This window comes from Photobacterium halotolerans DSM 18316, assembly GCF_000425165.1.
Taxonomy (GTDB): domain Bacteria; phylum Pseudomonadota; class Gammaproteobacteria; order Enterobacterales; family Vibrionaceae; genus Photobacterium; species Photobacterium halotolerans.
In genome coordinates, this window is sequence record NZ_KE384319.1 from 345440 (window position 1) to 403110 (window position 57671).

The following is a 57671-nucleotide window of genomic DNA, read 5'->3' on the forward strand; positions in this document are numbered from 1 at the left end:
TGCTCAGCGATTTTTCTGCTTCAACCGGCATACATGTGCATCGCTCTCTGGCACTTGACAACGCCAGCCTTTCTACAGAGATGATGACGACGCTATACCGGGTGGCTCAGGAATCGTTGGTGAACATCAGCAAGCATGCTCAGTCTGACGCTGTTGATATAGAGCTTGCAGTGATACAGGAAAACTTGCAGTTCATTATTCGCGATCACGGGACGGGATTTAACGTGCAACACGCCATGAATGGCAAAGGAATCGGCCTTCGTAACATGCGTGAACGGCTGGAATTTCTGGGTGGTGAGCTGGATATCAGCAGTGAACCGGGACAAGGGACGGAAATTTTGGTCAACCTCCCTCTGAAACAAGGACTGGACATTTATGGCAAAAATTCAAGTGCTGTTAGTGGATGACCATCAGGTCGTCATGGAAGGTTTTAAAGCCCGGCTCGACAACGAAGCCAACATTGAAGTGATTGCAACGGCAGGTAATGGCGCTGAAGCACTGAGAAAAGCCGAACAGTATCAACCCGATGTGGTACTGATGGATATCAGTATGCCGGAAATGAACGGTATTGAAGCCACACGTCATTTCCGTTACCGCTTTCCTGAGATCAAAGTGCTGATCCTGACCATGCATGACAATCGCGAATACATTCTTCAGGTCATGCAGGCCGGTGCAAGCGGCTATATTCTCAAAGAAGTTTCCGCGCAGGAAATGGTGCAAGCCATAGAAGCCGTTCATCAGGGCGGACGGTATTTTTGCCGGTTGGTCGCCGATACCTTATTCGCCGCCCCCATTGCGCAGGCTGAGCCTGCTGAAGTGGTGCTGGCGGCATTAAGCCGGCGGGAGGAAACTGTGCTGCGTCAGGTAGCGCTGGGCAAAAGCAGTAAAGAAATTGCGATGGAACTGGGGATCAGCACCCGAACAGTGGAAACCCACCGTCAGAATATCAAGCATAAACTCAACATGCACTCCACAGCTGAGCTCACCGCTTATGCCGTGAAAGAAAATCTGATTTAGAACAGCCCCAGTTGCGGTGCAATAATGTCGTCGAAATGCCGTCCGATAAACGGTAGGATCCCGTCTGCAATCGGCTTTAGTTGTTTGTCTATGTAGTGGTCGTAGTCAATCTGGCTTTGTCTGGCTTCCACCGGTTCCGGGCCATGGGTGGTGATGACATATTCAATCCAGCCGCCAGTCTGATACTGCAACGGCCTACCCAGTTGCTGATTTACTTCATCGGCCCGCCGGGCGGCCCGGACATGGGGCGGCACATTTTTCTGATACTCAGACAGGTGACGGCGTAACCTTTTGCGGTACACCAGTTTGTCATCAAATGCTCCCTGTCCGGTCATTTCCACGTAAGAACGCACATACTCTTCCACGTCTTCATTATGAAACACTTTACGGTAAAGAGTCTGCTGAAACTCCTGCGCCAAGGGCGTCCAGTCGGTGCGGACCGTCTCCAGCCCTTTAAACACCATCTCCTCAACACCGTTTCGAATCACCAGACCGGCATAGCGCTTTTTACTGCCGGTTTCCTGCCCCCGGATCGTCGGCATCAGAAATTTGTGATAATGGGTTTCGTATTCCAGCTCAAGGGCGGAGGCAAGATTGTAATGCTCTTGCAGATGCCGGGCCCACCACGCATTGATATCAACCACCAGCCGGGCACCAATGGCATCCGCATCCTCACCGCTGTGGGGCTTTTTCAGCGACACAAACGTCGAATCCGTGTCGCCGTATATCACCTCATAACCCTGCTCTTCAATGCGCTCGCGGGTCAGCTTCATAATTTCATGACCGCGCATGGTGATCGATGAGGCCAGACGATGATCAAAAAAACGGCAACCTGAGGAACCCAGTACGCCATAGAAAGAGTTCATGATAATTTTTATCGCCTGCGAAAACGCTTTTTCACCGTCTCTTTTCGCCTGGTCGCGGGCAGCCCACAGCGCTTCAATCATTTCGGGCAAAAAATGTTTCTGCCGGTGAAAACGGCCGCCCCGAAAGCCAGCGATGGCCTGATGCTCAGATTTACCTTCTTCCAGAAGTAAACCTTCAACCAGCCCCATGGGATCGATGCAGAATGTGCGTATAATCGACGGGTACAGCGATTTGAAATCCAGCACCAGCACCGAGTCATACAAACCCGGTTTCGAGTCCATCACATAACCGCCAGGGCTGGCGATCCAGTTTTCGCTTTCGAGATTAGGAGCAACATAACCGGCGCGATGCAACTGAGGTAGATACAGGTTGGTGAATGCAGCAACCGATCCGCCGACTCTGTCCAGCTCGACGCCCGTCAGTCGGCTACGTTCCAGCGCAAAATCTAACAAGTGTGTTTTTTCGAAGATCCGGGTAACCAATTTACAGTCCTGCAGGTTATAGCGCGCCAGTGACACTTTATCTTCGCGGAACATCTGATTAATTTCAGCCATGCGATCGTAGACATTGTGAATAGCTTTGCCTTCGCCGAGCAGTTCTTGTGCGACCGATTCCAGCGACCAGGAGCGAAAGTTGTAGGTGGCGGTTTTCAGCGTATCAATACCGTCCATCACCACCCGGCCCGGAATAGTGATGAAACCGGCATTCGGGTTCTGACTGGACTGGCGCCAGTGCGGCGTTTGCCTGCCACGGCCAAGCCGCAGAGGCAAGTTGTGCCATTCTGCACGCCGCAGTAACAAGCGCCAGTCAAAATCCACCACGTTCCAGCCGATAATGACATCAGGATCATAGCGGATAAACCACGCCTGCATGGCCACCAGCAGGGCTTTTTCATCCCGGACCCATTCAATCCAGGTCAGTTGCTCTTGCTCAGCGTTGAGTGGCTCTCCTACCATAATCACCCGGCTGTCAGCCTCGCTGTGCAGACCGACAGAATACAAGATGCCCTTCTCTGAACATTCAATATCCAGTGAAACAACAGACAGTGAAGGCAGATAATCCGCCGATTTGGTTTTCACCTGACGAAATTCGGTATACCCGTCTCTGATAACGGCATTCCCTGCGAAGGCGATTCCACCGCGGATGAAACGCTCCATCAGATAACGGTCAGCAAGCCGGATATCATCTTCAAACACTTTAATGCCTTCCGCTAACAGCAATGCGCCAATCCGAAGGCTGTCGCTGATCGTTGCACTGTAGCAGGCCGACATGGTCTGGTGCTGAAAGTCTTTCATGTCCAGCGTGCGCCAGTTGACTGAAAGGCCGTGTTGGGTAAGTACAGTGTCTGCCCTTTGCTGCTCACTGGCCGGAATAAAACACACAGGATGCTCACCGTCGATAACCAGCTGGCAAGGCCCCTGGTCCGTTTTCACCCAGATAACAATCTGAGTCTGCCCTTGCCTGTCACGGCTTTGACGGGTGAGCACGAATCCCTCAGCTTGCTGCAATGAAGAATGTGTGTTTTGCCCTGGTGGGACGTGGGGATGCTTAGCCGATTTTGCGTTCAATTTTATTCCACTCATCAACGAGCCACTGGCCAAAACCCTGCATCAAAAACAAGGAGGCCTTTTTAGGCACTTGTGTCCGGCTCATCAGAATATACGCACGCTCGACATCGACAGCTTTATCAGGATAATTTTTCAAAAACAGATCAGTGGCCTCTCTGACTGACAGGGCCAGTACCTTTTCCCGGTGAAACACAAGCGTGTATGCCGTCCACAGCATTTTCTTCCCTATATACTCACAGTAGTCAAGGTAATGCTCAGGCACCCGTGTTTTCAGGATTTTCTCCCGGTATTCAATGAGGATCGGTTCAAAAGGCCCATTTAATGATTTTGCCGCGTCCCAGCTGGGTTCGAATGCACCAAAGCGGCCGGACAAATCATCGCCCTTGAGGCACATGCAGCAATGTCTGAGCCAGAAGCCCCACTGAAAAATACCGTCCAGTGACAGAACATCACGCGTAATGGCGAGCCTGATATCCAGCCGTTTCACGGCCCTGTGACGCCTGGCTATATGGGTGCTCAGGCTGTGTAACCGGCTTTTTTCCAGCTCGTTCAGAGGCCGTTCAAACACCAGAGTCAGATTGAGATCTGACTGCCCGGGCACAGCGTCACGACGCGCAACGCTACCTGCAAGGTATACGCTGTGAAGTGTTTCTTTGAACAGGACACCGAGGTGTTGCAAAGTCTCATTAATACAGGGTTGAAACACCGGTTGAAAAGGCCGGTTGTTATCAATGACGGGAAGAAAAGTTGGCAATATCTGTTTCCTGGGGCACCGCACTGTCTGCCTGCATCATAGCATGAAAGTGACAGCCTTAAAGTTGGCGGCAGGCTTAAACGCTGCAATCTCAACCAACTAAGGCCTGCCCGCGCCTGCTACAGCACAATCGTCTGTATCATAGCCATCAACAGGTGGCCTTGGTATACTCCCGGTTCTATTCAATAAAACTGATATTGACCCAAACATGGATAACTTAGACCTGATTTCATACGACGACGTTATTGAAGCTGCCTACGATATTTTTCTGGAAATGGCACAAGACAGTCTGGAACCCGCCGATGTCTTGCTGTTCACGGCTCAGTTTGATGACCGTGGTGCTGCTGAGGTTGTAGAAACCGGAGAAGACTGGCCAGGCCATGTTGGCTTCGCTGTGGATGGCGAAGAATATGCAGAAGTGCGGATCGGGCTGGTGAATGAAGCCAACGATGAATTGGATGACGTCTTTGCCCGCATGCTGATAAGCCGTAACCCGGACAATAAGTTCTGCCACATCTTATGGAAACGCGACTAATCCGGTGATTAAGCCAGATACAACAAAAACGGTGCTGATATCAGCACCGTTTTTTAAATCATACCAATACAGGCGTTTCTTCCTGCTGACAACGTCTGACCCAGAGCAGGCTGGCAATCGCCATCAGCACCATGCACGTCATTATTGCGCCCAGGCTGAACTGGTCTTTTGCACTCAGCATAGACGCCACCAGCGTCGCAACACCCGCGCCTAAGTTTTGCAAACCACCCAGCACAGCCCCCGCCGTACCGGCATGGAAAGGAAAAGGCTCCACCGCTGCTGTTGTGGTAACAGGAAACACAATCCCGGAGCCAATGAAATACAAAAATGCGCCGCCAATCAGTGAGCTGACGGTGACTAGCCCTGCCATCCCAGGCAGCAAAATGGTTAACGCGCCGAAGCCAAGTGCTGCCAGCCCGACATAAAGCACCCGCTGCTGCCCCATATGCTTGAGCAGCAGAGTCGACATCCAGGAGCCCAGCAAATATCCCGGCAATGGCATAACAAATAGCCAGCTCACTGTCGTCGGATCCAGTTTCAGTACATTACCCAACAAAACACCAGCGGCAGCTTCAAATACGGCAAGTCCTGAAAAGGTTGCCACTAAGCACATGACATACCCCTGAAATTTGCGATTACTCAGCACATATTTGTAGCTGACAGTCACACGCTCTACCCTGCGCTTCTCAGCAGGCAGAGTTTCGGTGAAGCGGGATAAAATAATTAAGGTGACGGCAGTACCCAACGCCAGCAAAAACACATAACTTGCCGGCCAGCCAAATGCCTCGGACAGGTATCCGCCCAGTACCGGCGCGACCAGTGGCGAGAAAATAATGCCCATGCTGACCAGACTGTTTACTTTGTGCAGTTCTGCACCATCGTAACAGTCCCGGGTAATGGTTCTGCACATTGCGCCACCGCACCCGGTTCCCATGCCCTGAATAAAACTGGCGAGCAGAAAAACTTCGAACGAAGGCGCAAACAGCGCCAGTATTGTGCCGAGTATGAAAATACTCATACCGGCCAACATCACAGGCTTACGTCCAATCCGATCCGATAAAGGGCCGTAGACGAACTGTGACAGACCGTATGGAATGAGATACGCGGCCATCACTGCCTGCAAGAAAGCGGGCTTGACGCTGAATGCCGCTGCCATTTGTGGGATCGCTGGCACGTACATGGTTTGGGTCATTTGCCCAACGGCGGCCAGAATAATAATCAGAAACAGAATTTTTGCCACACTGGCAGAATAAGATTGCCTTTGCACAACCTCACTCCTTACAACAATACAAAGAAAAAGATAAGTTCAAGTCATCATAAGCCAAGGCGAAAAATGAACCTTGAGAAATAGCTGCAGAATCGACCATTTGCATCAAGTAGGCTTATGACGAGCTTTCGAGCGGGATAGTAATGGCAGGCAAGGCGAACAACAAGTAAATCCTAACCTAATCAGCACGATACTTTATTATGATTCGGATTATAAAAACTAATCTTAAAATTGCAGTTTTCCGGGCAAAAAAAAGCGAGCACTTCGGCTCGCTTTACAATCGGTTTTTATCCGGTTTCAGTCAAAATGAAAACGGTGTTTACCACGGCTGGCTTTGGCACGAAGGTAATTTTCATTGCCCTCTTTCAAGTGTGCTTTTGTACCCACAACTTCTTCAATCGAAATGCCTAAAGCTTCCAGGTCCTGAATTTTTTTCGGGTTATTGGTGATCAACCTGATGCTTTCAACACCTAGTGCTTTGAGCATTTGTGCCGCTTCAGAAAAATCCCGAAGATCATCACCAAATCCCAGATGATTATTCGCTTCATAGGTATTCATACCCTGGCTCTGCAGCAGGTAGGCATCGATTTTGTTATACAAACCAATACCACGGCCTTCCTGACGCAGATACAGGATAATGCCACCTTCTTCGGCCATGCGTTCTATGGTTTCATCTAACTGCTCACCACAGTCACAACGTGACGAATGGAACACATCCCCGGTAAGGCATTCAGAGTGCATCCTGACCAAAGGGGGGATCTGTTGTTTATCTGCATCACGGAAAATAAGCGCAACATGCTCTTTTCCTGAAGCTAGGCCATCAAAAGAGAGAATATCGGCAGGGATATGGCTTTTCGTACCGACTTTAAAGGGGACTCTGGCCCTTACATTTACCATCTTGTTTTATTACCTCTCATACAACCACAGTCTGACGACAATTGATTGCTATGTTATCTACCGACACAGTTCATTAGACCGCTGACTTCAATGCGCTGTTGGTATGCATGTGGCGCTGATGATATCTAAAATTATGACACTAAAACAGTCATCACCGTTGACTTATGCTCCAACGCCACCCATGAGAAGTGTTATAACATAACAATTAAGGCATAGGCAATCATGACTGTTGTCAGAGATAAAGGGCTCTGTTTACCTCAGAGCCCCCTGCTCTACCCCTGAAACTGATCGTGAATCTCCTGACTAAAGCGAAGTAAGGTATCAAGGATACGCTCACCATCAGCCCGCAATCCGTTATGCTCGAACTCATTCGTCATCCAGGTTTTACTGTTTGGGATGCCGGCCAGGGTGGCACGGCTGTAATCGAATTCCACGTACATGTCTTCGACATAAACCGCGGCAACCAGCGGGACCTTGTTAGCGGCCAGCTGGCTGGCATCATATAACGCTGGCCAATCTGCTTTTTCTGCCAGAATCGTTGCCGCTTCACGCAATGGTTTCAGAGTGTTCAGCTGTTCAAACATCCACGGATAAACCATTTCACCGGTGAAACAAAAATCTTTACCGGTCTGATAATGACATTGAGGATATTCGTCGCGGACCCGGTGCGCAGACCAGCAGGACGCCTGGTGCTGACAATAAATCGACTCGTGTAAAATCGCATAAATCGGATTAGTCTGGTAAGACTGCTCCGCCAGCATGGCATTCAGGAAGCTATAGCTGAGCTCCGGCTGCCCGTTCACCTCGACAAAAGCACTCTCCAGCTGATAATAGAGCGCCAGATCCCCGCCGCTTCTGCCGAGATTGATGCCAATCAGCTGAAACTGCTCTACCGTAAACCGTTGCCCGTTCGGCAAAAAAACATCCTGGGTCAATAAATGATCTGCAATGCGGTTACACAGTGCCTGAGCGGCAGGAAAACGCTTAAAGAAAGCCGCATTCTTATCCAGCACCCGGCGGTAGGTTGCCCGGTACACCTCATCAGCATGACCGGCAATTGGCGGAATTCCACCCGTCACACAGGCGCTGATCAGGCTGTCCGGGTAAAAAGAAAGATAATGCAGAGCGCAAAACCCGCCAAAGCTTTGCCCCAGCAGTGACCATTGTTTGATCCCCAATGCTTCCCGGATGGCTTCTGCGTCGCGCACTATATTATCTGCCCGAAAATGGCTCAGGTAATCGGCTTGCTGCTGCGCCGTTAACCCTGCCAGAGTCTGCGCATGGACCGGCTCACTCTGTCCGGTGCCTCGCTGATCAAGCAGCAGGACTCTGTAATCTTTTAATGCCCGCTTCAGCCAGCCACTTTCGGCCTCCGGCCTCGGTGATGGAAAACCCGGCCCACCCTGCAGATAAACCAACCAGGGTAAATCGCTGTTTTCCTGACCTCTTGCCACTACTTCACGGGCAAACACACGAATCTTTTGACCTTCAGGACTTTGATAGTTCAGAGGCAATTGAAAAACGTGAGACTGACAGAACATGTCCCCAATATAAAAACCTGATTGCATCATTTTCTCCATGTACCAACGGAGAACTCTCCGTCTTTACCTGATGTCATGCGCCAAAAGATGGCTACTGTCACCGGTTATGGCCATTACGCCACTGGTACGTCATTGTATATCCGGTACTGAAAATCAGGTTACTGCCTGACTGTCGTTTTGTTGTTCAGCATATCAGCAAAATACGCCAAAAATTCACGGCCGATTTCCTTGCCTTGCACGTAATCAAGATTCAAATCCTGCTGGCTGCTCAACAGAGCCTTACTGTGCAGGGCTTTTTGCGGCGCAATCTGGATCACTTTCAATTCCTCAGGAGGATGAATAAGGAACTCATTAACATCCTTATAAGTTTGATAATAACGATTGAGCATATCAAACACTTCGGAGCGTTTACCGGTTAAGGACAGAAAACGCTCAACATTCAAACCACTGAGCCATTTACGGTAGCCATTCACCGCTTTTTTCTCTTCTTCGAGTTCTTTATTCATTTCATCGGCCGCGATCATGCCTTGTTTTTCTTTATCCAGCCACAAACGCTTCCAATTGTCGAAACGGTCGGTCAGTTCATGGCTCACCGCTTTCACTCTGTCGAGAGATTCATTGAGGCTGAATCTCTCAATATACTCCGGCAGGGCAACTTCAATACGCTCTCTCCAGTCATCCAGTACCCCCGGTGTTTGCTGTATCATCTGCAAAGGTTCGGTACGTACCACTATGACCAGCTCAGCCCCTCGCTTCCAGGCTTCCTTCACAGGCACAGCCGCACTGACACCGCCATCGACCCATTCAAGTTCATTGAGGCTGACGGGCAAATTATAAAGCAGCGGAATGGCGCAAGAGGCGCGCAGTACATCACGCCAGTTGTCTTCGTACATAGGCAGGTAGATATCTTGCAAGGTATCTTTGCGCGTGGCACAGGCAAAAGCCTGGCGATACGTCAGTACCCGACGGGCCGTCGAGACATCTAAAGGCGTTTTACCATTGAGTCCAATCTGATCAAAGGCCCAGTCAAGATTCATCGGCTTTTGCTGACTCAGATAATGGTAGAGATTAAAAAACTCTTGCTGGGTAGTCAGGTTAACGATGAAGTCATGACCAAACCTGGGTTGCCGGCTGATGAAAGAAGAAAGATTCAGCGCGCCGGCAGATGTGCCGATGTAGAGTTCGAACGGGTCAAACCCGGCCTCCAGAAAAGCATCAAAAACACCGGCAGTGAAAATGCCGCGCTGCCCGCCCCCTTGAACCACCAGTGCAATTTTTTGCTTTTTTGATTCCGACAATTTTGCAGAAAATGTGTCGACAAGACTGCCATCAAGATCCCCGAGACTAAAAGGCAAGTGATTCATACATCTAACTCACTCTGTTAAAAAACAAAAAACTTTCCCCTCATTTCATTGTAAAGCGGATGCTCAACAACAGGAGAAAAATAATAACAGGGTGATATATAACGATTAATGCGTTATTGCCGTCAACCCAAATCCGAAAAGGACTATCATAATGATAACGGCAACGGTTAACGCCATTTTAAATTCAGGGGTTAAATGGTTCATATACGCTCCATATTTACTATCACTGTGAGTACAGGCTAGCAGCACCATTCACTGGTACTAACACTAGCAGATTGTAGGGCTGCGCACTTACCTTGACCATACAAAAAGCATGGTTTTAGGGCGACTGTCACAAATATTCGATACTGGCGTAAGGAAAGAAAAATGGCATTAAATAACAATTATTTATTCATAGTGTGCATCGTCTCAAGTCTGGTATTCACCGCTAAAACGCAAGCGAGTTCACAAAAGCCAATCTATGTAACGCCATATTGGGGTTACTCCTTCCCGGATAGTATTGAGTCTGAAGGCGGGATAACAATATCCCCGGATAACGCGGGTCTTTTCGGTGTCACCATAGAAGGCAATTACGGAAAACAATCATTATTCAATGGCCGGATTGGATTTACTGCACAGCACATGAAAATGCAAACCAAAGGCTTTGATGACGACGGCAGTGCAACGTTTTTCCATTTTCAGAGCAGCAGCCATTATCGCGTAGCGCCTATGCTTACCAGCTTTATCGGCTTAAGTCTGGGCGGGACACTCATGGATGCCAGCTGGTCAAAACAGAATATTTTATTGTCAGGCGGCGCCTTTTTTGGTTCTGACTTCTTCATCAATAACAACGCCAGAATTCGGTTAGAAGCCAGATGGTTAGCCAGCCGCGTTGACGGAAGCACCACGGCTAACTGTCAGCAAGCAACCGGTACACAAGCCTGTGACGTGAATATCGATAGTGACTGGTTAAGTGTGTATCAAACCAACCTTGGTGTCAGCTTTGTGTTCTGAAAGAAAATAGTAAACTACTTACTTAGTACAATTAGTCTTCAAAATGTTGCAAAAGTCTAATTTTTGACTATTTATTAGTCATCGGCGCTAAAAAATTAAAATAAAACAATTCACTCAATAATCGCTGCATTGCGGTGTGATCATCTAAACATTTCATTAACAACTTGTTATTTTCACAATACGGAGGAATTAGCCAATAGGAATGCCTATTTATTGCCAATAGTCCAAAAGTTACTGTCTATTGCGCTGGTAAGTATCAGTGGTTAATCTCGTTTTAACTGCGTGGGGTTTCAAACCAAATTCCACGATACAGGAAGTAAATACTTAGAATAAAAAACTTAATAGATACTGTTTCGAAGAGAAAAACAGTACACAAGGAGATACTTATGAAACGCGAACAATGGGGAACCCGTGCCGGATTTATTCTGGCAGCTGTGGGTTCTGCTATAGGATTAGGGAATATCTGGCGTTTCCCCTATATGGCTTACGAAAACGGCGGCGGCGCATTTTTTATTCCATACCTTTTCGCCATGATAACGGCCGGTATTCCATTTATGATCATGGAATTCAGTCTGGGACACAAACTGCGTGGTGCCGCGCCAAGAGCGTTCTCCAAGCTGGGAGTGAAGCTTGAATGGCTGGGCTGGTTCCAGGTCTTCATTGCCTCTGTCATCGCAGTCTATTACGTCGCCGTTATCGGTTGGGCGATCTCTTATCTGGGCTTCGCATTCACTCAAAGCTGGGGAAGCGATACCAACGCTTTCTTCTTTAGTGAATACCTGAAACTCGGTGATAACTCGCCAAGTAACCTGGGTGGACTGCAACTGCATATCGCTATTCCTATGGTCATTGCCTGGGGTATCACATTCGCAGCGATTTTCACCGGTGTTAAAGGCGGTATCGAGCGTGCCAATAAAATCATGATGCCTTTGTTGCTCCTGATGGTGCTGGCGCTGATTGCCCGTGTTATTTTCCTGGATGGCGCACTGGACGGTCTGAACTACCTGTTCCAGCCTGATTTCAGCAAAATCCTGGATGCAAAAGTGTGGTCTGCCGCCTATGGGCAAATATTCTTCACCCTGAGTGTTGGTTTTGCCATCATGATCGCCTACTCAAGCTACCTGCCTGAGAAGTCCGACATCAATAACAACGCCTTTATGACGGTATTGATCAACTGTGGCTTCTCTATGATAGCGGGTATTCTGATTTTCTCTGTGCTTGGCTATATGGCTCAGGAACAGGCAAAACCGCTCACCGAAGTCGTTTCTGCGGGTGTGGGTCTGGCTTTTGTCACCATCCCAGCAGCGATAAACCTGCTGCCAGCGCCGTATATTCTTGGTCCGGTGTTCTTCCTGGCCCTGGTTGTTGCTGGTTTGAGCTCACACATTTCTATTATTGAAGCCGTGACCTCTGCGGTAATCGATAAACTGAAATGGTCACGTAAGAAAGCATCTTCCGTAGTTTGCGGTGTGGGTTTCATCGTTTCAATGGCATTTGCAACCAATGGCGGTCTGCTGCTGTTGGATCTGGTTGATTACTTCATCAACAACGTTGCCCTGCTGGCAAGCTGTCTGATTGAATTGCTGGTTATTGGCTGGCTGCTGAAAGTCTCTGACATTCGCAGCTATGTGAACAGCATTTCTGAGTTCTCGATCGGTAAATGGTTTGAGATTTGTATCCGCTTTATCAGCCCAATCATGCTGGCAATCATCCTGGGTACAAACCTGACTAACACCTTCAATAACGGTTACGGTGGTTACGAAATGTCTGATTTGCTGTTGCTGGGTTGGGGCCTGGTAGCTGCAATGTTTGTGATTGCAGTGATTATCAATATTGCATCTAAACCACTAGATAAGAACGAGGTATAAGTATGACTGCTGGTGCTATCATCATGATGCTATTCGGACTGGGTATTACCTGGGGAGGCGCAGCTTACTGCATCTCTGTAGCGATAAAAAACAAGGGGTAACCCTTTGACAACAAGAGGCCTGCGGGCCTCTTGTTGTATTCCCTTCTGATATATTACAGTCAATTCACACCCAAAAGTGCGTCTTAATTCATATTCACTGCACGATGTGAACGAATGATGCCAAGATCTCTTTCCTTTCAGGCGCTTCTACCGCTACAATTTGCAAAAATACTCCAGAAGCCTGAACATCATAATGACATGGCGTTAATAGCTTCTATCAATCAGTTCAAGGAAAGACCATGAAGTTTACAGCTCTTGTTCTCTCGTTCGCCCTGCTACCTACTGCTGCTTTCGCTTCCACGCAAACTTGCGAAAGTAATAAATACCATCAGTACATTGATGCTTCTCTTGAGTGGTACCAAAACCTGGTCCAGCTGACTGTGCAAAAAGATCCCGATTTGCAGGAAGTCGGCGACTGGTTTATGGAAGGAAGAACCCACCATTTCGAATTGAAACGTGAAGCCGTCGACTGGTATTTAGCTAACGATAAAAGCCATTTAGATCTGTCCCAATCCGTCGAATCCTGGCTTAAACTCACTCAGCAAGACATTAAAGCGCTGTCCGCCCAGCAAGGTAATCTCGGCGATTACGCGAAAAAAGTCTTTGAGGATCGTCAAAGCACACCACACCCCAAAAATTATGAACTGCGCAGCGCCTTTGCCGACCTGTTAACACACCCGGATGAAATCGATAAGCCACTCAAGGCATACAACCGACAAATGAGCGCTATTGCTGCCACTCAGTGCGAATAACGCTCAATCACCTGGCACCGGACGCGACGCGTTCGGTGCATTCTGATAAATATTTCAAGACAATTATCCTCATTTCCAGTAAATTAGCCGGATTTGCCGACGTTAACTAAAAGTAACAACTTATTATGGCAGTGGAAAACAGACAAGCTGAAGCATCTCTTGATACCCTGCACCGTATCTTTACTGTGCCGGAAGCACCCGACTCCACGCTTGGTCGGATCGAGAAAGAGATCTCCGAAAACCTCAACGCCTTTTTACAGACTCACATTGCCGCCCAGGAAAAGCCGCTGACTGAAATTGAAAAAGATTTCTCTTGTGCTTCTGTGCCAGAGCAACCCAGTTTTGTCTCTGAACATACCCATTTTCTGCTGGAAAAACTGGTTGCTCAGTCTGTTCACACATCCGCACCCACTTTCATTGGTCATATGACATCAGCTCTGCCCTACTTTTTGATGCCGCTGTCAAAGATTATGATTGGCCTCAATCAGAACCTGGTGAAAATTGAAACCTCAAAGGCCTTCACGCCACTTGAACGGCAGGTGCTGGGGATTCTTCATAATCTGATCTACGGTGAAAGAGACGCGTTTTATCAGCGCTGGATGCACAGTGCTGAGCACTCTTTAGGTGCTTTTTGTTCCGGCGGGACAATCGCGAACATTACTGCACTATGGGTTGCCCGTAACAACCTGCTAAAGCCAGAAGGCGATTTTAAAGGGGTGGCGCAGGAAGGTCTTTTTCGGGCGATGAAACATTACGGCTATGATGACCTGGCTGTACTGGTGTCGGAACGCGGGCATTATTCGCTGAAAAAAGCCGCCGATGTGCTCGGTATTGGCAGAGACTGCCTGATTGCGATCAAAACCGATGAAAATAATAAGATCTGTACCGAAGATCTCCAGAGCACTATCGAAAGTCTCAAAGCCAGAAACATCAAACCCTTCGCCATTGTTGGCGTTGCCGGCACCACAGAAACAGGCAACATCGATCCGCTGGATGAATTAGCCGATATCGCTCTCGCACACAATTGCCATTTCCATGTTGATGCGGCCTGGGGCGGCGCGACCTTGATGTCCAATAAGTACCGTCCGTTACTGAAAGGGATCGAGCGAGCAGATTCAGTAACCATTGATGCCCATAAACAGCTGTATATCCCTATGGGTGCAGGTATGGTGATTTTTAAAAATCCCGCCTCTATGGCTGCGATTGAGCACCATGCAGAGTACATACTTCGTAAAGGCTCTAAAGACCTTGGCAGCCATACGCTGGAAGGATCCAGAAATGGTATGGCGATGCTGGTGTTTGCCAGCCTGAACATTATCAGCCGCCAGGGATATGAATTACTGATCAACAACAGTATCGAGAAAGCCCGGTACTTTGCAGAGCTGATCAAATCCGACCCCGAGTTTGAACTGATTTCAGCACCAGAGCTGTGTCTGCTGACTTACCGTTACGTGCCTGAAGATACACAAAAGGCACTGGCTATTGCTAACGATGAAGACAAACAGGCTATTCACGAAGCATTGAACGATCTGACTCAGTACATCCAGAAACGTCAGCGTGAATCGGGTAAGTCCTTTGTCTCGCGGACACGTTTGATGCCCGAACAATGGGAGCGCCGGATCACTACAGTCTTTCGTGTGGTGCTGGCTAATCCTCTGACAACACCAGATATTCTGAGTGACGTGCTCAAAGAGCAGAAGCAGCTGGCATTAACCAGCCAGCAAAGCTTACCTAAGATTAACGCTATAACGGCGCGCATTCTTTCTCAGGCTAATCTCAGCAATTGATTATTCACCATAAAAAAACGGACAGTAAATAAACTGTCCGTTTTTTGTATTGGCGCTTATCAGGCTGACTTCACATCATCGTTATCGTCAATGCGTTTATGCCCTTCCGTCAGGTGAACAAAATCGATCAGATCATCACCAGTTACTTGAAATGCCTGGCCGAAACCTTTAACAAACAGTCCATGAGTCGGCTCAAGACGGAATAATTTGAAATCTTCCAGGCCACTCAGCCCGTCAACAATCTCACCGAAACGTGCTTTTAACGCTGCAACACCCGATTGCCAGCGCTCGGTGTCACGCTCAACCAGTGCAACATTGGCTTCAAACGTTAAACGGGTACGCGCATAAATTGTTTTAGAGGTAGCTTCATCTTCAATCATCATCAGAGATACCTGCGGATTTTCCAGCAGATTTCGGGCGTGTCGGGCGATTTTCGAAATGAGCACATAATATCCGTCATCTAACAAAGCAAATGGCGCATAGCTCACATTAGGTTTGCCTTCTGAGTCTACTGTTGCCAATTGCAGTGTCTGGCAAGCATCCCTGAACGCCTGAATTTGTGGCTCCAGACGATTTTGCAAACGTTCTTGTTTCACTTCGCTCATTACTTTTTCTCTCCAACAAAAGCCTGTTTCAACGCATTAAATTTCTCAACTTGCTCAGGGATCAGCTGTCGCTTTTCATCCCTGCCAAGGTAAATTTTAAAAATACACTCGCCATTGTCCGCCAGAAAGCCAATGAAATAACTTTCATTTCCTTGCACAGGCTTACTGACTAACACCACATCCGAAACGCGATCCAGCTTCAGGTGACCATGCATTTCACCCGCTTTCCCCATCAGATTGTAGTATCCACGCGCTTCTTTGCCTTTCGGAAAGGGCGCCTTTACTTCAAAGATTGACCCCATCGAATGAACAATGGTTGTCATCATTCCCCACTCCGGCAGCGCCTCTAAAATAGCCTGAGCATGCTCCCCTGCAATATGGGTAACAAGTTCATCCGGTAAGGCCAGGATGATTTCGCCCTCAGTCACACCCAGCTGTTCCGCTATCAGCACTGCGTGCAAATTAGGGTTTTCTTCCAGCATCGCACCCACTTGTGTTTTCAGCGCTGCCAAACTGAATTTCTCAAACACTCACACTCTCCTTCATCGTGCTGCTTCTATGGAGTCTGTCCTCACCGCCTGTCAGTCTCATCGGCATACAGCACAACATCACACAAAAACTAATGATAATTAATTGTATTTGTAAAAATGATAAGGTGCTCTATGTCCTTTTGCAAATGATAATTGATATTGTTTACCATTCATGGATAATGACGAGATTAATAATAATTATCACTTGTGATAACAATATCATTTGCATGATGCTGATTTTCATCTATATTTCACTTGAGATATTTTGTCAGACTCACATAACCAATTGATATTGCTTTGATTTATCAAGACTATCTGCAATCACATTGAGGGAATTTCATGAAACGCGCCGTACTGTCTGTTGCTCTTTTCTTCGCTGCCACATCTGCATGGGCAGAAGAACGAATAATCAGTGCAGGTTCCGGCATTACCGAACTCATAGTAGCAATGGGCGCAGAGAGTCAGCTGGTTGGTGTCGATACCACCAGTCAAGCGTTTATCGGTAATGACATTCCAACCCTTGGTTATCACAGACAGCTTGCTGCGGAAAGCATCATCGCTTTGACGCCGGACCGGGTCGTGGGTTCGAAAGAAATGGGACCTGAGACTACCCTCTCGCTGCTTCGCCAGGCAGGTATCTCAGTCGACATCCTCAATTCGGGCGATACTATTGATGATCTGCTCAAACGTGTCGAGCAAGTGGGTCAACTGACTGGAAAACCAGTCCAGGCAACACAGCTAAACAGCCAAATTCAGCAGCAAGTGAAGCGGATCGAATCGCGTCTGTCTGACAACCACACACCTAAACGTATTCTCTTTCTGACCATTCATGCCGGACGGGCACCTATGGTTGGAGGACGCCACACCACGGCTGATACGGTTATCAGGCTCGCAGGCGGCATAAATCCAGCGGCTACAGCCATTGAATCTTACAAACCTTTATCAGCGGAGGCTATGGTGGACATGCAGCCTGATGTCATCCTGCTGAGCACTCATGCCAGCCAGTCGATAGGCGGACTCAAAGGTCTGATAAAAAGCTTACCTTTACTGGCAGCGACACCCGCCGGTCAGAATGGCGCGTTATATACTATTGACGGTACTGCCCTGATTGGCGGCTTGAACCTCAAGAGCCTGGAAGAAGCCGAGCGATTGAATCAGGCGCTGTATGGCCAGTAAAACCATGTCTGATACAACCATGTCTGACTCAAGCATGCGACGCATCCGTCTGTTGTCATTACTGCGATTGCCAACGTCAGTCATACTGCCCGCGACATGCCTGTTACTGGCCTTTGCGGCAAGCTGCTCGATCATTGTCGGACCTATGGCTATCTCATTCTCCGACATCTGGCAGGTTATTCTGCCGGGGCAGCAGAAGGTGGCTCCTCATATTGAACTGATTATTCAGCAAGTTCGCTTACCACGCACACTGCTGTGTATTGCTATAGGTGCTGTGCTGGCGCTTTGTGGTGCGGTCATGCAGGGACTGTTCCGAAACCCGCTGGCTGACCCCGGCATTATAGGCGTTGCAGGCGGAGCCAGCTTAGGCGCGGCATTAGCCATAGTGCTGTTCGGCTCGCTGGCAGCGTCATTCCCGCTGCTGCTAACGCTGGGAACCGTACCGGTTTTTGCCTTTGCAGGTGGCGCCATCACTACCTGGATTGTGTATTTTCTCGGCACAGATAAAACCGGCACTTCCGTCACAGTGATGCTGCTTGCCGGCGTGGCGATTGGCGCTTTATCCGGTGCAGCGCTCGGGCTGCTAAATTTCCATGCCGATGATCAGGCACTGCGTGATCTCTCACTATGGACTATGGGCTCTTTGGCGGGGGCGACCTGGCCAGGTATTACCCTGTCTTTTGTTACCCTTGCCACCTTGTTCTGGCTGTTCACTCGCCAGGCAAATGCATTAAATGCCCTTTTACTGGGTGAGTCTGAGGCTCAGCATTTAGGTGTTAATGTACAAGCACTGAAACGGTTGCTGGTTCTATTGTGTGCGGCCGGTGTTGGCGTGGCCGTCTCGCTATCCGGCGTGATCGGCTTCATTGGATTGATCGTACCGCATCTTGGCCGCATGCTAACCGGCCCTAACCATAAAACACTGCTGCCCCTTTCCGCCCTCCTGGGCGCACTGATCCTGTTGATTGCCGACATGCTGGCCCGTGTTGTCGCCGCGCCCGCCGAGCTGCCGGTGGGGATCATCACAGCCCTTCTGGGCGCACCATTTTTTATCGTCCTGCTTACAAAACAGCGAGGTCGTTTGCAATGATCCACCACATTACACGTCAGCCCAAAAAGCAGACCGGCAGAAACCGTCCAGTGGCAATATCAGCGGAACAACTGTCGCTGACTCTGGGCGGTAAGGTGTTACTCGATAACCTGAATATCAGCTTTCGCAGTGGTGAGCTGACCGCTTTACTCGGGCCCAACGGCGCCGGAAAAAGTACTTTGCTGAAAGTGTTATCGGGGGAAATGCATGCCAAGGGTAATGTCTACATCTTTGGTGAGCATCGTAAAAACTGGCATGCCAGCCGACTGGCGCATCATATGGGCGTCCTCCCCCAGCACAGTACGCTGTCTTTTGGCTTTACCGCTCAGGAAGTTGCTGAACTGGGTACTATGCCCTTAAAGCTCGGTCTTAAAGACAGCCAGCAAATAACACGTCAAAAAATGGCCGATGTGGGTATCAGCCACCTCAGCCAGCGACTTTATCCATCGCTGTCTGGTGGGGAGAAACAACGCGTCCACTTTGCCAGAGTCCTGACGCAGCTCAGCGCGGCCGGTGATCAATGTATATTAATGCTGGATGAACCCACCTCTGCTTTAGATCTTGCCCATCAGCAAACCTGTTTAAGCCTGGCGAAAAAGATGGCAGACAATGGCGCGGCGGTGATTCTTGTTATTCACGACCTGAATCTTGCTGCCGAGTATGCCGATCGTTTGATCCTGCTCAACCACGGTAAAATACAGGCCGACGGTGATGCCTGGCACACATTAACGGCTGAAAATATCCAATCCGTGTATGGTGCCCCTGTCATCATAGAATCTCACCCGCGCGGGCATTTTCCTGTCGTCCTGTCGGCATAACATCAAAGTCCATGGAGGCACATTCAGTTGTGCCTTCTGCTGACTTGACACCACTAAGATTGCATACAATTGTTGCATCCTATTATTGACCTCTATCAAGAATCATTCCACCCAACAAGAGAAACGTTGCACTGTGCGTGAGTCTCAGTAAAATGTGATCGCAAGCGATTAACCGATGAAACGAAGCGTAATGGCGATCAAGCTTTTATCAGGTTTATGCTCCCTTGGGCGACAGCCTTTCGGGTTCTCATTGACAGTGCGTTGTGGGTATCTTTCAAGTCATTGTCAGATGACACAACAACGATAGAACGTGATTAACGACCGGGCCTGAGTCACTCATTTCCCGCCGCTTTCTTATGCAAAAGCGGCTTTTTAGCGTCTGGCCAACATTAAGACTCAAAGAGGCCCAATGGGCCTGATGACTAGAAGAACAACTATGGCAACCATTAAAGATGTTGCACGTATGGCTGGTGTATCAACAACCACAGTTTCACACGTGATCAACAAGACCCGCTTTGTAGCGGAGGCGACACAGAAAAAAGTCCTGACTGCAGTTGAAGAACTGAACTATGCGCCAAGTGCTGTCGCACGCAGCCTGAAATGCAACACAACCAGCACGATTGGTATGCTGGTAACCAAATCGACTAATCCATTCTTCGCCGAGCTGGTGCATGGTGTCGAGGAATACTGCTACAAGGCAGGATACACGCTGATCCTTTGTAACACTGAAGGTAATCTCGACAAGCAAAAAGATTATCTGCGCATGCTGTCCGAAAAGCGCGTCGATGGACTACTGGTGATGTGTTCTGATCTGGATGACCAGTTGCTGGAACAATTGGAGCGACAGCCTGATCTGCCTATGGTGATCATGGACTGGGGGCCGGCCCGCCCCAAAACCGACAATATACAAGATAACGCTGAGCTGGGCGGTTACCTGGCAACCCGTCATTTTATTGACAATGGACATACTAAAATTGGCTGCTTGTCTGGCCAGAAAGATAAATCTACCTGCCGTGAAAGGCTGAAAGGCTTTAATAAAGCGATGCGCGAAGCGGGCCTGACTGTCAACGAAAACTGGATTCTTGAAGGTGATTTCGAATGTGAATCTGCGGTGGTTGCAGCCAATGAATTTATTGCTATGAAAGATCGCCCAACGGCCATTTTTTGTTTCAATGATATTATGGCCATGGCATTAATCAGCACATTTGAGCAAGCCGGTGTGAAAGTACCTGAAGATGTTTCCATTATTGGTTATGACAACATAGATCTGGCCCCTTACTTTTCTCCACCTCTGACCACTATCCACCAGCCGAAGCGGCGTTTGGGCAAAACAGCGGTAGGAATCCTGATGGAAAGAGTCAAAAGCAAGAGCCATGATTTCCAAACATTTGAAATAAATCCGGAATTAGTTGTCCGCCACTCCGTAAAACGGATTAGGTAAAAAATAAACGATTTTCCTCCATGTATTGCAGCATACAGCCGATATAAATTTGACTATCGGCTATTTGCATATGGAATATTACTACGCTATGGGGGAATTAATGAGACAATCCATCGCATTCTGTAAAATTTATACGATTTTTATTGCGATAAACTTCACAATTTTTTTGTGCGATCCATATCAAATTCGTCTTATTGATATATGATTAAACAGTCACGAACAAGGCAAACCATTTGAAAGAATGGGACGCAAAGCTTCCGGCCTAAAAGTAACTGCTTGATTAGTTTTTACTCATGGTAGCGGGGTTGCCGATGGATGAAGTGAAGATTATAGGCTGTTTTTGTCATAAATATGACAAAGCATTCATAATCTTGTGCATAATTGAATCCTCGCTCCTTTGTTAAGTGACTTCTTTTGTTGAAAATAATTGCCGAGAAAAGAAGCATGGACAAACCATTACTGAAAGATTCAATTCGTTTATTTGAGAAATTTGGTCAAATTAAATCTCGCTCTATGTTTGGCGGATTTGGCATTTTCGCAGGTGAAACGATGTTCGCTCTAGTTGTTAACAACAAGCTGCATCTGCGCGCTAATGCGAGAAATGAAGAAGCCTTCAAACAAGCAGACCTCAAACCGTACGTCTACCAGAAGCGCGGTTTTCCTGTCGTTACAAAGCACTACGCCATTCCGGATAGCTGGTGGGAAACTCCCGATGTCATCCTGGAACATGCAGAACGTTCTCTGAATGCTGCCCAGGCAGATAAAGAGAAAAAACTGCAGGCGAGCCCTACTCGCATTAAAGATCTGCCCAACCTGCGTCTGGCCAATGAGCGTATGCTCAAGAAAGCCGGCATCAGTTCTGTTGATCAGCTCTTCGAAGTCGGTGCTATTGGTGCTTTCCAGGCGTTACAGGAGTCTCACCACGAGTCATTGAGTCTGGATCTGCTCTGGGCATTGGAAGGTGCTGTCAGTGGTAAACACTGGTCTGTTATTACCCCACAACGCCGAAATGAGCTGTTGTCAAAGCTGGAAACATCAGCTTTAAGTGCTCATCATTAAGGTTTCCCTGTCAGTGATTCATTCACTGTGATGAACACTGACGGTTCATAACCTGCTTTCCAGCCCTGGCGCTCCGTCAGGGCTGTGTAAAATGAAGACTCAACTCACAAACACAAGTTACAAGATTATCAGTTAGCTTCCTTTCAGCTCTGTCATCTTTAGAATGTATGTTTTACCACCACCCAATGGAGGTTTCATGCGTTCGTCATCGCCGTTTCCGGGTCAGACTGACAACATCTTCAGAGATAAATTCTGCAAATGGCCAAAGCTGATGCGTTACCTGGTCTTCATCAGTTTGTTACCTCCGGCCTTTCTTGTCGCTATCGTGCATGCTGACACAGTCAGCTTTAACGAAGTGCTGATTCCCAGCATTGCCGCGTCTGCACTCAATATACTGCTTTTTTTCTGGGGCATTGTATTGAAAGTCAAAGCACGTAAATACTGGTACCGCAATTACCATATAGGCAAAACCATGCTCGTTGCACTTTTACCAGTAATAGCAAGCAGTTATATGTTGCTGGAGCAGCACGAACCTAAAACAGCAGCGAACCATCTAGCCCCACGCAGTGTTCAACTTTCAGTCAATTAACAGCAAGAACATACAAATTTGACTGTTTTCTGAAATTTGTCCGGGTATCCGCGGTCGGTATTTTAAATCGCTTTATCCGGAGACCTTCAGGTGCGCATCACCCCAAAACAGCATTATTCAATCTGGATCCGTCCACTGCTCTGGCTGCAGACTCGACACTTTGGCAAACCCTTAAACCCGGCTTTGCTATGGGGACGCCGCCCTTTCCTCTTTTACCTGGTTGCCAGTTTTTTTGGCTATCTTGACCGAAAACGCTCCCCTGTCTCTGATGTGATACGCTCATTGGTCTGTGTACGTGTTTCGCAGTTAAATGACTGCGCATTCTGCATTGATGCCAACGGTATGCGACTGGCGCAGCGATGCCAGTCTGCAGAAAAAATACAATCTCTGTCTGACTGGCAGCACAGCCCGCTGTTCGATGCACAAGAAAAAGCCGTTCTTGCCTATACAGAAGCCATGACAGTAACCGGCATGAAAGTCACGCCAGCAATGATTGCTGATCTCAAACAGTGGTATGACGACGATGCCCTCGTTGAGTTAACCGCATTGGTCAGCTTTCAAAACCTGTCAGCGAAATTTAATACTGCGTTAGATGTCCCTTCTCAGGCGTTTTGCACTATTCCTTTAACAAAGGATCACAAACACACTGAGCAAAAAGATAAGCCGTCGAATGGCAATACAAGCCAATAGCAACGTCAACGGATAGCAACGCAAACCAACAGCAACGCAGATAATCAATGATGAACAATATGAAAAAACCCTTATTGCTGCTATTCATCGTCAGCGCCATAGCGGCCTGGTTCGCTTTCGATCTTGGCAATTATTTCACTCTGGAACAGGCTAAGGTTTACCAGCACTCGTTACAGGCAACCATTACCGCAAATCCTCTGCTTTCCAGCGGGCTCTTTTTCCTCATTTATGTTGTCATGACGGCTTTGTCCTTCCCGGGAGCTGCCATCATGACATTGCTTGGCGCCGCACTGTTCGGTTTCTGGTGGAGCCTGCTTATCGTCTCTTTCGCCAGCTCCATCGGAGCGACACTGGCCTTTCTGGCCAGTCGGTTTTTATTGCAGGACTGGGTGCAGAGCAAATTTGGTCTGCGTCTGGCCGCGATTAATCGTGGTATAGAAAAAGACGGTCCCTTTTATCTCTTTACACTGCGTTTAATTCCCGTCGTTCCCTTCTTTCTGGTCAACCTGCTGATGGGCCTGACACCTATGCGCCCGCGTCAGTTTTACTGGGTCAGCCAGTTAGGCATGCTACCGGGTACGGTTGTCTACCTGAATGCCGGGACACAGCTGGGTGAGATTCAATCGCTGTCCGGACTGATTGCTTTGCCTGTTCTGCTGTCCCTGGTTTTGCTGGGTATTTTTCCCTTTATCGCCAAAGCCGTCATGGCCTTCGTTCAACAACGGCGAGTCTATCAAGGCTGGCATAAGCCCGAGCATTTTGATCAGAACATGGTGGTGATCGGCGCCGGTGCCGGCGGACTGGTCAGCGCCTATATTGCCGCAGCCGTCAAAGCCAAAGTCACGCTGATTGAAAAACACCAGATGGGCGGTGACTGCCTGAATACCGGCTGCGTGCCGTCTAAAGCATTAATCCGGGCCGCGCATACGCTGCGTACCATTACCCGGGCAGCGGAGTTCGGCATTCACAGTCAGCCAGCTCAGGTTGACTTCCCCGCTGTCATGCAACGTATTCACCGTGTTATCAAAAGGATCGAGCCGCACGATTCCGTAGAACGCTACACTGCGCTTGGGGTGAACTGCATTCGGGGCGAAGCGCGTATCCTTTCCCCCTGGGAAGTGGAAGTCAACGGCACACGCATCACGACACGCAACATAGTTATAGCGACCGGTGCCCGTCCTGTTGTCCCGCCTATTGGTGGCATTGAAAAAGTGCACTATCTGACCTCAGACACCTTGTGGTCCATCACAGAGCAACCCCAAAAACTGCTGGTATTGGGTGGCGGCCCGGTTGGTTGCGAGCTGGCACAGAGTTTTCAACGCCTGGGCAGTCAGGTCACTCAGGTTGAAATGACAGATCAATTATTGGTCCGGGAAGATACCGATGTGGCAAAACGGATTCAGGACAGCCTGATGAGAGACGGCGTAGACATTAAACTGCAGCACAAAGCCGTAAAGTTTGACACTTCAACGTCAGATTCCGGAATGCCCCTTCAGTATGCCATTCTTGAGGATAATCACGGGCAGCAGCATCAGGTTGAATTTGATGCGGTCATTCTGGCATTAGGCCGTGCTGCCAATGTCACCGGTTTTGGTCTGGAAGAACTTGGCATCACACTGAACGAACACAAAACCCTAGACGTTAACGAATACCTGCAAACCCGCTATCCCAACATCTTCGCTGTCGGAGATGTTGCCGGTCCGTTCCAGTTGACGCACGCCGCCGCGCACCAGGCTTGGTATGCGGCTGTAAACGGTCTTTTCGGACAGTTTAAATCGTTCAAAGCAGATTACCGTGTCCTGCCCGCCGTGACTTACACCGCCCCCGAAGTCGCACGTGTGGGCATTAATGAGAAAGAAGCACATGCTCAGGGCATAGACGCGGAAGTCACTCAATATGAATTGAATGATTTAGATCGCGCAATTGCTGACGGTGAAGACTATGGTTTTATTAAAGTATTGACCCCAAAAGGGAAAGATACCATCCTCGGTGCTACCATTGTGGGTAACCAGGCCGGTGAACTTCTTGCCGAGTTTACGCTGGCAATGAAACACGGGCTGGGATTGAACAAGATTCTGGGTACGGTTCACCCTTACCCCACAATGAGTGAAGCCAGTAAATACACGGCGGGCGTATGGAAAAATGCCAATAAACCGGAACGGGTTTTAGCATTGCTGGAGAAATTTCATCGCTGGCGACGGGGTGGTGGCAACAGACATCAACAGAAAACACAGAGCGACAATCTGAAAGCTCATCTGCGGGAAAGTAAGGATCAGCAATGAAAATGACATGGATAGCAATTGGGTTGGCAATCGCAGTAACTATGCCTGCTCTGGCAAATGAAGCACAGACGGAAACCCCGCCCATCGCAGAGATGAGCTGGGAAGCGATTGAACAAGAGGCGCGCGGACAGACTGTTTTCTTCAATGCCTGGGGCGGCAGCCAGCCCATCAACAGCTACTTAAGGTGGGTTGCCCGCGAAGTAAAGAGCCGCTATGACATTACGCTCAACCATGTCAAAGTGGCCGACATCGCTGAAACCTCTCAGCGACTGTTAGCGGAAAAAGCGGCCGGCAAACAAACCGGCGGTAGCGTCGATATGGTTTGGATCAATGGCGAAAACTTCCGCACCATGAAGGCCAATAACTTGCTGGATGGCCCGTTTGTCGCTCAATTACCCAACTGGGAGCTGGTCGATAAACAACTGCCCGTCTATGAGGATTTTACCGAAAGCACAGAAGGTCTCGAAGCCCCCTGGGGGGTAGGACAACTGGTCTTCATACATGACAGCCAGACCTTAAACAACCCACCCAATAGTTTTGCTGAGCTGTTGAGTCTGGCCGTTGCTTTTCCGGGCAAAGTGACCTACCCGCAGCCGCCTGCATTTCATGGCACCAGTTTTTTAAAAGCCGCACTGATTGAGCTGACCAACGCAGCGCCGGCGCTCTATGAGCCCATTGATCTGACAACGGATGAAAAGAAATTCGCTCGCCTCACAGCGCCGCTCTGGAAATACCTCGATCAGCTTCATGCCGTTGCCTGGCAGCAGGGAAAACGCTTTCCGGCCAGCTCAACGGAAATGATGCAACTGTTGGACGACAGGCAGCTTCTGGTTGCCATCACCTTTAATCCGAATGAAGCCAAAGCCGCGATTGAACGCGGCGATCTGCCTGAGTCCGCCAGGGCATTTGCCTTTGAGCAAGGCGCCCTCTCCAACATTCATTTTCTGGCCATCCCCTGGAATGCCAGCGCGAAAGCTGGAGCACGGGTTGTGATTAACTTTCTCATGAGCCCTGAAGCGCAACAGCGAAAAGCGAATATTCAGATCTGGGGTGATCCTGCCGTACTGACACCTGAAGCGATGGGTGCCGGCGAAACACAGGGTTTTGAACTGTATCGCGCCATCCCTGAGCCACACCCCAGCTGGCAAACTGCGCTGGAGGCCGCCTGGCAGCAAAAATATGGACACTGAGCGTTTCCTGACACCCTGTAAATTTACCCCTGACACCCGCTAGGCGAACGTTGCAATATGTTGTACCTGATGTTTATTGCCACGCTGTTGATCTGTTGTTTGCCGTTGTTACCGGGCCTGTCAGGCATTTTGCTGCCAGCCCTGTCCTGGTTACCCTTTGTCGGCCTGACGCAACCCGGACCTCAGGCTTTCTATCAGGCATTGGCCTGGCCCGGTTTGTCTGCTTCTGTTCTGCTGACGCTTTCCACAGGCGTCATCAGTACTTTACTGGCATTAACGTTTACCTTCTTGATCCTGCAGAGGTATTGGGGCTCACGCCGCTGGCGGAGTATAGAATCCTGGCTCTCTCCGATGCTGGCGATTCCGCATGTGGCCTTTGCCATTGGCTTTGCATTTACCTTTTCATCCACGGGGCTCATCACCCGTTTACTCTCCGCATTGGGCGGCGATCCCGGTCAGTTTTCTCTGCTGCAGGACTCATATGGCATAGGACTCACTCTGGCCCTGGCAATCAAAGAAACCCCGTTTCTGTTACTAATGAGTATCTCTGTTCTGCAGCAACTGAATGTCGGCCGCTTGCTGGCTGCAGGCAATGGGCTGGGCTATAACCGGGTTTCGACATGGCTTACTGTCATACTGCCGCAATGGCTCCCCGGGATGCGACTGCCGATTTATGCCGTTCTGGCTTATGGTATCTCAGTGGTAGACATGGCCATGATTCTGGGCCCGACCCGCCCTCCCACTTTCGCGGTACTGGTCTGGCAATGGTTCAATGAACCGGATGTCGCTTTGCTGCCCAGAGCCGCCGTCGGCGCATTCATGCTACTTATGCTGGGCCTTTGCCTGCTTGCTGTGTTTCGCGCGCTGGAATGGCTGATTCTGCGTGGCTTTCAAGGCTGGCAATATGCCGGCCATCGCGATCAACATCTGCCCGGACGTTACTTTCACTGGCCGTTAATAGCGGTGCCGCTGCTTGTCATTCCTGTTCTCGTGCTCTGGTCTGTGGCGCTGCGCTGGCGGTTTCCCGATCTGTTACCGAGCCGGTTCAGTGCGCATTTCTGGCAACAGGAAACCGCCGTGTTTACCGATCTGGTTTCCACCAGCCTGATGCTGGCCGGTATCAGTACCGCAATTGCGCTTTGTCTGACCATTGGCTGTCTGGAGTACAGGGACAAAACAGGAACCGGCATCCCTGGCTGGCTGATAGCCATGCCTATGGTGCTGCCTCAGGTTTCTTTACTGTTCGGTATTCAGGTCACCACTTATATGATCCCCGGCCAGCATCATCTGCTTTGGGTGATATGGAGCCATGTGCTGTTTGTGTTTCCCTACCTGTACCTTGCGTTGGATGGCCCGTGGCGCAGCTTTGATCGCCGCTATATGCAAACGGCCAACAGCCTTGGTTTATCGGCAGTTCAGGCCTGGTGGCGGGTCAAGCGTCCCATGCTGATGCCGGCCATTTGTCTGGCACTGGCCGTGGGCAGCAGTGTCAGCCTGGCTCAATATCTGCCGACACTCAGCCTTGGTGCAGGCCGGGTCAGCACCCTGACTACAGAAGCCGTTGCGCTCGCCAGCGGACAGGACAGAAGAGTCAGTGCAATTTACGGACTGCTGCAGGGGCTGGTGCCCTTTGTGCTCTTCGCGCTTGCCACCTTCGCCAGCCGTTACTATCAATCAAAAATGACATCCGGAAAATACACAGGAAATGCAAAAGCCAATGAGCTTGTCAGTCAAAAACCTCACTATAAATAATGGGCATCAGCGATTGCTCAGCTCACTGACGCTATCGGTTGAACAGGGACAGGTACTGACAATTATGGGTCCCAGCGGCTGTGGGAAGTCAACCCTGTTGGGCGTGATCGCCGGCCATATGCCGCCCGACTGCCTCTATCAGGGCGAGATCAGCCTCAATAACAGATTACTCAACGATCTGGCTCCGGATAAACGGCGCATTGGTCTGCTGTTTCAGGATGATCTGCTCTTCCCGCACCTGAATGTGTGGCAGAACCTGGCATTTGGTTTACCGTCCAGCGTGAAAAAAACAGAACGCAAAACCAGAGCTTATGAGACCTTAGCTGCGTTAGGCCTGACAGCACTGGCCTCTCATTGCCCGAGCCAGATTTCTGGCGGACAGCGCGCCAGGATCAGCCTGATGCGTTGCCTGCTGGCAGAGCCGGACGCCATACTGCTGGACGAGCCTTTCAGTAAGCTGGATAAAGATTTACGTATCCAGTTTCGCGACCTGGTGTTTAAGGAAATCCGGCAACTGAATATCCCAGCGCTGATGGTTACCCATGATCAGGATGATGTGCCACCTGATGGTCAGGTACTGCACTGGCCCACCGAGCAGGAGGAGAAACAGTCCTATGCTTGATCGCTACGCCATCAAACTCATCAAAGCGCCGGTTAACGGTATCGGCTTACTGCTGGATAAAACGCCTTTCACCGCCAATCAAATTACGGTGACCGGGTTTGGTATTGGCTTGCTGACATTGCCTGCGCTCATCTGCCAGCAATATTGGCTGGCACTGTGTTTTATCATTCTCAACCGCATTTTTGACGGTTTGGATGGCGCACTGGCCCGACGCAGAGGCATCACAGACTGTGGTGGTTTTCTGGATATCACACTGGATTTTTTGTTTTATTCCCTGGTGCCCTTTGGTTTCATTCTGGCAGATCCGACGCAGAATGCAGTTGCCGGTGCGTTTTTGATCTTCGCCTTTGTCGGCACAGGTTCGAGCTTTCTGGCTTTTGCCATTATGGCGGGTAAACGCAATATCGATAATCCGGTTTATCAGCATAAGTCTCTGTTTTATCTCGGAGGACTGACTGAGGGCACAGAAACTATCGCGTGTTTTGTGCTTTTTTGCCTGTTGCCGGAACACTTTGCACTCATCGCATGGATTTTCGGAACACTGTGCTGGGTGACAACCGCAACCCGGATCTGGGCTGGCTATCAGACCCTGAAAACACCGGTAGGATAACGCTAGCAGAGAGAATGTCAGCAACAAAAAACGGCGGCCCTAATCAGGACAACCGCCGTTTTTATTCACCAGCACGCTAGCTGAAGCTCGGAATTCGCTGATTGTGCTTTTCCTGCCGGCTGTGAAACTTATTAATTTCGATATCAATAGCGTTATAGCTGCTGTTCATTAACTCCCCCAGACATGCCGGGGAGTCAGGATTCTGACTTTGCAGGAACGCCGCCAGCAGCTTGACGTCATCAGGTCTGGGGCGATAGCTCAGGTTCGGAAAGGCCTGGTAGATGTAATCAATAGCGATTGCCAACATATCGCTATTCTTTTCTGTCGTTCTGTTCATCGTCAACACAGTATTTTTATTCATCTTCATCGGAAGTAATGGATTTGACGAAGGGCATCCTAAGCGGTCCGAATGAAAGAATTATGACTTAGCGCAGTGTATAGGAAGATTTTTATCCTTTTGCTGATTTTTCATACAAGCATCCGTGGTATTCGCTCTGCTATTTAAACCGCACAACACCCACTTGAAAACGTCGAACGCTGTTGTTTTCCCGCTCTAACGCATCCACTCCCTGTGCAATTGTTCGCTGTCTCCCAGGTACTCAAGCAGCCAGCTCAGGGCGGGGTTCAGGCTGGCTTTGTTCCATGCCAGGCAGCAGGGGCTGACCGGCGGTGCATGAGGGAGCGTGCGGGCCACCAGTTTGCCTCTTTTCAGCTTGGGGGCGGCCATATGTTCAGGCACAACGCCTATGCCCAGCCCGGCTTCAAGACACTGAAACGCGCTGGACCAGTCCGGCACCATGATGCGGCGCTGGTTATTCATTAGCCAGGTTGTGCGCTTGGGTAATGTACGTGAAGTATCTTCAAGGCAGATAGCAGGATACTTTGCCAGTTCTGATTCCGGCAGAGGCAACGGGCTTTCAGCCAGCGGGTGATCCGGTGCCATCACAAATACCCAGTGCAGGTTTCCCATATCGGTGTAATCAAAATCTCCGCTGACCGGTATGGCCGCCGTTGCTCCAATCACCAGATCTGCCCGGCCGTCTGCCAGAGCGTCCCACACCCCGTTATAGACCTCCATCGTCAGATGCAGCTCGACATCCGGGAATGCCTGATAAAAATCTCGCACCATGGTGCTGACACGGCTTTGTCTGACAACCGTGTCCAGTGCTACCGAGACATTTTCAGCCCAGCCATTGGCAACACGCTGCGTCTGCAGCTTAATGTGCTCCATTTGTTTGAGCAGTTGTCTGGCTTCTTCGACAAAGTACTGGCCTGCAGGAGTCAGGCTGACCTGCCGGTGATGGCGCTCAAATAGGGTCACAGACAATTTATCCTCGATTATCCTGACCGTGTAGCTGATTGCGCTGGGCACTTTGTGCAACTCTTCTGCCGCAGAGGAAAAGCTGCCCCGCCTCGCAACAACATCAATTACCTGCAAATCATTGAAAGAAAACATATATCCTGCTATTTCATTATGCGTGATGTTGAATCAAATTTTTTGAAAGCAATGTTGAAATTTTAGCGTTTCACAGCACAAATCACCACGCTTACAATCTGATCACTGAAAAAATTCTGGTTACAATAAAATGACGACAAAACCGACTACCGTTACGCTTGCCTGGTTTGCATTACTTAGCATGCTCGGCTTTCTGGCCACCGACATGTACCTGCCTGCTTTCACCGCCATGCAGGCCGACCTGAAGACCTCATCCAGCCTGATTGGCATGACACTGGGCCTTTTCCTGCTGGGCATGGCCATTGGCCAGCTTATCTATGGCCCTCTCTCTGACCGCTTAGGCAGAAAAAAAGTATTGCTGGGTGCCATGCTGTTGTTCAGCCTCGCCACTCTGGGCTGTGCGATGGCGCCGAATGTGGAAACCCTGCTGGCATTCCGTTTTCTTCAGGCGCTGGGTGCCTGCAGTGCCACCGTGCTCTGGCAGGCCATTGTTATTGACCGATATGAAGGTAAGCTTGCCGAAAAAGTGTTCGCAACTATCATGCCTTTGGTTGCCCTTTCTCCGGCCCTTGCGCCTTTAGTAGGCGCTGCGATTCAGTCACATTTTGGCTGGCGTGCCATTTTCCTGAGCCTGATTGCTTTAGGGGCGGTTTTGGCACTGATGACAACCATGCAGCCTGAAAGTGCCAAAGGTGAAAAAAAGCAGGGCAAAGTCCTGTCAGAACTGGCAATTAACTATACCAGCCTGTTCAAGTCAAAAAAATTCATGGGTAACATGCTTATTTTCGCGGCCTGTTCTGCGGCTTTTTTCGCCTACCTGACCGGCTCGCCGTTCATTATGTCCGCTATGGGTTATTCAAGCGAGGATATTGGCCTGAGCTATGTGCCGCAGACTATTGCCTTTTTGATTGGCGGCTACGGTTGCCGGGCATTGTTAAACCGTATGGAAGGTAAAAAGCTGTTGCCTTGGCTGCTGAAACTGTTCATCGGCAGTGCACTGGTCATACTGCTGATCACGCTACAGCATAAGCCAGACACCATCTGGCCAATCTTGCTGCCTTTCTGTTTTATTGCTGTTGCAAATGGTGCGATTTACCCCATTGTCATCAGCAAAGCCCTGGAAGATTTCAAGCACTGCAGCGCAACCGCGGCCGGGCTGATGAATTTCCTGCAAACATTAGGGTGTTTTGCTGCCAGTTCACTGGTTGCGGCTTTTGCCGATAAGGGATTGAGCATTGTTGCCTTTAGCATTGCCGGCACCTGCGTCTTCGTTCTGATCGGGTTCTCTTTCGTTGTCAGCAGCCAGCGCCAGCAACTGATTGAGGCACAATCCACTCCGAACTGATCGCTTTCTTGTTACCACAGTGCTTCTGTTGCAGGCAGCCCCAGTGCTGCCTGCATTTTTCATATCTGAAAATATTGTCTATTGTTCAGCGATAAACCAAAAAAATTCCTGATACGCATGAATTACGTGTTATGCATGCCCAGAAAACCGTCACTATACTGTTCTCGTAGGGACTCTGCTCTATCATGGATGATATATGAAGAGAAATGTGATTCGTTTAAAAGTGCTGCTGTTGATTTCACTGCTTTTTATTTTTTTGCTGTGTCTTTTTTTTCTCAACGCCAGTTCGCTGTCCAGCCAGGAAAGACGGGAGCCCCCTGTTACTCAGGCTTCATCACTTTTAAATAATCACACTATCTTACCCAACGGCTACCAATCACTGGCAGAAAAATGGGAAAACTCTGAAATTTTACACTCGGCACTTAACTACTTCAGCGTCAATCAATTTATCTTCAACAATCTGTATTCACGGGAAAAACTTGAAAAATTTACGTTGTTTTCAATGATCTCTTTTGGTTTTCTTATCGGCTGTCTGGTACTGGCGTGGCACCTGCATAAAATGCTTCGCCATGAAAAACGCCTGAAAGCCGAGTTGCACGACATGGTCAAAAAGTTCAGCCATGTACTGAAACATGCGCCGGATGGCATGGTTCTGCTTAAACAGGATAATACTGTACTCAATATCAATCAGTCCGCTTGCCAGATTTTGAATCTCTCTGAACAACAGGCTTCACAGCGCGACATCACCGCACTGGTTAACGACCCCGAGGCCAGCAATAAACTGGCTGAATTGCTCAGTCAGGTACACAGAAGAATGAATCAGGGCGATAACCTGCCCGTCAGTCAACAGATCACCATTAACACCACGCCCGTTCAGCATCTTGAAATCATTGCGAGCGAAACCGCTTACAATGATGGTAATGAGATTTTATTGAATATCAGGGATGTCACTGTATGGGTGAATCGTGAGGAAAAACTGAAAAGCCTGTCCCGGGCCCTGGAGCAAAGTGACGACTCGATCATCATTACCAACGAAAAAGGGATCATTGAGTATGTGAACCACAGCTTTGAAAAATATAACGATCTTGATGCCAACGAGCTGATCGGCAGTGACGCTGCGCACCTGATTCTTACTACCCTGCAAAATCCGGCAGAGTTGGCTAAATTGCAACAACAGCTGGTCAAAGGCCAGACAGTCAATCGCATCATTTCGCACCGTAAAAAAGATAACAGCCTGGTTTATATGGAGAAACGCATTTCTCCTATCCGCAATAGCCTGGGAAAAATCAGCCATTACATCACAACAGGCAAAGATATTACCGACAGAGTGCTGTTTGAAAGCAAACTCAAACAACTGGCGCATTTTGACATACTCACCCAGTTACCAAACCGCTTAATGCTGCAGCAGCATATCGACCACCTGCTCCAGCAATCACCCTGTCCGGCCATGGGCCTGCTGACCCTCAACCTGGAGCGCTTTAAGCAAATCAACGATTCCCTTGGCCACGACACCGGCGATCAAGTGTTGTTGGCTGTGAGTGAACGCCTGCAGGCTATTTTGCGTGAAAACGACATGCTGGCGAGGTTAGGCAGTGATGAATTTGCCATCCTGGTGGTCTCTGATAACCGGCTGCCTGCTCTGGAACAATTGGCCGAGCGTATCCTGCGCCATCTCAGCGAGCCAATGACACTGGGCAGCAAAGAAGTGGTGGTCGGTGCAAGTATTGGCATCACCTACAGTGAAAATATCCACTCAACCAGTGAAACCCTGCTCAGGCAGGCAGACATTGCATTGTATAAAGCAAAAGACAACAAGCAGCAGCAACAGTACCGGGTTTATAACCGGCAAATGGGTGCTAACAGTGTCAAACGTCTGGAAATGGAAGCTCAGCTCCGGCAAAGCTGCGGCACTGAGCGCTATCAGTATTACTATCAGGGCCGGTTTGACTCACGGACCCGTCAGCTTTGCGGGGTGGAAGCGCTGCTGCGCTGGGTCGATGATGAAAACCACATCCAGTCACCGACTGAGTTCATCCCTATTCTGGAAACCACGGGTATGATTATTGAGGTCGGTGAGCATTTGATTCAACAGGCTTGCAAACAATTACGCCAATGGCAGTTGCAAGGCCACTGGCTGCATTTTGCGCTGAACATTTCAGCCCGGCAGTTGCTGAATTCCGATATTGTCAGTACCGTTAGCAAAGCGATACAGAGCAGCCAGTGTGACCCCGGTTTTTTAGAGCTGGAAATCACAGAGAGCGTGGTCATGTCAGACGTAAAGCTGGCATTGAGTAAGTTACGTCAACTCAACGCGCTGGGGGTCAGGATTGCCATTGATGATTTCGGCACCGGCTATTCCTCCCTGGCCTACCTTAGCCGATTCCCGATTCAGATACTCAAAGTCGATCGCGAATTTGTCCGTGATTTACCTCTCAATAAAGAATCCGTCACCATCACCAACGCTATCGTTGAATTGGCCCATAATCTTAATATCAGCGTGGTGGCAGAAGGTGTAGAAACCAAAGGGCAAGCCGATTTTCTGACAAGCATAGGTGTAGAAGAATTTCAGGGATTTCTGTACTGTAAGCCACTGCCGTTATCAGATTTTGAAACAAGGTTTTTGCAGCCAGTACAGAATATAAAAGAACATTCTACCTACTGATTCAAATTAGCTGAGTTTGTGATCTTTCACTTCAGCAAAGAGCCAATTACAATACGCACAGTGTGGGCGAGGACAGAAATATGGATTTTAGCGATTATCTGGAAACGGTGCTTAAGCAACGTCAGCAACAGGCCAATAAACCGGTCCAAAATAAGCAGCAACCTGTCTGGCTGCAACAGCGTATGGAAGACAAAACCAGCCAAAGTACAGCGCGTGATGCAATTGCCAAAGCCCAGGAAGATGCTTCGGTTCGTGCCGAACAGGAAACCAAAGCTCCTCATGTCAGAATAAATGGCCGCTACATGTCACAGGAAGAGGCACAGGCTAAAGCAAAATTGCAAACTCAGGCCGCGCCTGCCAATGCCGATAGAATTGCCTATATTGAGTCACTCAAAAAAACGTTACGTGCCAAGAAATATCAATAACACCCCCCGACTGTCCGCCTGCCCCTCACCAGCTTGTGACAACGTCACTGTAGCTTTTGTGCCTTTCATCTGATTTTCAGCCTCAGTGGGGTTGAAAATAACCTCATTCGACTATGCTTAAACGAGTAAACATTTTTAGCTGCAAGGGATGCGCTGACCAGCAGTAACCTCTGACCAATAAGCAAATAGTTGAACATTTATAAGAATAAAGACGAAAAAGCAGGGCTTTCATTCACTAAAATTTATGGAGTGACAGACATGTTAGGTGAAAATCACGCACTCTTCATTGAGTTCCCCGAAATGCAGGACAAAATCAAAGAGTTGAAGACCTGCGACGAAAGCTTCAAGGCCATGTCAGACAGATATCACCAGCTTGACCATAAAATACGGGGATTGGAATGCAGCAACATTCCCACCGAAGATCACCACTTCACCCAACTGAAAATGGAGCGTTTGCAGCTTAAAGACAAAATTTACAACATACTCATGAACTGATTTTGTCAGCTTTTTACTGGCTCCGCCCTCTGTTATCCAGGGGGTGGAGAACCTTCGCCGCCAAAACGTCATCTTCGCCTGCCTTACACAAGCCATTTGTAACAAAACGTTACTACCCGGTATTTTCATAACATTTATTGATAGAATCCGCGCCCTCAACAACAAATACATCTTTTTTTGATTGCTACCAAGAAAAGTTTAGTAAAGCAGTTGCCTTTCCGGCATTTAGAGAGACCTATGAAAACATTTGATCGCGCCAAGCAAATCCTGCTGGCAGGGTTCTGTATTAACTTGTGTATGGGCATTCTGTATGCCTGGAGTGTATTTAAAAAAGCCTTAGTGGTGGATCTTGGCTGGTCTAACGCCGATGCGTCTCTGCCTTATACTGTTGCTATCATTACTTTTTCTCTCTCATTATTACTGGCCGGTATTCTTCAGGACAAAATTGGTCCGCGTAAGGTCTTGCTGCTCGGCACGACCATGGTTGGCCTTGGGATGATTGTATCCAGCTTTGCCACCACGCCACTGCTGCTGGTGCTGACTTTCGGGGTATTGACAGGTTGCGGTATCGGTTTTGGCTATGCCTGTTTAAGCCCCTCAGCAATGAAATGGTTCCATCCGTCAAAGAAAGGCATGGTAAACGGCCTGATTGCGGCCGGTTTCGGCCTGGCTGCTGTGTACCTGGCACCGCTGACATCATCCCTGATTGCCGATTACGGTATTAACCAGAGCTTCCTGATCCTCGGCATCGCTGTGCTGCTGGTTGCTGTTCCTCTGGCTTGCACTATCAGCAACCCACCCGCAGGCTACCAGCCTGAGGCGCCGTCTGCCGTCGCAGCCTCTGCCAATCCGGCACCGGCTGTTAACATGACCTGGCGTGGCATGGTGAAAACGCCCCAGTTTTACTCCTTGTGGGTAATGTACGCCTTCGCTTCCGCAGCAGGCTTGATGATTATCGGCAATATCACCTCTATTGCAGCGGCGCAGGCTGACCTGTCGGATGCGGCATTTCTGGTGGTGATTCTGGCTGTGTTCAACTCGGGCGGCCGTATTGTTGCCGGTATGCTGTCAGACAAAATCGGCGGTGTGAAAACCCTGATGATTGCCTTTATCATGCAAGCCATCAACATGGTGATGTTTGCCACTTTCGATAACGAGTTCAGCCTGATGGTCGGCGCTGCCGTTGCCGGGGTTGGCTACGGTACTCTGCTTGCCGTTTTCCCATCGATCACCGCCGATTTTTACGGCCTGAAAAATTACGGTGCGAACTATGGCGTCCTCTACACTGCCTGGGGTGTCAGTGGCTTCATTGGCCCTGTAGTCGCCGCCGTGGCCGTTGATATGACCGGCACCTACACCCTGGCCTATTCTGTGTGTTCTGGCATGCTGGCCGTCGCTGTGCTGCTGTCATTCATCACTAAGCCTGTTACCACGCAAGTGGCCAAGCAGAAACTGGCAACAGCCGTATAACGGTACGCCTGACTCTTGCTGAAAAAGCACAGCCCGCGGGTTGTGCTTTTTTATTTTCACCTTTTCAGGACCAGAGACGGAACAGACAAAAAAAAACCCGGCTCCAAAGGGACCGGGCAAACAAATAGTGGTGAAAATGTTCCTGATGGGAACAGGATATGCGCTATTAGCGTACCGCTATGGAAGACTGTGCGATTGGCTTAACAACATTCTTCACGGGTACTCAGGTAGCAAATTAATAGGGCGTCCAATTTTTCACAGGGATTAAACATTTATCCCACCTACTAACAATTAAATCACTAAATTTTTTTGAGCTTGCATCTGGCATTGATCAGATCTTCAATGAACTTTTGCTCTTTCTTCGCCTGCTCATAGCGTTGTTTCGCTTGCCAGCGCTCCATCACGGTTTCCAGTCCCTTCACCTTGACCTGACTTTGCTCCAGCGCTTTTTTCGTGCGCTGACTTTCTGCGTGCATAAGCGCCATTTCGTGCTGCTGATGCGAAATCAGGCGGCTGAGCATAGAATTGACCTGAGTGGTGTTCTGCAGCGCCAGTGCGTTCAGCCCGGCACTTCCTTCCTGCTGACAGCCCGACTTCAGCCCTGCCAGTGCCTGCAGTTGCTGGGCAAAAAAGCCAACCTGATCCTGCTGGCGTGCAAAGTGCTGTCCGTGCCGGTCACGTTGCTGCTCAGCAATCTGCTGAAGCTGACTCACGGCTTTCAGTCTGCCCTTCATCACACCCTCTCCTAACCTTGCTGTGTTTGCGTAAACAACTCAGCGAGCCGAACCAGCGACTGTTGGTAGTCAGTCACTTCATCAACCTGCTGAACCAGGAAATCTTTGAGTTGCGGAAACACCTGAACGGACAGATCCAGTTCGGCGTCCTGTCCGGGCTGATACCCGCCTAAAGGCAACAGCTCTTTGACTTGCAGATAGTTGGCATTGAGCTGCCTGAAACGGTTTGCCACTGTGACATGAGAGTTTTCGGTACAGTTGCTCATACAACGGCTGATAGAGGCATTAATATCTATCGCCGGATAGTGCCCCTGCTCTGCCAGCGTACGGGATAGCACCACATGACCATCGAGAATGGCACGGGCAGAGTCCACCACAGGATCCTGCTGATCATCGCCATCCGCCAGTACAGTGTAAATTGCCGTCAGGCTGCCGTCCGGGTGCTCACCGTTACCGGCGCGTTCAAGCAGTTGAGGTAACTGGCTGAACACAGACGGCGGATAACCACGGGAAGCCGGCGGCTCACCCAGGGACAAGGCAATTTCACGCTGCGCCATGGCGTAACGTGTTAAAGAGTCCATCAGCAGCAGGACATCTTTGCCCTTGTCGCGATAATATTCCGCTACGCGGTGACACAGTTTAGTGGCACGCAGACGCATTAAAGGGGATTCATCGGCCGGCGCTGCTATCACCACAGCCCGCTTCATACCCTCTGCGCCGAGATTGCGCTGTATGAATTCCCGGACTTCCCGGCCACGTTCGCCAATCAGGCCCACCACCACAATATCGGCCTTGGTGTTTTTGGTGATCATGCCCATCAGGACACTCTTACCCACACCACTGCCTGCCATGAGCCCGATACGCTGGCCTTTACCCAGCGTCAGCAGTCCGTTGATTGCACGTATGCCCACATCCAGCGGTGTATCGACCAGGCGACGCTTTAACGGATTTATCGGTGAAGGGTTGAGCGAGACTTTCTCTCCGCCTTTAAGCGGGCCAAGATCGTCAAACGGCTCGCCAAGACCGTTAACGACCCTGCCAAGCCAGTGATCTCCGAGCGCAACTGTACTGTCGCCGTCCAGCGGGACGACTCTCGCTCCGGCGTAAAGCCCGCCTAATTGCCTCACGGGCATCAAATACGCCACGTCGCGGTCAAAGCCCACTACCTGGGCTTCAATGGCTTCACCGTCATCCGTTTCGACCAGACAGCGCTGTTCCAGCCTGAACTTACAGCCAACGGCCTGAAGCATCAGGCCGTTGACTTTGACCAACCGCCCTGTAACCCGGGCAATCGGAATGGATGACATAGAGGCGATAGCATCATTCAAACGATCATGAAATGCACCGTCACTCACTGATACTCTCCGCCGTTTCTGCTGTTGCGGTATGACTGGTTTCAGCCGCTGGCGTCTGCACCGACGGATTCTCCAGCAAGTGCTCGCGCAGCGTTTCCATGCAGGCTTCCAGTCTGGCATCACTGCTGGCATCGGCTTCTGCATGATCCGTTACCAGCTGAACACCACCGACAGGCATGTCTTTGTTCGCGACCAGTTTCCAGCTCGGGTGCAGGGTCGGACTGAGATTGGTAATACGCTCAAGATCCTGCGGGTTAAGATTGATCACCACCTTGTCGCTGTTACCCGGCATGCTGTCTAACGTTTCTTCCACCAGCGCCAGAATTTGCTGCGGCATCAGTGTCAGCTCCGCGCGAATAACCTGCTGGGCAACTTTCTGCACCAGGGAACAAATCTGCTCGCGCTGAGCATGTTCCCGCTCATCCTGCCATTGCTGAATATGCGCCTGCAGGGCCTGTATCGGCGCAATGGCAGATTCATATTTTTCGCGGCCCTGGCTTTCGCCTTTGCTGTATCCCTGCTGAAAACCGTCTTGCTGACCTAAGGTAAAGCCTTGCTGACGACCCTGCTCAACACCCTGACGCAAGCCTTCTTCATGGCCCCGCTGCAAGCCTTGCTGAAACCCTTCTTCCAGCTGTTTTTGCAAAGCTGCCTGATGTTCCTTGGTATTGAACTCCGTCGTCTGGGCGACATAATTGTCTGAATCCTGTGCACCACCTTCGTGTTGTACAACAGGCTTCACCATGGGCGGAAAGCGGTGTGAGCGGTATTCACCAGGATTCAGCTGCATCACTTTTACTGAACGCATCACTTACTCCACTGTTTGTTCCTGATACAGGCTCAGCTCGATTTCACCGGCATCGGCCAGTTCACGAACCACTTGCATAATATCCTGACGGGCTTTCTCAACCCGGGATAATGGCATCGCACCACGCATCGCCATTTCATCATCCAGCGAGTTAGCCATACGCTGTGGCATGGACTGTTTGATGGCCATTTGCAGCTTGAGCTCTGCCCCTTTCAGCGCGGTTGCCCACAGGTCGAGCGGAATTTCCTGGATCAGGCGATCCATCGTTGCTTCGCGCTGACGGGAAAGGATAACGAAGTCGAACATGTTTTCTTCGATTTCGCTGACCACTTTTTCGTCATGCAGTTTCAGCATTTCCATCAGCTGAGCACGATCACCCTCAAAGCGGTTAATGATGTCGGCAGCCTGCTTGGCACCCAGCACCGATGCGCCCTGACCGCCCGAAACCTGCTGGATACAGCGGTCGATCAGCAGATGCAAATCTTTGGCGATCTCATGATCGATTTCGCTCAGGCGGGCGACGCGGTAAATCAGTTCATCATGCTGCTCTGACGGCAGTTTCGCCAGCACCTGAGACGAGGTTTCCGGCGGCAGATAAGCCAGGAAAATGGCCTGCATCTGCGGGTGTTCCTGACTGATAAATTTTGCGATAACGTCCGTATCGACCCACTGCAGGCGCTGCATGTTATTGCGCAGCTCATCGCCATAAATACTGTTCAGTACACCTTTGGCAAGATCATTGCCCAGGGCTTTCGATAGTGTGTTCGACAGATAATCTTTCGACGCGCCGCGAATACCACTGTGGTCACGAAAATCATCGAAAAACCGCTGAATCACGACCTTGGCGTTCTCACTTTTGATGCCAGTGAGTTTCGCCATGGATCGGGTGACGCGTTGTACTTCATCGCGGGAGAAATAACGCAGAACCTGAGCGGCTGCATCCTCTCCCATGCCCAGCAAAACCAGCGCTGTTTTATCCACACTGCTTAAGGTTTGCATGTCTGCCGGATTAGTTGTCTCGGTTGTGCTCATTTCCATTTACCCATTGTTTAAGGACTTCAGCAACGCGCTGCGGTTCTTCGCTGGCAATTAATGTCAGATGTTTCAGTTGGATGTGCAGAGGCGAACCGGAAGGCGGCAACATCATCTCAGCATCGGCATCCAGTCCGTTGGTGGTATTGCTCAGGCCTCGGTCGGACAGACGTCGATTGAGTTCATTCTCTTGTGCCTGCTCATCAAGCTCTTTGCTCAGAATGTTGTCTGGCAAAGTGGCAATGTCCATTTCCTGTCGTGCTTTGTCCACACCGGTCAGGTGGCGAATCAAAGGACGCAGAACAAAGAAGATCATCGCCAGTCCCAGCAAGCCACCAATGATGTAACGCAACGGTTGCTGCAATGCCGTATCCTGCCACCACGGCATAGGTGCAACAGGTTCAATGTTGACCGGAGTAAAGTTGAAGCTCATCAGGCTCAGGCTGTCGCCACGCTCGGCATTCAGGCCGACCGCTTCAGAGATCATCTGGCTGATTTCGGCCTTCTGTGCCTCATCCCACGCGGCACCGTCCGGCGCAACCGCATTGTTCAGCAACACAGACACATTCAGCTTTTTGATTTGTCCCTGTTGATACTGGGTATGCCTGACACTGCTGCCCAGCGCATACTGACGATTCACTTCCGAGCGTTCACTGGTGTTCTTCGGTGCTTCTTCCTCACCCTCTTCTTCAACCGTAGGTGGCTGATTGCTCAGTGAACCCGGTACCCCTAAGGCAATTTTATCGGTTGAGTTGTTTTCAATGCTGTGTTCTGAACGGACAACCGGATTGTCATCCACCATTTCACGGGTTTCTTCAATGCGGCTGAAATCCAGATCGGCCGCCACCTGCACCCGGAAGTTACTCGGGCCGAGAACCGGAGTCAGCATGTCAGACGCACGCTGAATAACCTGCTTCTCCAGATTCTTCTGATACTCCAGATATTTGGTATTCATTCGGCCGGACGTTTCCGAACCGATATCGGCACTCAGTAAACGGCCAAACTGATCCACCACAGAGACGTGATCAGCCGTCATACCGGTCACACTGCCCGACACCAGATTGACAATAGCTTCCACCTGTTCAGGTTTAAGATCTTCACCCGGCTTGAGCTCGACCATGACAGAGGCCGTGGTCTTCTCGGTGTTCTGGCGTACAAACAGAGTCTGGCGGGGAATCGCCAGGTGCACACGGGCGTTATTGACAGCATTCAAAGAGATGATGGTACGGGCCAGTTCACCTTCCAGACCATGACGGTAACGTGCGGTTTCCATAAACTGGCTGGTACCCAAAGCTGAATCGGTCTGAAGTGTTTCTAAACCGGTCGGTAATTTGGCTTTCACGCCTTTGGCGGCCAGTAACATACGAACCTCAGCGACTCGGCCGTCTTCGACCAGCACCTGACCGTTGGTTTCCTGTAAGCGGTATGGAATGCCTTCCGCTTCCAGGACAGAGATTATCTCGCTGGTATCAAAACGCTCCTGCTGGCTGTAAAGCGGACGATAGCTTTGTGTCGACGTCCAGAGTGCAACCACTATGATGGCTGCAACCACAGCCGCCAGCGCAGCAGACAAAACAAGATTACGCTGGCTGCTGTACCAGGCAAGTTTAGCCCGCTCCAGCAGAGAATGATCAGAACGGTTGGCAGCAGTCAGTTCCGCTGCCGCTGCTTGAGTAATCATGGTCATAATTTACACCGGCATCTTCATTACATCTTCAAACGCACTGACCACTTTGTTTCTTACCTGCATCAAAGCAGAAAAAGACAAACTGGCCTTCTGGCTGGCAATCATTGCGCCAACCAGATCATCACTTTTTCCGGTTTCAACCGCCGTCATTTTGGCACTCGCAGCGGCCTGATGGCCGTTTACCAGGTCAAGCACTTGTGTCATGGCTGAAGAAAAAGCAAGTGGTTTAACCTGTTGGTCTAATGGATTGGCTTTCACAGTGATGTTCTGTTCAGCCTGAGCTTGCATGAGCTGCATTTTATCCAGCATTAATTGCTGGGCGGTGGTCGTCTGCGTCAAATTCGTCGCAAGCATATTTGTGTCTCCTGATCGTTAGGCTGCTGAGCCAATTTGTGAAATATCAATGCCTTGCTCACGCATTGCCGCCAATTTGTAACGTAAAGCCCTTGTCGTCACACCCAGAGCTTTTGCCGTGAGTGTTCTGTTTCCCTCATGCTGTTTCAGCACGTCCAGCACATACTGGTATTCAGCCTGTTTCTTGGCACCAATATGGCCCTGTTCTGTTCCTGCGCTGCCGACCGCTGCCGGCATATATTCAGGTTTGATCGCCTGAATTTTGCTGCTGTCTACCGGCAGCATCAGATCCTGGGATGTCACGAAATCACCGTGTCTCATCACCAGTGCGCGCTGGATAATGTTTTCCAGCTCGCGGATATTGCCCGGCCAGTGGTACTGCATCATCATCTGCTGGGCATCCGCGGATAGCTGGCAGGCACTGCCTTGCTGATATTTAGCGATGAAATAATCGGCCAGCGGAAGAATATCCTCAGGGCGCTCGCGAAGCGGTGGCCAGTGCAGCGGTAACACATCCAGACGGTAATATAGGTCTTCCCTGAAAACCCCTTCCTGTACGGCGACACGAAGATCTTTGTTAGTGGCCGCTATCACCCGGATATCAAGCTTGATGGTTTTATGGCTGCCCACACGCTCGACTTCGCGCTCTTGCAGCACACGCAATAATTTGGCTTGCAGCGCCGGCGACATTTCGGCAATTTCATCCAGCAAAATGGTACCGCCGTTTGCCTCTTCGAACTTGCCGCTCTGACTGCCGGTTGCGCCGGTAAAGGCCCCTTTCACGTGACCAAATAACACAGCTTCAAGCATGGATTCCGGGATTGCGGCACAGTTCACCGCGACAAACGGCATCTTGCTGCGCGGTGACTGCTGATGAACATAGCGCGCCAGCACTTCTTTTCCTGTCCCTGATTCGCCGGTAATCAGCACGCTGGCATGGGTACAGGCTGCACGGTGGGCCAGTTGCAGGATCTGCTTGCTGCGCCAGGATTCCGCCACGATATCCGACATGGGCTTTTGCAGTGCTTCCACCCGGGCTAGCAGGCTTAGCAACTGGCTGGGTTCGAACGGCTTTAACAAATAATCCGTCGCACCGGCTTTCATCGCTTCCGCCGCCAGCAAACCTTCGTGCTGATCGACAATCGCAATGGCAATCCGGCGCTGCTGAGTGTCAGCTACTGTCTGGCTGTAACGGACCCATTCTGTCAGTGACATATCCGGCAGTGAGGAGCTGACCAGAGTGATTGCCGCCTGGCGTGACTGCAAACCGGCTTTGCCTGATGTCAGGTAATCCACCTGATAGCCCGCCTGCTCCAGCACCTGAATCACTTGCTGAGCCTGCTGCCTGTCCGGTTCAATGAACTGAATTGTCTTCGTAATCATTACTGAACCCTGCTTTCATCATTGTTGCCAGCACGCATCACACGAACTGTTACCCGACGATTAAGTGACTGTCCTTTCGCTGTGTCGTTATTCGCGATCGGATAGCGGGAACCATGTGCCCTGATTTGAATCAGGCCGTCTTTCACCCCGGCTTCCCGGAGAAAACTGGCCACATCATCGGCACGCACTTTGGATACCTGAATATTGCCCAGCTTTGAGCCGACATTATCTGTATGGCCGTCAATCAGCACCTGGTTGACTGAGCTATCCAGGCGAATGTACTCAGCCAGATTTCGCAGTGTTTCTTTTTGCTCCGTACTCACCGTGCGTTGGCCCAAGTCAAACTGAAACACCAGGTCACGCGCCTGTTTGTACGACATGGCCGGCAGACGGGAACGACAGCGCGTAAAGTCAGCCAGTGCCGGTGCCATATTGACACTCGATAACAACAGATCGACCGGAGTATTGTTGTTCTGATAAATCATCGCCACCCGCGCCCACTGCCCTGCTGTCATACCGTCCAGCAGCGCATCGACCGCCTGGGTGAACCTCACTTCAGTCGGGCTGACTTGCTTACCCGGGCTCAGTGATGTCTGCTTAGGCGTCACCACCCAGGGGCCATCCTGCAGATACAGACCTGCAGACTGAAACTGAACCACAGGTCGCATAGGCTTCACTTTCAGCGACAGATTTTCCCCGGCATCCGCAATAAAGCTCACCTGACCGAAATTATCCACCTGCTGATTTAATGAGCAGTGAAATTTGTCGCCTTGGTATTTCCACTCGACAAGATCCATCGGTGTTGAAACAAGCTTTGCTTCAACCGAACCTGCCGCAAGAGCAATAAATAAGAATGTGTATTTCTTGAGAAATGAAATTAACATTTTTACCCTTCTCAGATTTTGGAAAAAAACCAAAATTCATTTTTTAATCATAATATCCAACTTAGCCACAAAATATTAAACAGCCAAATTGGTTTGTTGTTTCTATATATTTGTTTCTTGCTCAAAATCACTTTAATAAAATAAAGGTGATCTTGATTCAATTTATATTTGACGCCACCATGACACAAATTTGACACCGTACCGCCATTCTATCCGTCAGAATGATTTTTTTGATATGGATTCAAAAACAGCAACTTGTGGCAAGCAAAACCTAACAAAACACTGGGTATTTCAAAGGCGGCCATAAAAGTCTCATCAATTCATATATAAGAAAACCCTATAAATGAAGATATAATCAACATGTGGACTAACATCACAAATTCAAAATCAATAACTAAAACACAGGAATTAGCTCAGGCTAGACTTAGCGAAACTAATAGTGGTTTTACCAAAATAGAAGTAAATTAAATTCGCAACAGTTAATAAGTTGCATATGAGTTCTGACGGATATGCCAATATGAAAAAAATTGAGTTAAACAGTGCTCAACATTTCCCCACACTGAACGTTGAACATTTAGGGCGCCCAATCCATGTCATCCGGGAAGAGTTGCAGAAAATCTTCTCGCAGGCAGATTCGTCAATTACCCAGGATTTACAACGCTGGGTGAAAGACAAAAATCTGACCATTAAGCTGGCTGACATTCAACTCTCCAACCGGGATGCCACGGATCAAAGCAACAATGCCTCTGTCATTCGCCATGAAGCCGGAGGGCTGATTGAAGCGCAACTGGATACCCAGTTGTTACTGGCGCTGTCGGATAAATTTTACAACGCCGATATCGATCGCAGCGATGCCGGTTACGCGAATTCGACGCTGACAGCCAGTGACCTGCGTCTTCAGCAGCGATTACTGCAACGTATTTGTTCACTGGTTGCCGATGAGAAGGCGTGGCAACTGACCGATGATGGCATGACTTACGGTGTCGGCTTACTGGCCACTTTCACTGTGAGCTACCGTAAAAAAGTGGCGGCGTTCCGCCTGTACTTCGATGAAAACATGCTTCAGGTACTGATGGATGATATGGCGTTCCAGACCAACCATCACCTGAGCGATGATTTCAGGCTCGCGCTGGAGAATACGCCGGTTCAGCTTCATGCCACGCTTTGCCAGAAAAAAATGCCGCTGGATGATGTGCTCAAGCTGCGTCCTGACGATGTACTGAACATTGATCTCCTCACCAATGTGCCGGTGCGTATCGGACAGGAACATTTATTTAACGGATGCGTGGCCGACAAAGACGGCCAGCTCGTCCTGATTCTTAAAGATAAATAACACTATTACAGGATTGAAACATGACTGATTTGAATGAGATGACAGACGTAAACGCATTCAGCGAAGACGATCTGAACTTTGACGATCTGAATTTGGACCAGCTGGATGATGATATTGAAACCGAGCAGGATTCAGCTGCTTCGCCCTTTATTCCCTATGACGACGTGCCTTCACGCGATATCAATTTCTTCAAGAAAATCCCCGTCACTGTCACGCTGGAAGTTTCCAGTACCGAAGTCTCGCTGGGTGAACTGATGAAAGCCGGTGAAGGCAGCGTGATTGAGCTGGATAAGCTCAACGGCGAACCACTGGATGTCAAAGTCAATGGATCGCTGATGGGCCATGCCGAGGTTGTGGTGGTCAATGATAAATATGGTCTGCGCCTGATCGACATCGTGGATTCGCCGCTTAACTCCGTGGAATCCTGATGATGCTCCGCAGTACCTGTCACCGAATAGCCCGCACAGGCGGGCTATGTATCACCGGTTTTCTCGTCTTTCTTCTGTCTTCACATCCGGTATTTGCGGCTGAAAGTGGCGGCCTGACACTGATGACAGTGTCTGATGGTGCCGCCAACCAGGAATACAGCGTCAAGCTGCAGGTGCTGCTGTTAATGACGGCGCTGAGCTTTTTGCCCGCCTTCCTGCTGATGGCCACCAGCTTTACCCGGATTATTATCGTGCTGGCCATTTTGCGTCAGGCGCTCGGCCTGCAACAGAGTCCGCCTAACCGGGTGCTGGTCGGCATAGCGCTGGCGTTAACCTTGCTCATCATGCGCCCGGTGTGGACAGACGTCTATGAACACGCTTTTAAACCGTATGACGCAGGCCAGATGACCTTGATGGATGCCTTTGCAGTGGCAGAAAAACCCGTCAAAGATTTCATGCTCAAGCAAACCCAGCAAAGCTCGCTGGAACAAATGCTGCACATTGCCAACGAGCCGATCAATCAAAACGCCGAAGATTTGTCGTTTGCCGTCGTGTTACCCGCTTTCGTGATCAGTGAGCTGAAAACGGCATTCCAGATTGGTTTCATGTTGTTTATTCCCTTCCTGATTATCGATCTGGTGGTTGCCAGCGTCTTGATGGCGATGGGTATGATGATGTTGTCACCCCTGATCATTTCTTTGCCGTTCAAGCTGGTTATATTCGTGCTGGCGGATGGCTGGGCAATGACGGTTGGCACTCTCGCAGCCAGTTTCGGGTAGGAGAACAACATGACACCGGAACTCGCTGTTACCCTGTTTTCAGATGCTGTGTGGATGATCATCACCATTGTGACGGTACTGGTCATTCCGGGGCTGCTTGTCGGGCTGCTGATTGCCGTGTTTCAGGCGGCAACACAGATTAATGAGCAGACCCTGAGCTTTCTTCCGCGTTTATTGGTGACCCTGCTGATGGTGATTTTCGCCGGCCACTGGATGATCCGTAAACTCGTCGACCTGTTCACCTATCTGTTCCATAACATTCCGGGAATGATTGGCTGATGGATCTGACCTTTGCGCAAATCACAGCCTGGCTGGGGCAAGTCTGGTGGCCCTTTTTCCGCCTCGGGGCGGCGCTCGTGGCTATGCCCTTTTTTGGCGACGGCGCCATTCCGATTTGGATAAGACTGCTTTTTGCCTTGTCGATCAGCATTCTGATTGCGCCGCTGATGCCAGCGATGCCAGCTGTGGATCCCCTTTCCCTTAAAGCACTGGTGCTCGCCTTCGAGCAAGCGATCTGGGGAGTGTTCTTCGGATTTATCATACACCTGTTATTCAACACCATGACCATGCTCGGGCAGATTGTCTCTATGCAGATGGGCCTGAGCATGGCGATCATGAATGACCCGGTGAACGGCATGTCTGTCGCCCTGCTCGGCCGCCTGTTCCTGATGTTCAGCACCTTGCTTTTTCTGGCACTGGACGGCCATCTGATCGTGATTGATATTCTGGTCCAGAGCTTTCATGTCTGGCCTGTCGGCTCAGGTATCAGTGAAGCGACGCTGCACCAGATTCTGTCCATGGTCGGCTGGATGTTCGCCTCTGCACTGGCGCTGGCCTTACCCGCCATCGTTTCCATGCTGCTGGCTAACATCAGTTTTGGCGTCATGAACCGGGCCGCGCCCAGCCTGAACGTGTACGCCTTAGGCTTTCCCATGACCATGCTTCTGGGCCTGTTCAGTATTCTCATTGCTATCAGCGGTGTACCCAGCCGCTATACCCAGTTCGTGCATACCACCTTGCAGGAACTGACCTATTATGTCGCAGGAAACGGCCTATGAGTGACCAGAGTACGCAGGACAAAACAGAAAAAGCCACGCCCCAGAAAATCCGTAAAGCCAGAGAGCAGGGGCAGATCCCACGGGCCAAAGATCTCACCGCCGCGGTGATTTTTATCGTTGTGGTGTATTTCTTCTCGGTCCAGCTTGAGGCCATCTGGGATGCACTCAGCGGTGTGTTCCGGTTCAACATGCAACTGACCCGCGAAGACTTGCAGTCGCCCTGGCAAGGCATAGAACATATGGGGCAAAGCCTGGCTATTTTGATAGAACTGTTGCTGCCACTGTTTGCGGTCATACTGTTAGCGGCCATCGCGGGAAGTCTGATGCTGGGCGGCTGGCTGTTCTACCCTGCCGGTGTGCTGCCAAAACTGTCGAAGATCAGCCCGATTGCCGGCATTAAACGTATGTTCTCGATACGCTCACTGGTTGAGCTGCTGAAATCAACCCTCAAAGTGACCGTTATCTTTTTGCTGCTCTATACCTATCTGGATTCTCATCTGGCTGAACTGATGGCGATGCAGAACCTGCCTTTGCGCCAGGGCGTTGTCGCCGTCATGAGTATCCTTTTTCACGGTGTGCTGCTGATGGGCGTTGCGCTGATCATTTTTGGCTTGCTTGATGTGCCCTACCAGCGTTGGGAGCACTTAAAGCAGCTGAAAATGACCAAGCAGGAAACCAAGGAAGAATACAAAAACAACGAAGGCCGGCCGGAAGTGAAACAGCGTATCCGCCAGATTCAGCAGCAGTTTGCACGACGTAAAGTGGAAAAAACCGTGCCGCAGGCAGATGTGGTGATCACCAACCCAACCCACTATGCGGTCGCCATCAAATACGATCCGACTATGTACGATGCCCCTTTCGTGGTGGCCAAAGGGGTGGATGAAATGGCCCTGCATATTCAGCGTATCGCCCGCGAGAACAACGTGGAAATACTGAATTCGCCGCCACTTACGCGTGCTATTTACCATACCACTCAGTTGGAACAGGCCGTGCCGAACCAGCTGTATATCGCCGTGGCGCACATTCTGACTTATGTCATGCAGCTCAAAGCTTTCCGTACCGGGAAAGGCGGCAAACCACAGGCATTACCGACTTTTGCGATTCCACGCCACTTACAGTATTAAGGCAGGAGAGAGATCAAACCCATGTTAAACAGGCTACCTAAATTTAACCATTTAAAGCGCAGCTACATCAGCATTCCTGCTGCGCTGCTCATGATACTGGCCATGGTCATGCTGCCCCTGCCTCCTATGCTGCTGGACGCCATGTTCACCTTCAACATAGTGCTGGCTATCATGGTGCTGCTGGTCAGTACCACGGCAAAACGACCACTGGATTTTTCTATCTTCCCGACCATCTTGCTGGTCGCTACGCTGCTGCGTCTGACGCTGAACGTAGCGTCAACGCGGGTCGTGTTGCTTGAAGGTCACAACGGCGGCGATGCGGCCGGTAAAGTGATTCAGGCATTTGGTGAAGTGGTGATCGGCGGTAACTATGTCGTCGGTCTGGTGGTCTTTGTCATTCTGATGATCATCAACTTCGTGGTGATTACCAAAGGTGGCGAGCGTATTTCAGAAGTCGCGGCCCGATTTACCCTCGACGCCCTGCCGGGTAAACAAATGGCGATTGATGCCGATTTGAATGCCGGTTTGATCGATCAGGAACGCGCCAAACTGCGCCGGAAAGAAGTCGCCAATGAAGCGGATTTCTACGGTTCGATGGACGGTGCGTCAAAATTCGTCCGTGGCGATGCCATCGCCGGCCTGCTGATTCTGTTCATCAATATTATTGGTGGTGTCAGTATTGGCGTGTTCGAATACGATATGACGGGCGCAGATGCGTTCAAAACCTTTGCCTTGCTGACTATCGGTGACGGTCTGGTTGCACAGATCCCGTCCCTGCTGCTGGCCACCTCAGCGGCGATTATCGTGACGCGCATCAATGACAGCGACGATGACATGGCTGAGTCGATGCGCAGCCAGCTGCTCGCTTCCCCGACCACTTTGTTTACTGCCGCCGCGATTATGGCGATTGTCGGCAGTGTGCCCGGAATGCCGCATCTGGCATTCTATGCGTTCGCTGGCGTACTGGCCTATTCGGGCTGGCGGCAACTCAAATCACCCACCCATGATGATCAGCTGGAACAGGTTGAACAACTTGGCTACGCCATGCGCCGTGAAAGCGAGCAGGTGCTGGCCTGGGATGATATTCCGCATGTTCAGAGCCTGTCGCTGCACCTGGGTTTTCGCCTGGTTCATCTGGTCAATAAAGATCAGGGCGCGCCGCTGTCGCAGCGGATCCGGGGGATTCGTAAAACCCTGTCCGAGCAAGTGGGTTATCTGCTGCCTGAAGTCAGTATTCAGGACAACCTCAGCCTGCGGCCAAACCAGTACACCATCGCCGTACAGGGTGAGATAGTCGAACAGGGTGAAATTGAACCGGATCGCCTGATGGCCATTGCTGTGGGTGAAACCTACGGTGACATTGACGGCATCCTGGGGACTGACCCGGCCTATCAGTTACCCGCGGTCTGGATTGAACCCGGCGACAAAGCCAAGGCACTGAATATGGGTTATCAGGTTATTGATGACGCCACCGTCATCGCTACGCACCTCAGTAAGGTAATGAAGAACAACCTGGCCGATCTGTTCACCCACGACGATGTCGACAACATGATCCACCGCTTGTCACTGCAGGCACCGAAACTGGCCGAGGCGCTGGGCAATGTCATGACACCAGCTCAGCAACTCAAGGTGTTCCGTCACTTGCTGCAGGATCAGGTGCCGGTCAAAGATATCCGCACCATCGCCAACACCATGCTCGACAGTGCAGAAAATACCAAAGATCCTATCTTGCTGGCTGCCGATGTGCGCTGTAGTTTACGCCGCACTTTAGTCAACCTGATCAACGGTGACCGCAAAGATCTGAACGTGTACACCTTGTCTGATGATCTGGAGCAAATTTTGCTGAAATCTCTGCAGCAGGCACAGTCAAACGGCCAGGCCATGCTGGACAGTTTTCCGGTTGAGCCCAATATCCTTCAGCAATTCCAGCAAAACCTGCCATTAGTCAAACAGCAGCTTAAGCAGCAAAATCTGCCTCCGGTTCTGCTGGTGATGCCACAACTTCGGCCACTTCTGTCACGTTATGCGCGTACATTTGCACAAGGTCTGGCGGTCTTGTCTTATAATGAGATTCCAGAACACAAGCAAATCAATGTGGTAGGAAACCTTGGCTAAGTTGTTTACCGATGCCGCGTTAGGCGAGCATGCACGCGGGCTGCTGATTCAGGCAGCCCGGACTCCGGATGATCACATTCTGCTTGAGGCCATGCAGCACAATGATATACGTCATGTCTGCCAGCCGATAAGACACACAGAAACCAACGAGGTCACATTCCAGCACCTCACTTTACGGTTCGGCAGCAATAACGAGCAGAGTGTCTACCGTTTCGATCTGTCGGAAGAGATGCGTTATGCGCTGGATCTGTTCGGGCTGCTGCTGGCTGTCAGGCACATTAAATTTCAGCAGGAAACCATCCACGCCAGCCTGATTAATCCGTTAGTTGTGCCCCTGCAGGTGGAAACCTTACTGAAATGGGAACCCGGCCAGCATTTTTTGTCTTCCCTGTTTGAACATCATAGCCAGGCGATGCAGGACGTCGTGCCCTGCATCCAGCTTTTTCAATCCGATTCAGATACCGGGCAATTGGGTCAGCTGCTGGCCTGGCTACATGATACCTGCCCGGCTTTTTGGGTCGATATCAGGCTGCCAACGGCCTATCTTCCTCTGCTGGAAGCATATCCACCCGCAGCCATCAAAATCGCCCAATTCAATGAAGACACCAGTTTCAAGCAAGGCTTGCTGCCGGTCATCCGTTTTTTGAAACAATGCCATGTCGAGTTTGTCGCCGGGCGTGTGGCCACGCAATACGATCTGGTCCGCTTCCGCCGTCTTGGCGCGGGTTATTATTTCGGGTACATCAGCGATATACCCACCTCCTTCTCCGCGCCGAGAAAATTTAAACTCGTTAAATAGCCCCTCAACACTTTTATGTACAACGCCAGCACGTCAGCTGGCGTTTTGCTTTCTGCCGATGTCTGCAAATATTGGATCCCGATTCCAACTCTTTGCTCCCTTTTTACCTGCCTCTTTTCTGTCTTTACGTAATCGTTCACCCACTCAGGGGTAGACCATTTACTCTAACCAACACTACAACTGATTATTTCATTGCCAGGTTTAATAAAATTGAAACATCACATCATGGGTCATGCAGCTGGAAACTGTGAATTTAGCAAATTTTCCAAAATTTATTTTAGCATTCCATATAAAAATCAAGTTATTGATTTTAAATGAATTAGATCCGTTTTCATCAGGCAAAAAACCGCTAAACATCAAGATAAAATCATTTTTTTTCACTTTTCTGATTAATGTTCTCAGAGCCTCTTCCGCCTCATATTAGCGAGTAGGAATAACGGCCACACAGAACAACAAACTGATTTGTGTGCCGATATAAACCAATATAAAGAAGCAATACTTAGGAGAATTTTCATGGCTCTATCAATGCACACCAACTACGCATCTCTGGTTACGCAAAACACCCTGAACGGCACAGGTAACATGCTGAACACGGCCATGGAGCGTCTGGCGACTGGCTACCGTATCAACTCTGCTGCTGATGATGCTGCTGGTCTGCAAATCGCAAGCCGCCTGGAAGCACAAACCCGCGGCATGTCTGTTGCCATGCGCAACTCTCAGGACGGCATCTCTATGCTGCAAACTGCAGAAGGTGCACTGGACGAAGCTACCAACATCCTGTTCCGTATGAAGGATCTGTCAACTCAGGCTGCAAACGGTACAAACAGTAAAGCAGACCAAGATTCACTAAACAAAGAGTTCACTGAACTATCTTCTGAGTTAAACAGCATTATGACTAACACTCAGTATGCTGGTGAAGCACTCTTTGATGCTGCTGGTTTGAAAGGTGGCAGTCTTACCCTGCAAATTGGTAACACTACTACTGAAGTTCTGAGTTTAGCAAATGTTGACACCGATGTTATTGCAGCGTTTACTGCAATCAGTGGTAACCCATTTACAGCATTCGGTGGTGGTGCTGATGTAGCAACGGACCAAACTAATGCGCAAACTGCGATGGGTGAAGTAACTGCTGCTCTTGATGTACTAGGTACAGCACGTGCAGCAATGGGTGCGAACATCAACCGCCTGGAACACACCATCACTAACCTGGGCAACATGGTTGAGAACACCTCTGCTGCGAAAGGCCGTATCATGGATGCTGATTTCGCGGTTGAAACCTCTAACATGACTAAGAACCAGATGCTGATGCAAGCCGGTACTTCTGTACTGTCTCAAACTAACCAGCTGTCTGGCATGGCAATGTCTCTGCTGCGCTAATCAACTGATTAGTCTCAGATACCTAGTCAAAGTCACTCCAATGTTCAAAGCCCCGATTTTCGGGGCTTTTTTTCGTCCCACCCCTGAATACTCCACCCCATTCTTATCAGGACAGACACATCATTCATTAGGACAGACACGTAAATTTAAAGGCGACTGTCCCTTTACGTCACAGGCGGGGAGCACTGACAAGGACAGGCACATTAAGAAAAATACAACGTCATCAATTTCATGATTTTCATACACATCCCCAAATTCTGAACTTCCCCCATTACATCTGCGCTAAAACAAATATACTGTGGATTTATCCAGCACAACTCAATCATTACCTATGACAACAGCACGCAGCCAACTCATTAGTGTAGAAGCAACGCCCTATTACCATTGTGTTTCACGCTGTGTTCGGCGTTCATTTCTGTGCGGGTATGACAAACTTACCCAAACCAGCTATGAACACAGGCGGGGGTGGGTCGAGAAACGGTTAAAACGAATTGCCACCGTATTCTGCGTGGATGTTTGTGCTTACGCCATCATGAGCAACCATTACCATGTCGTTCTGCATATCAACAAAGATCAGGCCCATCGCTTATCGAATCACGAAGTCGTTGAGCGCTGGCTCACCTTACATCGTGCTCCCGTACTGATTCAGCGATTCTTAAAAAGCGAAAGCTTATCCGATGCCGAACAAAATGCTTGCTTGACCATCATCCAGACCTGGCGGGAAAGACTCTGTTCCATCAGCTGGTTCATGCGCCTGCTGAATCAATACATAGCAAGTGAAGCTAATCGTGAAGACAACTGCACCGGCCACTTTTGGGAAGGACGTTTCAAAAGCCAGGCATTACTGGATGAAAAAGCCCTGGCTGCTGCTATGGCATACGTTGATCTAAACCCCATACGAGCCGGTATTGCAGACACACCAGAAACCTCCAACTTCACTTCGGTGAAAGCTCGTATAAAATCGCTTCGCAAAAATCAGGTAACAGCCCCACCGCTTTTCCCCTTCGCCGATAATCCGCGAAACAATATGCCGGAAAGACTGCCATTTCACCTGGCAGATTATCTTGAACTGGTTGAATGGACGGGACAACAAATCAGAGGAGATAAGCCCGGACATATACAATCAACTCAGCTTCCTATCCTTGAGCGACTTGGTATTGAGACTGATTCATGGCTAAATATTTGTACAAACATAAAAAAATGTACACTCGTTGGCTCCGCCGCTGCAATTCAAACAGCATTACCCCTGTTTAACCGGCAACGGCGAACCGCCTTGCAAATTCCTTAATCCCTACACTGCACCCTCTGCACACAACACGCTGAATGTCATGCGTTCGCCCCCACTCTCGTGAAAGTCAGACCGGAGACAGAAAAGCCGCTGCTGGTATCAAAAATACTGTAAATCAATCTTATTAAGATGATATAAACAGCAAATTCGGTGATATCAGACACAAAGCACACTACCTTTTTCTGGCCAATGACCCAAAGTGACTGTCCTTTCAACACGACTTTCGCTCCGATTTAAAGGCGACTGTCCTTTTAAGTCCTTTCGAAAAGCGACTGTCCTTGGAACTCCTTGGAACTCCGTTTTAAGGGTGACTGTCCCTTTAAGTCATTAAGTCTGCATAGCTCGCAAAATCGAAATCTAATCTCAGCCTATTTCAACAATATTTTTCTCCATATCTACCCGAAATTTCTGCCCATAACGTCAGTTAAACGCCGTAACTAAGCAGTTCATCATGAATTTTCCATTCATCTCCGGTGCCAAGCACTTTATTGATAGGTTTATGACAACTTTACGTTACATATTGATGGAAAAGGATAATTTCGCTTTCTGTTCAAACTGGCCTACGTTTTGTTGGTTTAATAAAAATCTCCAGGGAGGAGAACATGAAAAACACAACAAAGTTTTTGGCTTTACTCATTTCAGCTGTCTGCAGCCAGGCTTATGCCGAAGACAAAGTCTGGATCTCCATCGGATCAGATGCCAGCCAGACGGTGAAATCTGTCATGCAACACAAAGCACAATCTTTATTGCCAGAGTCACTGGCCAGCAGCGGGCCGGTGTGGGTAGGACAAGTGGATCACAGCCAGTTGGCTGAGCTATCGCACCACATGCATGAGGATCATCAGCGCTGCGGTGGTTACATGGTTCATTCTTCGGCGGAAAACGCCATTGCTGCCAGCAATATGCCGCAGTCACTCGCTGCTTTTTCGATTCCTGATATCAGCCAGCAAGACACAGTCAACGCCTGGTTACCGCAGGTGAGCTCGCAGGCCATTACCGGCACAATTGGCTCACTGACCAGTTTTATCAACCGTTTTTATACCACCACTTCCGGTGCGCAGGCATCTGACTGGCTGGCCAGTGAATGGCGCTCGCTGAGTGCTTCGTTACCCAATTCCAGCGTTAAGCAAGTTTCGCACTTTGGTTATAACCAGAAATCTGTCGTCTTTACAATAACGGGATCAGAAAAACCGGATGAATGGATCGTACTGGGTGGCCACCTGGACTCCACCATTGGCTCTCATACCAATGAGCAGAGTATCGCACCCGGCGCCGATGACGATGCATCCGGCATCGCCAGCGTGACGGAAATTATTCGCGTGCTGTCGGAAAACAATTTCCAGCCTAAACGCAGTATTGCCGTTATGGCTTATGCTGCAGAAGAAGTGGGATTACGTGGCTCTCAGGATCTGGCCAACCAATATAAATCAGAAGGCAAAAAGGTTATCTCTGCGTTGCAGCTGGACATGACCAACTACAAAGGATCGGTTGAAGATATTGTCTTTATTACCGATT

General features: G+C 49.8%; 54 protein-coding genes and 1 riboswitch (2 of these 55 running past the window's edge). Of the genes, 36 read left to right on the forward strand and 18 right to left on the reverse strand.

Annotated features, from left to right (window positions below; translation table 11 throughout):
* A protein-coding gene (locus H511_RS0110855) for a cache domain-containing protein (RefSeq protein WP_027252313.1) crosses the window boundary here: on the forward strand, positions 1-407 show its end. 988 nt of this gene lie to the left of the window's left edge; the window shows 407 of its 1395 coding nt (coding positions 989-1395); its start codon lies beyond the left edge, outside the window; it ends in the stop codon at positions 405-407.
* The gene (locus H511_RS0110860; protein ID WP_027252314.1) at positions 376-1017 is read left to right on the forward strand and encodes a response regulator transcription factor; all 642 of its coding nucleotides are present in this window, start codon (positions 376-378) and stop codon (positions 1015-1017) included. The genes H511_RS0110855 and H511_RS0110860 overlap by 32 nt, the downstream gene beginning before the upstream one ends.
* Here the strand turns inward: H511_RS0110860 and H511_RS0110865 are convergent.
* Together H511_RS0110865 and H511_RS0110870 are read right to left on the reverse strand one after the other, a co-directional pair.
* Positions 1014-3392 (reverse strand): DNA polymerase II, encoded by a 2379-nt coding sequence (locus tag H511_RS0110865; protein ID WP_027252315.1) that lies wholly within the window; start codon positions 3390-3392, stop codon positions 1014-1016. The two genes, H511_RS0110860 and H511_RS0110865, sit on opposite strands and share 4 nt — an antisense overlap.
* Before the next feature lie 40 nt (positions 3393-3432).
* Entirely contained in the window at positions 3433-4206 is a 774-nt protein-coding gene (locus tag H511_RS0110870) for a hypothetical protein (protein ID WP_027252316.1), read from the reverse strand.
* Positions 4207-4414: 208 nt separating this feature from the next.
* On the opposite strand from H511_RS0110870, the gene H511_RS0110875 reads away from it, so the two are divergent.
* A complete protein-coding gene (locus H511_RS0110875; RefSeq protein WP_027252317.1) occupies positions 4415-4741 on the forward strand; it encodes an HI1450 family dsDNA-mimic protein in 327 nt (108 codons plus the stop codon).
* Positions 4742-4799: 58 nt separating this feature from the next.
* On the opposite strand, the gene emrD is transcribed toward H511_RS0110875, so the two are convergent.
* From emrD to H511_RS0110895, 4 genes are all read right to left on the reverse strand, one after another.
* The gene (emrD, locus tag H511_RS0110880; protein ID WP_027252318.1) at positions 4800-6008 is read right to left on the reverse strand and encodes a multidrug efflux MFS transporter EmrD; all 1209 of its coding nucleotides are present in this window, start codon (positions 6006-6008) and stop codon (positions 4800-4802) included.
* A gap of 297 nt (positions 6009-6305) precedes the next feature.
* Complete coding sequence (locus tag H511_RS0110885; protein WP_027252319.1) at positions 6306-6905, reverse strand: GTP cyclohydrolase II; 600 nt, start codon at positions 6903-6905, stop codon at positions 6306-6308.
* Between the two features lie 272 nt (positions 6906-7177).
* Complete coding sequence (locus H511_RS0110890; protein ID WP_027252320.1) at positions 7178-8473, reverse strand: alpha/beta fold hydrolase; 1296 nt, start codon at positions 8471-8473, stop codon at positions 7178-7180.
* Positions 8474-8604: 131 nt separating this feature from the next.
* Positions 8605-9810: a patatin-like phospholipase family protein gene (locus H511_RS0110895; protein ID WP_027252321.1), complete on the reverse strand. Its 1206-nt coding sequence runs from the start codon at positions 9808-9810 to the stop codon at positions 8605-8607.
* A 366-nt stretch (positions 9811-10176) separates the two neighbouring features.
* On the opposite strand from H511_RS0110895, the gene H511_RS0110900 reads away from it, so the two are divergent.
* The 5 genes from H511_RS0110900 to panP all read left to right on the forward strand — a co-directional run bounded on the left by H511_RS0110900 (position 10177) and on the right by panP (position 15311).
* The gene (locus H511_RS0110900; RefSeq protein WP_027252322.1) at positions 10177-10803 is read left to right on the forward strand and encodes a hypothetical protein; all 627 of its coding nucleotides are present in this window, start codon (positions 10177-10179) and stop codon (positions 10801-10803) included.
* 386 nt (positions 10804-11189) lie between these two features.
* Entirely contained in the window at positions 11190-12671 is a 1482-nt protein-coding gene (locus H511_RS0110905; RefSeq protein WP_027252323.1) for a sodium-dependent transporter, read from the forward strand.
* A gap of 2 nt (positions 12672-12673) precedes the next feature.
* The gene (locus tag H511_RS24655; RefSeq protein ID WP_155804857.1) at positions 12674-12772 is read left to right on the forward strand and encodes a MetS family NSS transporter small subunit; all 99 of its coding nucleotides are present in this window, start codon (positions 12674-12676) and stop codon (positions 12770-12772) included.
* Between the two features lie 239 nt (positions 12773-13011).
* Positions 13012-13524 (forward strand): hypothetical protein, encoded by a 513-nt coding sequence (locus tag H511_RS0110910; RefSeq protein ID WP_027252324.1) that lies wholly within the window; start codon positions 13012-13014, stop codon positions 13522-13524.
* A gap of 125 nt (positions 13525-13649) precedes the next feature.
* Positions 13650-15311, forward strand: coding sequence for a pyridoxal-dependent aspartate 1-decarboxylase PanP (gene panP / locus H511_RS0110915; protein WP_027252325.1), 1662 nt, complete (start codon positions 13650-13652; stop codon positions 15309-15311).
* Between the two features lie 59 nt (positions 15312-15370).
* Here the strand turns inward: panP and hutZ are convergent, their stop codons facing one another.
* Positions 15371-15916 (reverse strand): heme utilization protein HutZ, encoded by a 546-nt coding sequence (gene hutZ, locus H511_RS0110920; RefSeq protein ID WP_027252326.1) that lies wholly within the window; start codon positions 15914-15916, stop codon positions 15371-15373.
* The gene (gene hutX, locus H511_RS0110925) at positions 15916-16428 is read right to left on the reverse strand and encodes a heme utilization cystosolic carrier protein HutX (RefSeq protein WP_027252327.1); all 513 of its coding nucleotides are present in this window, start codon (positions 16426-16428) and stop codon (positions 15916-15918) included. The genes hutZ and hutX overlap by 1 nt, the downstream gene beginning before the upstream one ends.
* A gap of 357 nt (positions 16429-16785) precedes the next feature.
* Here hutX and H511_RS0110930 point away from each other — a divergent pair, with 357 nt between their 5' ends.
* The 12 genes from H511_RS0110930 (at position 16786) to H511_RS0110985 (ending at position 29765) form a co-directional block, all read left to right on the forward strand.
* Positions 16786-17622: a heme/hemin ABC transporter substrate-binding protein gene (locus H511_RS0110930; RefSeq protein WP_027252328.1), complete on the forward strand. Its 837-nt coding sequence runs from the start codon at positions 16786-16788 to the stop codon at positions 17620-17622.
* 34 nt (positions 17623-17656) lie between these two features.
* Positions 17657-18712 (forward strand): FecCD family ABC transporter permease, encoded by a 1056-nt coding sequence (locus tag H511_RS0110935; RefSeq protein ID WP_027252329.1) that lies wholly within the window; start codon positions 17657-17659, stop codon positions 18710-18712.
* Positions 18709-19530 (forward strand): heme ABC transporter ATP-binding protein, encoded by an 822-nt coding sequence (locus tag H511_RS0110940; RefSeq protein WP_051288074.1) that lies wholly within the window; start codon positions 18709-18711, stop codon positions 19528-19530. The genes H511_RS0110935 and H511_RS0110940 overlap by 4 nt, the downstream gene beginning before the upstream one ends.
* A 436-nt stretch (positions 19531-19966) precedes the next feature.
* Complete coding sequence (locus H511_RS0110945) at positions 19967-20971, forward strand: substrate-binding domain-containing protein (protein WP_027252331.1); 1005 nt, start codon at positions 19967-19969, stop codon at positions 20969-20971.
* Positions 20972-21184: 213 nt separating this feature from the next.
* Positions 21185-21284: riboswitch (cyclic di-GMP riboswitch) on the forward strand.
* 131 nt (positions 21285-21415) lie between these two features.
* Positions 21416-22030, forward strand: coding sequence for a TfoX/Sxy family DNA transformation protein (locus H511_RS0110950; protein WP_027252332.1), 615 nt, complete (start codon positions 21416-21418; stop codon positions 22028-22030).
* 196 nt (positions 22031-22226) lie between these two features.
* Entirely contained in the window at positions 22227-22619 is a 393-nt protein-coding gene (locus tag H511_RS23160) for a hypothetical protein (protein ID WP_051288076.1), read from the forward strand.
* A 90-nt stretch (positions 22620-22709) separates the two neighbouring features.
* On the forward strand, positions 22710-23309 hold the full coding sequence (locus H511_RS0110960; RefSeq protein ID WP_027252333.1) for a carboxymuconolactone decarboxylase family protein: 600 nt from the start codon (positions 22710-22712) through the stop codon (positions 23307-23309).
* A gap of 59 nt (positions 23310-23368) precedes the next feature.
* Positions 23369-25591 (forward strand): FAD-dependent oxidoreductase, encoded by a 2223-nt coding sequence (locus H511_RS23165; RefSeq protein ID WP_420835032.1) that lies wholly within the window; start codon positions 23369-23371, stop codon positions 25589-25591.
* A 41-nt stretch (positions 25592-25632) separates the two neighbouring features.
* Positions 25633-26781: an ABC transporter substrate-binding protein gene (locus H511_RS0110970; protein ID WP_051288161.1), complete on the forward strand. Its 1149-nt coding sequence runs from the start codon at positions 25633-25635 to the stop codon at positions 26779-26781.
* A 57-nt stretch (positions 26782-26838) separates the two neighbouring features.
* The gene (locus H511_RS0110975) at positions 26839-28533 is read left to right on the forward strand and encodes an ABC transporter permease (protein ID WP_027252335.1); all 1695 of its coding nucleotides are present in this window, start codon (positions 26839-26841) and stop codon (positions 28531-28533) included.
* Positions 28499-29155: an ATP-binding cassette domain-containing protein gene (locus H511_RS0110980; protein WP_027252336.1), complete on the forward strand. Its 657-nt coding sequence runs from the start codon at positions 28499-28501 to the stop codon at positions 29153-29155. Before H511_RS0110975 ends, H511_RS0110980 begins: the two co-directional genes overlap by 35 nt.
* On the forward strand, positions 29148-29765 hold the full coding sequence (locus H511_RS0110985) for a CDP-alcohol phosphatidyltransferase family protein (protein ID WP_027252337.1): 618 nt from the start codon (positions 29148-29150) through the stop codon (positions 29763-29765). The genes H511_RS0110980 and H511_RS0110985 overlap by 8 nt, the downstream gene beginning before the upstream one ends.
* Positions 29766-29841: 76 nt before the next feature.
* Here H511_RS0110985 and H511_RS0110990 read toward each other — a convergent pair whose 3' ends face one another.
* Entirely contained in the window at positions 29842-30072 is a 231-nt protein-coding gene (locus H511_RS0110990) for a hypothetical protein (RefSeq protein WP_027252338.1), read from the reverse strand.
* A gap of 246 nt (positions 30073-30318) precedes the next feature.
* Positions 30319-31221 carry a DNA-binding transcriptional activator PunR gene (punR, locus tag H511_RS0110995; protein WP_027252339.1) on the reverse strand — a complete coding sequence of 301 codons (903 nt, stop codon included), beginning with the start codon at positions 31219-31221 and terminating at the stop codon, positions 30319-30321.
* A gap of 130 nt (positions 31222-31351) precedes the next feature.
* On the opposite strand from punR, the gene punC reads away from it, so the two are divergent.
* From punC to H511_RS0111020, 5 genes are all read left to right on the forward strand, one after another.
* Entirely contained in the window at positions 31352-32566 is a 1215-nt protein-coding gene (gene punC, locus H511_RS0111000; protein ID WP_027252340.1) for a purine nucleoside transporter PunC, read from the forward strand.
* Between the two features lie 196 nt (positions 32567-32762).
* A complete protein-coding gene (locus H511_RS23170) occupies positions 32763-35228 on the forward strand; it encodes a bifunctional diguanylate cyclase/phosphodiesterase (protein WP_051288078.1) in 2466 nt (821 codons plus the stop codon).
* A gap of 80 nt (positions 35229-35308) precedes the next feature.
* The gene (locus H511_RS0111010; RefSeq protein ID WP_027252341.1) at positions 35309-35653 is read left to right on the forward strand and encodes a hypothetical protein; all 345 of its coding nucleotides are present in this window, start codon (positions 35309-35311) and stop codon (positions 35651-35653) included.
* A gap of 258 nt (positions 35654-35911) precedes the next feature.
* The gene (locus H511_RS0111015; protein ID WP_027252342.1) at positions 35912-36148 is read left to right on the forward strand and encodes an HP1242/YdcH family protein; all 237 of its coding nucleotides are present in this window, start codon (positions 35912-35914) and stop codon (positions 36146-36148) included.
* Between the two features lie 237 nt (positions 36149-36385).
* Complete coding sequence (locus H511_RS0111020; protein ID WP_027252343.1) at positions 36386-37618, forward strand: L-lactate MFS transporter; 1233 nt, start codon at positions 36386-36388, stop codon at positions 37616-37618.
* A gap of 299 nt (positions 37619-37917) precedes the next feature.
* On the opposite strand, the gene fliJ is transcribed toward H511_RS0111020, so the two are convergent.
* Genes fliJ through H511_RS0111060 form a run of 8 tightly spaced genes read right to left on the reverse strand, consistent with a single transcriptional unit; the run spans position 37918 to position 45855 of the window.
* Positions 37918-38352, reverse strand: a complete 435-nt coding sequence (gene fliJ, locus H511_RS0111025; protein WP_027252344.1) for a flagellar export protein FliJ — start codon at positions 38350-38352, stop codon at positions 37918-37920.
* A gap of 11 nt (positions 38353-38363) precedes the next feature.
* Positions 38364-39707, reverse strand: coding sequence for a flagellar protein export ATPase FliI (gene fliI / locus H511_RS0111030; protein ID WP_027252345.1), 1344 nt, complete (start codon positions 39705-39707; stop codon positions 38364-38366).
* Positions 39700-40515: a flagellar assembly protein FliH gene (gene fliH / locus H511_RS23175; RefSeq protein WP_237583185.1), complete on the reverse strand. Its 816-nt coding sequence runs from the start codon at positions 40513-40515 to the stop codon at positions 39700-39702. Before fliH ends, fliI begins: the two co-directional genes overlap by 8 nt.
* A gap of 3 nt (positions 40516-40518) precedes the next feature.
* Complete coding sequence (locus tag H511_RS0111040) at positions 40519-41547, reverse strand: flagellar motor switch protein FliG (RefSeq protein WP_027252346.1); 1029 nt, start codon at positions 41545-41547, stop codon at positions 40519-40521.
* A complete protein-coding gene (gene fliF / locus H511_RS0111045; RefSeq protein WP_036759472.1) occupies positions 41525-43234 on the reverse strand; it encodes a flagellar basal-body MS-ring/collar protein FliF in 1710 nt (569 codons plus the stop codon). Before fliF ends, H511_RS0111040 begins: the two co-directional genes overlap by 23 nt.
* A 3-nt stretch (positions 43235-43237) precedes the next feature.
* A complete protein-coding gene (gene fliE, locus H511_RS0111050; protein WP_027252348.1) occupies positions 43238-43588 on the reverse strand; it encodes a flagellar hook-basal body complex protein FliE in 351 nt (116 codons plus the stop codon).
* Between the two features lie 18 nt (positions 43589-43606).
* The gene (locus tag H511_RS0111055) at positions 43607-44971 is read right to left on the reverse strand and encodes a sigma-54-dependent transcriptional regulator (protein ID WP_027252349.1); all 1365 of its coding nucleotides are present in this window, start codon (positions 44969-44971) and stop codon (positions 43607-43609) included.
* Positions 44971-45855, reverse strand: coding sequence for an OmpA family protein (locus H511_RS0111060; protein ID WP_051288080.1), 885 nt, complete (start codon positions 45853-45855; stop codon positions 44971-44973). The genes H511_RS0111055 and H511_RS0111060 overlap by 1 nt, the downstream gene beginning before the upstream one ends.
* A 517-nt stretch (positions 45856-46372) precedes the next feature.
* Here H511_RS0111060 and H511_RS0111065 point away from each other — a divergent pair.
* From H511_RS0111065 to H511_RS0111125, 11 genes are all read left to right on the forward strand, one after another.
* Entirely contained in the window at positions 46373-47188 is an 816-nt protein-coding gene (locus tag H511_RS0111065; protein ID WP_027252351.1) for a FliM/FliN family flagellar motor switch protein, read from the forward strand.
* Between the two features lie 29 nt (positions 47189-47217).
* Positions 47218-47616, forward strand: a complete 399-nt coding sequence (gene fliN, locus H511_RS0111070; RefSeq protein WP_027252352.1) for a flagellar motor switch protein FliN — start codon at positions 47218-47220, stop codon at positions 47614-47616.
* Positions 47616-48395 carry a flagellar type III secretion system pore protein FliP gene (fliP, locus tag H511_RS0111075; RefSeq protein WP_036759474.1) on the forward strand — a complete coding sequence of 260 codons (780 nt, stop codon included), beginning with the start codon at positions 47616-47618 and terminating at the stop codon, positions 48393-48395. The genes fliN and fliP overlap by 1 nt, the downstream gene beginning before the upstream one ends.
* A gap of 9 nt (positions 48396-48404) precedes the next feature.
* Entirely contained in the window at positions 48405-48674 is a 270-nt protein-coding gene (gene fliQ, locus H511_RS0111080; RefSeq protein ID WP_027252354.1) for a flagellar biosynthesis protein FliQ, read from the forward strand.
* Positions 48674-49453 carry a flagellar biosynthetic protein FliR gene (gene fliR, locus H511_RS0111085; RefSeq protein ID WP_027252355.1) on the forward strand — a complete coding sequence of 260 codons (780 nt, stop codon included), beginning with the start codon at positions 48674-48676 and terminating at the stop codon, positions 49451-49453. The genes fliQ and fliR overlap by 1 nt, the downstream gene beginning before the upstream one ends.
* The gene (gene flhB / locus H511_RS0111090) at positions 49450-50577 is read left to right on the forward strand and encodes a flagellar biosynthesis protein FlhB (protein WP_027252356.1); all 1128 of its coding nucleotides are present in this window, start codon (positions 49450-49452) and stop codon (positions 50575-50577) included. Before fliR ends, flhB begins: the two co-directional genes overlap by 4 nt.
* Positions 50578-50598: 21 nt before the next feature.
* The gene (flhA, locus tag H511_RS0111095; protein ID WP_027252357.1) at positions 50599-52692 is read left to right on the forward strand and encodes a flagellar biosynthesis protein FlhA; all 2094 of its coding nucleotides are present in this window, start codon (positions 50599-50601) and stop codon (positions 52690-52692) included.
* Positions 52685-53491 carry an EAL domain-containing protein gene (locus tag H511_RS0111100; protein WP_027252358.1) on the forward strand — a complete coding sequence of 269 codons (807 nt, stop codon included), beginning with the start codon at positions 52685-52687 and terminating at the stop codon, positions 53489-53491. Before flhA ends, H511_RS0111100 begins: the two co-directional genes overlap by 8 nt.
* Positions 53492-54004: 513 nt before the next feature.
* Positions 54005-54868, forward strand: coding sequence for a lateral flagellin LafA (gene lafA / locus H511_RS0111110; RefSeq protein ID WP_027252360.1), 864 nt, complete (start codon positions 54005-54007; stop codon positions 54866-54868).
* Between the two features lie 331 nt (positions 54869-55199).
* Entirely contained in the window at positions 55200-56156 is a 957-nt protein-coding gene (locus H511_RS0111115; protein WP_027252361.1) for a transposase, read from the forward strand.
* 602 nt (positions 56157-56758) lie between these two features.
* On the forward strand, positions 56759-57671 hold the 5' portion of the coding sequence (locus H511_RS0111125) for a M28 family metallopeptidase (RefSeq protein ID WP_036759477.1). The gene runs 614 nt beyond the window's last position; only the first 913 of its 1527 coding nucleotides appear in the window; the start codon lies at positions 56759-56761; its stop codon lies off the right edge, out of view.

Bases quoted from the DNA above. Each gene is read 5' to 3' on its own strand.
- H511_RS0110860 (WP_027252314.1), top strand. From the start codon at position 376: ATGGCAAAAATTCAAGTGCTGTTAGTGGATGACCATCAGGTCGTCATG.
- H511_RS0110875 (WP_027252317.1), top strand. From the start codon at position 4,415: ATGGATAACTTAGACCTGATTTCATACGACGACGTTATTGAAGCTGCC.
- H511_RS0110885 (WP_027252319.1), bottom strand. From the start codon at position 6,905: ATGGTAAATGTAAGGGCCAGAGTCCCCTTTAAAGTCGGTACGAAAAGC.
- H511_RS0110890 (WP_027252320.1), bottom strand. From the start codon at position 8,473: ATGCAATCAGGTTTTTATATTGGGGACATGTTCTGTCAGTCTCACGTT.
- H511_RS0110895 (WP_027252321.1), bottom strand. From the start codon at position 9,810: ATGAATCACTTGCCTTTTAGTCTCGGGGATCTTGATGGCAGTCTTGTC.
- H511_RS0110900 (WP_027252322.1), top strand. From the start codon at position 10,177: ATGGCATTAAATAACAATTATTTATTCATAGTGTGCATCGTCTCAAGT.
- H511_RS0110905 (WP_027252323.1), top strand. From the start codon at position 11,190: ATGAAACGCGAACAATGGGGAACCCGTGCCGGATTTATTCTGGCAGCT.
- H511_RS24655 (WP_155804857.1), top strand. From the start codon at position 12,674: ATGACTGCTGGTGCTATCATCATGATGCTATTCGGACTGGGTATTACC.
- H511_RS0110910 (WP_027252324.1), top strand. From the start codon at position 13,012: ATGAAGTTTACAGCTCTTGTTCTCTCGTTCGCCCTGCTACCTACTGCT.
- panP (WP_027252325.1), top strand. From the start codon at position 13,650: ATGGCAGTGGAAAACAGACAAGCTGAAGCATCTCTTGATACCCTGCAC.
- hutZ (WP_027252326.1), bottom strand. From the start codon at position 15,916: ATGAGCGAAGTGAAACAAGAACGTTTGCAAAATCGTCTGGAGCCACAA.
- H511_RS0110930 (WP_027252328.1), top strand. From the start codon at position 16,786: ATGAAACGCGCCGTACTGTCTGTTGCTCTTTTCTTCGCTGCCACATCT.
- H511_RS0110935 (WP_027252329.1), top strand. From the start codon at position 17,657: ATGCGACGCATCCGTCTGTTGTCATTACTGCGATTGCCAACGTCAGTC.
- H511_RS0110940 (WP_051288074.1), top strand. From the start codon at position 18,709: ATGATCCACCACATTACACGTCAGCCCAAAAAGCAGACCGGCAGAAAC.
- H511_RS0110945 (WP_027252331.1), top strand. From the start codon at position 19,967: ATGGCAACCATTAAAGATGTTGCACGTATGGCTGGTGTATCAACAACC.
- H511_RS0110950 (WP_027252332.1), top strand. From the start codon at position 21,416: ATGGACAAACCATTACTGAAAGATTCAATTCGTTTATTTGAGAAATTT.
- H511_RS23160 (WP_051288076.1), top strand. From the start codon at position 22,227: ATGCGTTCGTCATCGCCGTTTCCGGGTCAGACTGACAACATCTTCAGA.
- H511_RS23165 (WP_420835032.1), top strand. From the start codon at position 23,369: ATGAAAAAACCCTTATTGCTGCTATTCATCGTCAGCGCCATAGCGGCC.
- H511_RS0110970 (WP_051288161.1), top strand. From the start codon at position 25,633: ATGCCTGCTCTGGCAAATGAAGCACAGACGGAAACCCCGCCCATCGCA.
- H511_RS0110975 (WP_027252335.1), top strand. From the start codon at position 26,839: ATGTTGTACCTGATGTTTATTGCCACGCTGTTGATCTGTTGTTTGCCG.
- H511_RS0110980 (WP_027252336.1), top strand. From the start codon at position 28,499: ATGAGCTTGTCAGTCAAAAACCTCACTATAAATAATGGGCATCAGCGA.
- H511_RS0110985 (WP_027252337.1), top strand. From the start codon at position 29,148: ATGCTTGATCGCTACGCCATCAAACTCATCAAAGCGCCGGTTAACGGT.
- H511_RS0110990 (WP_027252338.1), bottom strand. From the start codon at position 30,072: ATGTTGGCAATCGCTATTGATTACATCTACCAGGCCTTTCCGAACCTG.
- punR (WP_027252339.1), bottom strand. From the start codon at position 31,221: ATGTTTTCTTTCAATGATTTGCAGGTAATTGATGTTGTTGCGAGGCGG.
- punC (WP_027252340.1), top strand. From the start codon at position 31,352: ATGACGACAAAACCGACTACCGTTACGCTTGCCTGGTTTGCATTACTT.
- H511_RS23170 (WP_051288078.1), top strand. From the start codon at position 32,763: ATGAAGAGAAATGTGATTCGTTTAAAAGTGCTGCTGTTGATTTCACTG.
- H511_RS0111010 (WP_027252341.1), top strand. From the start codon at position 35,309: ATGGATTTTAGCGATTATCTGGAAACGGTGCTTAAGCAACGTCAGCAA.
- H511_RS0111015 (WP_027252342.1), top strand. From the start codon at position 35,912: ATGTTAGGTGAAAATCACGCACTCTTCATTGAGTTCCCCGAAATGCAG.
- H511_RS0111020 (WP_027252343.1), top strand. From the start codon at position 36,386: ATGAAAACATTTGATCGCGCCAAGCAAATCCTGCTGGCAGGGTTCTGT.
- fliJ (WP_027252344.1), bottom strand. From the start codon at position 38,352: ATGAAGGGCAGACTGAAAGCCGTGAGTCAGCTTCAGCAGATTGCTGAG.
- fliH (WP_237583185.1), bottom strand. From the start codon at position 40,515: ATGCGTTCAGTAAAAGTGATGCAGCTGAATCCTGGTGAATACCGCTCA.
- H511_RS0111040 (WP_027252346.1), bottom strand. From the start codon at position 41,547: ATGAGCACAACCGAGACAACTAATCCGGCAGACATGCAAACCTTAAGC.
- fliF (WP_036759472.1), bottom strand. From the start codon at position 43,234: ATGACCATGATTACTCAAGCAGCGGCAGCGGAACTGACTGCTGCCAAC.
- fliE (WP_027252348.1), bottom strand. From the start codon at position 43,588: ATGCTTGCGACGAATTTGACGCAGACGACCACCGCCCAGCAATTAATG.
- H511_RS0111055 (WP_027252349.1), bottom strand. From the start codon at position 44,971: ATGATTACGAAGACAATTCAGTTCATTGAACCGGACAGGCAGCAGGCT.
- H511_RS0111060 (WP_051288080.1), bottom strand. From the start codon at position 45,855: ATGTTAATTTCATTTCTCAAGAAATACACATTCTTATTTATTGCTCTT.
- H511_RS0111065 (WP_027252351.1), top strand. From the start codon at position 46,373: ATGAAAAAAATTGAGTTAAACAGTGCTCAACATTTCCCCACACTGAAC.
- fliP (WP_036759474.1), top strand. From the start codon at position 47,616: ATGATGCTCCGCAGTACCTGTCACCGAATAGCCCGCACAGGCGGGCTA.
- fliQ (WP_027252354.1), top strand. From the start codon at position 48,405: ATGACACCGGAACTCGCTGTTACCCTGTTTTCAGATGCTGTGTGGATG.
- fliR (WP_027252355.1), top strand. From the start codon at position 48,674: ATGGATCTGACCTTTGCGCAAATCACAGCCTGGCTGGGGCAAGTCTGG.
- flhB (WP_027252356.1), top strand. From the start codon at position 49,450: ATGAGTGACCAGAGTACGCAGGACAAAACAGAAAAAGCCACGCCCCAG.
- flhA (WP_027252357.1), top strand. From the start codon at position 50,599: ATGTTAAACAGGCTACCTAAATTTAACCATTTAAAGCGCAGCTACATC.
- lafA (WP_027252360.1), top strand. From the start codon at position 54,005: ATGGCTCTATCAATGCACACCAACTACGCATCTCTGGTTACGCAAAAC.
- H511_RS0111115 (WP_027252361.1), top strand. From the start codon at position 55,200: ATGACAACAGCACGCAGCCAACTCATTAGTGTAGAAGCAACGCCCTAT.